Source organism: Rhizobium sp. BK049, assembly GCF_014193135.1.
Classification (GTDB): domain Bacteria; phylum Pseudomonadota; class Alphaproteobacteria; order Rhizobiales; family Rhizobiaceae; genus Rhizobium.
The window spans coordinates 1-56,983 of sequence record NZ_JACHYV010000020.1; the positions used below are offsets into that span (position 1 = coordinate 1).

55 protein-coding genes, 1 pseudogene and 1 riboswitch (1 of these 57 cut by a window edge) are annotated in these 56,983 nt (G+C 61.7%); of the genes and pseudogenes, 13 read left to right on the forward strand and 43 right to left on the reverse strand.

Features of this window, described 5'->3' with window-relative positions:
- The 4 genes from FHT70_RS20040 to FHT70_RS20055 form a co-directional block, all read right to left on the reverse strand.
- Nucleotides 1-365: porin (locus FHT70_RS20040; protein ID WP_183704318.1), on the reverse strand; the 365-nt coding region annotated here is incomplete at its 3' end.
- A 689-nt stretch (nt 366-1,054) separates the two neighbouring features.
- Nucleotides 1,055-1,543, reverse strand: coding sequence for an Lrp/AsnC family transcriptional regulator (locus tag FHT70_RS20045; RefSeq protein WP_097599945.1), 489 nt, complete (start codon nt 1,541-1,543; stop codon nt 1,055-1,057).
- A 69-nt stretch (nt 1,544-1,612) separates the two neighbouring features.
- Complete coding sequence (locus FHT70_RS20050; protein WP_183704320.1) at nt 1,613-2,245, reverse strand: uracil-DNA glycosylase family protein; 633 nt, start codon at nt 2,243-2,245, stop codon at nt 1,613-1,615.
- 4 nt (nt 2,246-2,249) lie between these two features.
- Entirely contained in the window at nt 2,250-2,807 is a 558-nt protein-coding gene (locus tag FHT70_RS20055; protein WP_183704322.1) for a thermonuclease family protein, read from the reverse strand.
- 106 nt (nt 2,808-2,913) lie between these two features.
- Here FHT70_RS20055 and FHT70_RS20060 point away from each other — a divergent pair, with 106 nt between their 5' ends.
- The gene (locus FHT70_RS20060; protein ID WP_183704324.1) at nt 2,914-4,449 is read left to right on the forward strand and encodes a HAMP domain-containing sensor histidine kinase; all 1,536 of its coding nucleotides are present in this window, start codon (nt 2,914-2,916) and stop codon (nt 4,447-4,449) included.
- Nucleotides 4,450-4,464: 15 nt separating this feature from the next.
- Here FHT70_RS20060 and FHT70_RS20065 read toward each other — a convergent pair whose 3' ends face one another.
- Together FHT70_RS20065 and cobT are read right to left on the reverse strand one after the other, a co-directional pair.
- Complete coding sequence (locus FHT70_RS20065; protein WP_183704326.1) at nt 4,465-4,854, reverse strand: diacylglycerol kinase; 390 nt, start codon at nt 4,852-4,854, stop codon at nt 4,465-4,467.
- Between the two features lie 125 nt (nt 4,855-4,979).
- The gene (gene cobT, locus FHT70_RS20070) at nt 4,980-5,996 is read right to left on the reverse strand and encodes a nicotinate-nucleotide--dimethylbenzimidazole phosphoribosyltransferase (RefSeq protein WP_183704328.1); all 1,017 of its coding nucleotides are present in this window, start codon (nt 5,994-5,996) and stop codon (nt 4,980-4,982) included.
- Between the two features lie 136 nt (nt 5,997-6,132).
- Here cobT and FHT70_RS20075 point away from each other — a divergent pair, with 136 nt between their 5' ends.
- From FHT70_RS20075 to FHT70_RS20085, 3 genes are read left to right on the forward strand one after another with little or no spacing between them, the layout of a single operon-like run.
- A complete protein-coding gene (locus FHT70_RS20075; protein WP_183704330.1) occupies nt 6,133-6,915 on the forward strand; it encodes an adenosylcobinamide-GDP ribazoletransferase in 783 nt (260 codons plus the stop codon).
- 18 nt (nt 6,916-6,933) lie between these two features.
- Nucleotides 6,934-7,149 carry a DUF1289 domain-containing protein gene (locus FHT70_RS20080; protein ID WP_183704332.1) on the forward strand — a complete coding sequence of 72 codons (216 nt, stop codon included), beginning with the start codon at nt 6,934-6,936 and terminating at the stop codon, nt 7,147-7,149.
- A complete protein-coding gene (locus FHT70_RS20085) occupies nt 7,146-7,841 on the forward strand; it encodes a TIGR02281 family clan AA aspartic protease (RefSeq protein ID WP_183704334.1) in 696 nt (231 codons plus the stop codon). Before FHT70_RS20080 ends, FHT70_RS20085 begins: the two co-directional genes overlap by 4 nt.
- Before the next feature lie 14 nt (nt 7,842-7,855).
- Here FHT70_RS20085 and FHT70_RS20090 read toward each other — a convergent pair whose 3' ends face one another.
- Complete coding sequence (locus FHT70_RS20090; RefSeq protein ID WP_183704336.1) at nt 7,856-9,139, reverse strand: MFS transporter; 1,284 nt, start codon at nt 9,137-9,139, stop codon at nt 7,856-7,858.
- Between the two features lie 470 nt (nt 9,140-9,609).
- Between FHT70_RS20090 and FHT70_RS20095 the strand changes: the two genes are divergently transcribed.
- A complete protein-coding gene (locus tag FHT70_RS20095) occupies nt 9,610-10,533 on the forward strand; it encodes a LysR family transcriptional regulator (protein WP_183704338.1) in 924 nt (307 codons plus the stop codon).
- Here the strand turns inward: FHT70_RS20095 and FHT70_RS20100 are convergent.
- The 12 genes from FHT70_RS20100 to FHT70_RS20155 all read right to left on the reverse strand — a co-directional run bounded on the left by FHT70_RS20100 (nt 10,496) and on the right by FHT70_RS20155 (nt 25,661).
- Entirely contained in the window at nt 10,496-11,224 is a 729-nt protein-coding gene (locus FHT70_RS20100) for an SDR family oxidoreductase (protein WP_183704341.1), read from the reverse strand. The two genes, FHT70_RS20095 and FHT70_RS20100, sit on opposite strands and share 38 nt — an antisense overlap.
- Nucleotides 11,225-11,341: 117 nt before the next feature.
- Complete coding sequence (locus FHT70_RS20105) at nt 11,342-12,103, reverse strand: ABC transporter permease (RefSeq protein ID WP_097599956.1); 762 nt, start codon at nt 12,101-12,103, stop codon at nt 11,342-11,344.
- The gene (locus FHT70_RS20110) at nt 12,100-13,026 is read right to left on the reverse strand and encodes an ABC transporter ATP-binding protein (RefSeq protein WP_183704343.1); all 927 of its coding nucleotides are present in this window, start codon (nt 13,024-13,026) and stop codon (nt 12,100-12,102) included. The genes FHT70_RS20105 and FHT70_RS20110 overlap by 4 nt, the downstream gene beginning before the upstream one ends.
- 557 nt (nt 13,027-13,583) lie before the next feature.
- Nucleotides 13,584-15,197 carry a glycoside hydrolase family 43 protein gene (locus FHT70_RS20115; RefSeq protein ID WP_183704345.1) on the reverse strand — a complete coding sequence of 538 codons (1,614 nt, stop codon included), beginning with the start codon at nt 15,195-15,197 and terminating at the stop codon, nt 13,584-13,586.
- Nucleotides 15,198-15,310: 113 nt separating this feature from the next.
- On the reverse strand, nt 15,311-16,342 hold the full coding sequence (mgrA, locus tag FHT70_RS20120) for an L-glyceraldehyde 3-phosphate reductase (protein ID WP_183704347.1): 1,032 nt from the start codon (nt 16,340-16,342) through the stop codon (nt 15,311-15,313).
- A gap of 308 nt (nt 16,343-16,650) precedes the next feature.
- Nucleotides 16,651-17,784 (reverse strand): Gfo/Idh/MocA family oxidoreductase, encoded by a 1,134-nt coding sequence (locus FHT70_RS20125; RefSeq protein ID WP_183704349.1) that lies wholly within the window; start codon nt 17,782-17,784, stop codon nt 16,651-16,653.
- 8 nt (nt 17,785-17,792) lie between these two features.
- Complete coding sequence (locus tag FHT70_RS20130; protein WP_085778451.1) at nt 17,793-18,554, reverse strand: sugar phosphate isomerase/epimerase; 762 nt, start codon at nt 18,552-18,554, stop codon at nt 17,793-17,795.
- A 39-nt stretch (nt 18,555-18,593) separates the two neighbouring features.
- Complete coding sequence (locus FHT70_RS20135) at nt 18,594-21,053, reverse strand: glycoside hydrolase family 2 protein (protein ID WP_183704351.1); 2,460 nt, start codon at nt 21,051-21,053, stop codon at nt 18,594-18,596.
- 270 nt (nt 21,054-21,323) lie between these two features.
- Nucleotides 21,324-22,430, reverse strand: coding sequence for an ABC transporter ATP-binding protein (locus tag FHT70_RS20140; protein WP_183704353.1), 1,107 nt, complete (start codon nt 22,428-22,430; stop codon nt 21,324-21,326).
- 4 nt (nt 22,431-22,434) lie between these two features.
- Nucleotides 22,435-23,379, reverse strand: a complete 945-nt coding sequence (locus FHT70_RS20145) for a carbohydrate ABC transporter permease (protein WP_183704355.1) — start codon at nt 23,377-23,379, stop codon at nt 22,435-22,437.
- The gene (locus FHT70_RS20150) at nt 23,372-24,277 is read right to left on the reverse strand and encodes a sugar ABC transporter permease (RefSeq protein ID WP_097599962.1); all 906 of its coding nucleotides are present in this window, start codon (nt 24,275-24,277) and stop codon (nt 23,372-23,374) included. The genes FHT70_RS20145 and FHT70_RS20150 overlap by 8 nt, the downstream gene beginning before the upstream one ends.
- A 151-nt stretch (nt 24,278-24,428) precedes the next feature.
- The gene (locus FHT70_RS20155) at nt 24,429-25,661 is read right to left on the reverse strand and encodes an ABC transporter substrate-binding protein (RefSeq protein ID WP_183704357.1); all 1,233 of its coding nucleotides are present in this window, start codon (nt 25,659-25,661) and stop codon (nt 24,429-24,431) included.
- A 453-nt stretch (nt 25,662-26,114) separates the two neighbouring features.
- Here FHT70_RS20155 and FHT70_RS20160 point away from each other — a divergent pair, with 453 nt between their 5' ends.
- The 4 genes and pseudogenes from FHT70_RS20160 (at nt 26,115) to FHT70_RS20175 (ending at nt 30,165) form a co-directional block, all read left to right on the forward strand.
- Nucleotides 26,115-27,158 (forward strand): LacI family transcriptional regulator, encoded by a 1,044-nt coding sequence (locus FHT70_RS20160; RefSeq protein ID WP_183704359.1) that lies wholly within the window; start codon nt 26,115-26,117, stop codon nt 27,156-27,158.
- A gap of 734 nt (nt 27,159-27,892) precedes the next feature.
- Complete coding sequence (locus FHT70_RS20165) at nt 27,893-28,507, forward strand: C39 family peptidase (protein WP_183704360.1); 615 nt, start codon at nt 27,893-27,895, stop codon at nt 28,505-28,507.
- A 33-nt stretch (nt 28,508-28,540) separates the two neighbouring features.
- The gene (locus FHT70_RS20170) at nt 28,541-29,617 is read left to right on the forward strand and encodes a D-alanine--D-alanine ligase family protein (protein ID WP_183704362.1); all 1,077 of its coding nucleotides are present in this window, start codon (nt 28,541-28,543) and stop codon (nt 29,615-29,617) included.
- Between the two features lie 3 nt (nt 29,618-29,620).
- Nucleotides 29,621-30,165 (forward strand): annotated as a pseudogene (locus FHT70_RS20175) (AAA family ATPase).
- A gap of 342 nt (nt 30,166-30,507) precedes the next feature.
- Here the strand turns inward: FHT70_RS20175 and FHT70_RS20180 are convergent.
- From FHT70_RS20180 to gndA, 4 genes are all read right to left on the reverse strand, one after another.
- On the reverse strand, nt 30,508-31,125 hold the full coding sequence (locus FHT70_RS20180) for a class I SAM-dependent methyltransferase (protein WP_183704363.1): 618 nt from the start codon (nt 31,123-31,125) through the stop codon (nt 30,508-30,510).
- 85 nt (nt 31,126-31,210) lie between these two features.
- Nucleotides 31,211-31,720 carry a GNAT family N-acetyltransferase gene (locus FHT70_RS20185; RefSeq protein ID WP_183704365.1) on the reverse strand — a complete coding sequence of 170 codons (510 nt, stop codon included), beginning with the start codon at nt 31,718-31,720 and terminating at the stop codon, nt 31,211-31,213.
- A gap of 14 nt (nt 31,721-31,734) precedes the next feature.
- Nucleotides 31,735-32,229, reverse strand: coding sequence for an N-acetyltransferase (locus FHT70_RS20190; protein ID WP_183704366.1), 495 nt, complete (start codon nt 32,227-32,229; stop codon nt 31,735-31,737).
- Nucleotides 32,230-32,397: 168 nt separating this feature from the next.
- Nucleotides 32,398-33,849 carry an NADP-dependent phosphogluconate dehydrogenase gene (gene gndA / locus FHT70_RS20195; protein WP_183704368.1) on the reverse strand — a complete coding sequence of 484 codons (1,452 nt, stop codon included), beginning with the start codon at nt 33,847-33,849 and terminating at the stop codon, nt 32,398-32,400.
- Between the two features lie 206 nt (nt 33,850-34,055).
- Here gndA and FHT70_RS20200 point away from each other — a divergent pair, with 206 nt between their 5' ends.
- The 3 genes from FHT70_RS20200 (at nt 34,056) to FHT70_RS20210 (ending at nt 35,674) form a co-directional block, all read left to right on the forward strand.
- The gene (locus FHT70_RS20200; RefSeq protein ID WP_183704370.1) at nt 34,056-34,847 is read left to right on the forward strand and encodes a helix-turn-helix domain-containing protein; all 792 of its coding nucleotides are present in this window, start codon (nt 34,056-34,058) and stop codon (nt 34,845-34,847) included.
- 68 nt (nt 34,848-34,915) lie between these two features.
- A complete protein-coding gene (locus tag FHT70_RS20205; RefSeq protein ID WP_085778463.1) occupies nt 34,916-35,314 on the forward strand; it encodes a polyketide cyclase in 399 nt (132 codons plus the stop codon).
- Nucleotides 35,315-35,674, forward strand: a complete 360-nt coding sequence (locus FHT70_RS20210; protein WP_085778464.1) for a VOC family protein — start codon at nt 35,315-35,317, stop codon at nt 35,672-35,674.
- Nucleotides 35,675-35,782: 108 nt separating this feature from the next.
- Here FHT70_RS20210 and FHT70_RS20215 read toward each other — a convergent pair whose 3' ends face one another.
- From FHT70_RS20215 to FHT70_RS20290, 16 genes are all read right to left on the reverse strand, one after another.
- Nucleotides 35,783-36,475: a PAS domain-containing protein gene (locus FHT70_RS20215; RefSeq protein WP_183704372.1), complete on the reverse strand. Its 693-nt coding sequence runs from the start codon at nt 36,473-36,475 to the stop codon at nt 35,783-35,785.
- A gap of 179 nt (nt 36,476-36,654) precedes the next feature.
- Nucleotides 36,655-37,590, reverse strand: coding sequence for a lipid A biosynthesis lauroyl acyltransferase (locus FHT70_RS20220; RefSeq protein ID WP_183704374.1), 936 nt, complete (start codon nt 37,588-37,590; stop codon nt 36,655-36,657).
- Between the two features lie 6 nt (nt 37,591-37,596).
- Nucleotides 37,597-38,625 (reverse strand): zinc-binding dehydrogenase, encoded by a 1,029-nt coding sequence (locus tag FHT70_RS20225; protein WP_097599971.1) that lies wholly within the window; start codon nt 38,623-38,625, stop codon nt 37,597-37,599.
- A gap of 56 nt (nt 38,626-38,681) precedes the next feature.
- On the reverse strand, nt 38,682-39,968 hold the full coding sequence (locus FHT70_RS20230) for a beta-ketoacyl-ACP synthase (RefSeq protein WP_097599972.1): 1,287 nt from the start codon (nt 39,966-39,968) through the stop codon (nt 38,682-38,684).
- Nucleotides 39,969-39,978: 10 nt separating this feature from the next.
- On the reverse strand, nt 39,979-41,184 hold the full coding sequence (locus FHT70_RS20235; RefSeq protein ID WP_097599973.1) for a beta-ketoacyl-ACP synthase: 1,206 nt from the start codon (nt 41,182-41,184) through the stop codon (nt 39,979-39,981).
- The gene (locus tag FHT70_RS20240; protein ID WP_097599974.1) at nt 41,181-41,663 is read right to left on the reverse strand and encodes a 3-hydroxyacyl-ACP dehydratase FabZ family protein; all 483 of its coding nucleotides are present in this window, start codon (nt 41,661-41,663) and stop codon (nt 41,181-41,183) included. The genes FHT70_RS20235 and FHT70_RS20240 overlap by 4 nt, the downstream gene beginning before the upstream one ends.
- Before the next feature lie 117 nt (nt 41,664-41,780).
- Entirely contained in the window at nt 41,781-42,059 is a 279-nt protein-coding gene (locus FHT70_RS20245; protein ID WP_003540486.1) for an acyl carrier protein, read from the reverse strand.
- Nucleotides 42,060-42,111: 52 nt separating this feature from the next.
- Nucleotides 42,112-42,321, reverse strand: a complete 210-nt coding sequence (locus FHT70_RS20250; protein ID WP_183704376.1) for a hypothetical protein — start codon at nt 42,319-42,321, stop codon at nt 42,112-42,114.
- Between the two features lie 150 nt (nt 42,322-42,471).
- Nucleotides 42,472-42,900, reverse strand: a complete 429-nt coding sequence (locus FHT70_RS20255; protein ID WP_183704378.1) for a L,D-transpeptidase — start codon at nt 42,898-42,900, stop codon at nt 42,472-42,474.
- A 150-nt stretch (nt 42,901-43,050) separates the two neighbouring features.
- Nucleotides 43,051-43,251: a hypothetical protein gene (locus tag FHT70_RS20260; protein ID WP_064803200.1), complete on the reverse strand. Its 201-nt coding sequence runs from the start codon at nt 43,249-43,251 to the stop codon at nt 43,051-43,053.
- A gap of 92 nt (nt 43,252-43,343) precedes the next feature.
- Entirely contained in the window at nt 43,344-44,324 is a 981-nt protein-coding gene (gene cbiB, locus FHT70_RS20265; protein ID WP_183704380.1) for an adenosylcobinamide-phosphate synthase CbiB, read from the reverse strand.
- Complete coding sequence (cobD, locus tag FHT70_RS20270; RefSeq protein WP_183704382.1) at nt 44,324-45,328, reverse strand: threonine-phosphate decarboxylase CobD; 1,005 nt, start codon at nt 45,326-45,328, stop codon at nt 44,324-44,326. The genes cbiB and cobD overlap by 1 nt, the downstream gene beginning before the upstream one ends.
- Entirely contained in the window at nt 45,325-46,632 is a 1,308-nt protein-coding gene (locus FHT70_RS20275; RefSeq protein WP_097599977.1) for a cobyrinate a,c-diamide synthase, read from the reverse strand. The genes cobD and FHT70_RS20275 overlap by 4 nt, the downstream gene beginning before the upstream one ends.
- On the reverse strand, nt 46,629-47,468 hold the full coding sequence (gene cobA / locus FHT70_RS20280; protein ID WP_183704384.1) for a uroporphyrinogen-III C-methyltransferase: 840 nt from the start codon (nt 47,466-47,468) through the stop codon (nt 46,629-46,631). Before cobA ends, FHT70_RS20275 begins: the two co-directional genes overlap by 4 nt.
- Before the next feature lie 329 nt (nt 47,469-47,797).
- Nucleotides 47,798-48,748: a nucleoside hydrolase gene (locus FHT70_RS20285; protein ID WP_183704386.1), complete on the reverse strand. Its 951-nt coding sequence runs from the start codon at nt 48,746-48,748 to the stop codon at nt 47,798-47,800.
- Nucleotides 48,749-48,818: 70 nt separating this feature from the next.
- Nucleotides 48,819-49,238 carry a cobalamin biosynthesis protein gene (locus tag FHT70_RS20290; RefSeq protein ID WP_183704388.1) on the reverse strand — a complete coding sequence of 140 codons (420 nt, stop codon included), beginning with the start codon at nt 49,236-49,238 and terminating at the stop codon, nt 48,819-48,821.
- Between the two features lie 99 nt (nt 49,239-49,337).
- Between FHT70_RS20290 and FHT70_RS20295 the strand changes: the two genes are divergently transcribed.
- Nucleotides 49,338-50,123 (forward strand): TSUP family transporter, encoded by a 786-nt coding sequence (locus FHT70_RS20295; protein ID WP_097599981.1) that lies wholly within the window; start codon nt 49,338-49,340, stop codon nt 50,121-50,123.
- A 7-nt stretch (nt 50,124-50,130) separates the two neighbouring features.
- On the opposite strand, the gene cobO is transcribed toward FHT70_RS20295, so the two are convergent.
- Genes cobO through cobU form a run of 4 tightly spaced genes read right to left on the reverse strand, consistent with a single transcriptional unit; the run spans nt 50,131 to nt 56,321 of the window.
- On the reverse strand, nt 50,131-50,766 hold the full coding sequence (gene cobO, locus FHT70_RS20300; protein ID WP_183704390.1) for a cob(I)yrinic acid a,c-diamide adenosyltransferase: 636 nt from the start codon (nt 50,764-50,766) through the stop codon (nt 50,131-50,133).
- Nucleotides 50,766-54,746, reverse strand: coding sequence for a cobaltochelatase subunit CobN (gene cobN / locus FHT70_RS20305; RefSeq protein ID WP_183704392.1), 3,981 nt, complete (start codon nt 54,744-54,746; stop codon nt 50,766-50,768). The genes cobO and cobN overlap by 1 nt, the downstream gene beginning before the upstream one ends.
- Before the next feature lie 3 nt (nt 54,747-54,749).
- On the reverse strand, nt 54,750-55,805 hold the full coding sequence (cobW, locus tag FHT70_RS20310; RefSeq protein ID WP_097599984.1) for a cobalamin biosynthesis protein CobW: 1,056 nt from the start codon (nt 55,803-55,805) through the stop codon (nt 54,750-54,752).
- 6 nt (nt 55,806-55,811) lie between these two features.
- Nucleotides 55,812-56,321 (reverse strand): bifunctional adenosylcobinamide kinase/adenosylcobinamide-phosphate guanylyltransferase, encoded by a 510-nt coding sequence (gene cobU, locus FHT70_RS20315; RefSeq protein ID WP_097599985.1) that lies wholly within the window; start codon nt 56,319-56,321, stop codon nt 55,812-55,814.
- Nucleotides 56,322-56,622: 301 nt separating this feature from the next.
- Nucleotides 56,623-56,983, reverse strand: a riboswitch (cobalamin riboswitch); it runs 36 nt beyond the window's last position.

The window sequence follows — 56,983 nt, forward strand, 5'->3', positions numbered from 1 at the left end:
GAGTCGAGCTTGGCTTCCTGGTCGGTGGAATTGTCAGCATTGAACTGCATGACGATGACGCCGGTCAGCGGACCATATTCGGTGTCGCTCTTGGCCGTGAACTGAACCTGACCGCGGGTGACTGCATCCCAGTCAGAGTCGCCGCCGACGTCTTCGCCAACGTTAACCTGGAAACGGATGTAGCCTTCGATCTTGAGGCAGGTTTCGGTGCCGGGGATGTAGAAGTAGCCGGTGCCGTAAGCGTCGCAGACGCGAACATATTCAACCGGTTCCGGCTCAGCAGCAACAATAGCGTCAGCTGCAAGAACCGGCGTCGATGCAGCAAATGCTGCTGCTGATGCGAGCAAAACCATTCTGATGTTCATTTACCAATCCATTCCTTTGTCGATCGGGGCTGACGTCTCATCGGGTAGTCAATTTGAAGCCGGCCCAGTTTGAACAGCCATCTCGGCGTGCGGATCGATCGAACCGCCAAACCGTCATCACACAGAAGGCGCATTCAAGCAATTCTCGATATATCTGAGAGGGGTTCGCTGGAGCAACTTTCGCCAGCAACGTGATTTTTATACAACAATTCAAATAATTAGATGACAAACGCACAAAACGGCCTCGCAATGGAAACCTCCATCGCAAGCCGCAAACGCTATGCCGCATTCTCAAATCTCCACCGTTCGACCCCGCCGAACACAATGGTGAAGCACATAAACTCTACAGCCGACTAATGAACTTATACAAGGTAGCGGTGTAGAGCATGGTGTTCTGATTTCGATACCAATGAGTCAAAATGATGACAGGATGCTCATTGATGCCACACATCATAGCCGTGCAATCGTTACCGGGCTATATATTTTTCTAGCATTTTGGTGAAACTGAAGCGTTTTTTCGCGATTTTTCCGGCTTTTTTTTGCAGCTAGAGCCACATTCTTCGAAAGCCGCTTCCAGGCGCCGCATTCCTGCGTGCGGGCGAATCGCCTCAGAGACCTGGATTCCGGGGCGAATCCCACGCGGTATATGCGACTGCCGGCCAGCGGTCCGTCGCAACCTGTTGGCGACTTCAATCTTCGTTGGATTTGGCGTTCTCAAGAATCATGTAGTCGAGCGGCAGCTGCGTCGAATACTTGATCTGCTCCATCGCAAAGGCGGAGGAGACGTCGCGAATCTCGATCTTGGCAATCATCCGCTTATAAAAGGCGTCGTAGGCGGCGATATCGGGCACGACGACTCGCAGGAGATAGTCGACATCACCGCTCATCCGGTAGAATTCGACCACTTCGGGGAATTCGGCGACTACCTCGGAAAAGCGGCGCAACCACTCGATCGAATGGGTGGCCGTGCGAATCGATACGAAAACCGTGACCTTGGTGTTGACCTTCTCCGGATCGAGGATGGCGACCCGACGCCTGATGACGCCATCTTCCTCCATTTTCTGAATGCGTCGCCAGCAGGGCGTCGTCGAAAGCCCCACCTTCTTGGCGAGGTCAGCAACGGCAAGGGTCGAATCTTCTTGCAGCAGACGCAGTATTTTTCGGTCGAGGCGGTCCATGCGCACGTCAGTCCTTTCGAATTATTTTCTTTGTATAACCCGATTCCGCGCGAGGAAAAGAATTTTGTTTCAGGAAAGCAGCATTTTCACCCGCTCCTGCAAGACAGGAAGCAATTCTTGCTCGAACCAGGAATTGCGTTTTAGCCAGCCGCTGTTGCGCCAGCTCGGATGCGGCAGCGGCAGCACCGCCGGCGACCGGCCGGACACGAGGCTGTCACGCCAAGCCCGCACGGTCTCCGTCATATTGCCTCGTCTCTCGTCAGCCATATGCCAAGCCTGCGCATATTGGCCGACGGCCAGCACCAGCTCGATCTGCGGCATTGCCGCGATCGCCCTTTGCCGCCAGACCGGAGCGCATTCGCGGCGGGGCGGCAGGTCCGCGCCCTTGTCGTCGTAGCCAGGAAAGCAGAAGCCCATCGGCACGATGGCGAGTCGGCTGCGGTCGTAAAAGCTTGCTCTGTCGACGCCGAGCCATGACCGCAGCCGGTCGCCCGATGCATCGTCAAACGGCAGACCGCTCTCATGCACCCGAAGGCCGGGCGCCTGGCCCGCGATCAGGATGCGTGCACACGAAGAGATCACCGCCACCGGCCGCGGCTCGTGCGGCAGCCGGTGCTGAGGTCCGCTTGCCGGGGCGTCGCGACAGACGCGACAGGCGGCAATTTCCCGCCGCAGAGTTTCCAGCTTGGCTTCATCGGTCATCACCCTACTCCCATCCGACGATCCGCCTGAGGAAGCGCAGCGCGTCGCCGTAACCGGATTCGTGACGGGCATGATCGCGCACATCGCGCGGCCGCTCGAAAGTCCCGGCCCACAGCCCCGCCTTCGCTCCCCTCGCCTCGGCCTCCTCCTTGCCGTAGCCACCATAGGAAACGGCCATGCCTCGGCGCACCATGCCGGCATTGATGTCGCCGCCCGTCCCGCTTCGGCAGACGACAAGCAGCCTGTCGTAGCGGTCGCGCCGATCGCCCTGGCAAAGCGTTTCCGATGCCAGAACCATCTCCTGCAACACCTCCCGCGCCACGCGCCCGCAAGCCCAGGCCTTTCCCGCCCGTTCACAGCTTTGGTTGAGCTCCGGCGCGTCAATGCCTTCGAGGCGGAAGCGCTCCCCGCCCAATGTCAGACTGTCGCCATCGGCAGCATGAAAGGCGCCTGCACGCTTGATTGTTGCTCGATCGTTGATCTTGGCGGCAATCAGCGCCAGGAGCACCAGCAGGGCAAAAGCGGTCACGCCGTCACGAATCAGGCGCAGGCCACGTGTCACGCTTTCGCCTCCTTAAAAAACAAATCCTTGGCAAAGATGGCAAACATCTTCTTAAGAATTGCCGATTAAGCTCTTATCCACCCAGGGGTGAAGTTTCAACGTGCACATGAGTACCGGCGTAAGCACATCGACCGACAAGATTATCGTCGACAGGTCGCGCAGCCACCGCAACAAGGCCGTTTCCAAGGCTGTGCGGCAGACGCGCGAGCGCCTGCAGTCCGGTCATGCGTCCAATTCCGCCTTCGACCGTGACGTACTCAAGATGTATATAGCGTCGATGATGCAGGGCGCGACGATCATGCCGCTCTTCGTCGTCATCATCACCGCCCTCGGCGTCTATTTCACTCAAGATACCCAATTGCTCTTCTGGGCGCTGCTGACGCTCACCTGTCACACCGGCAACATCCTGCTCGCCCGGCGCGCGCGCCGACAGGAGATCACCTCCGAGAGCGCCCGCAAATGGCGCCGCCTGCTGCTCGCCGGCCAATTCCTGGTCGGCTGCTGCTGGGCCGTCTTTGCGCTGCAGGGGTGCGACACCTGCGAGCCGTCGAGCTTCATTCTCTACAAGGGCGCAACATTGCTCATTGCGCTTTCCGTCACCGCGATGTCGAACTTCATGCTGACGCCAGCCGTGCTGGTGGCCTTCGCGCCGACGGTCCTGGCGCTTGGCGCCAAGAGCGGCTTGTCACGCGACCTCCTCGAAATCAGCCTGACCGGGCTCTTCACCACCACGCTCGTCTTCTTCAACTACATCAGCGACCGGCTCTTCAAATCGAACCTCAGGATCCTCTCCTACCAGTCGGAGAAGGACGACCTGATCGCCGAGCTGGAAGTGGCGAAATCGATGTCTGATGAGGCGCGCCGCCGCGCCGAAGAGGCAAACCTCGCCAAGTCCCGCTTCCTTGCCTCGATGTCGCACGAACTCAGGACGCCGCTCAACGCCATTCTCGGCTTCTCCGAAGTGATGTCGGCCGAAGTCATGGGACCACTCGCCAATCCGACCTACAAGGAATATGCCGGCGATATCCATCGCTCCGGCCAACATCTGCTCGATCTCATCAACGAAATCCTCGACCTGTCCCGTATCGAGGCCGGCAAATACGAACTAAGCGAGGAAGCGATCTCGCTGCTCGATATCACCGAGGATTGCATAGGCATGGTGCAGCTGCGCGCCCGCGCCAAGAACATTGCCATTTCGGATCAATTCGAACGGCAGTTGCCGGCTATCTGGGCCGACGAGAAGTCGATGCGCCAGGTGGTGCTCAACCTCCTCTCCAATGCCGTCAAATTCACGCCGCAGGGAGGTGAAATCCACGTCAAGGTCGGCTGGACGGCCGGCGGCGGACAATACATCTCGATCAAGGACAACGGCCCCGGCATTCCGGAAGAAGAGATTCCCGTCGTCCTCTCGGCCTTCGGCCAGGGTTCGATCGCCATCAAGAGCGCCGAACAGGGCACCGGCCTCGGACTGCCGATCGTCCAGGCGATCCTTGCCAAGCATGACGGACAGTTCCTGCTGAAATCGAAGCTGCGTGAAGGCACGGAGGTTATCGCCATCCTGCCCGCCAAGCGCGTGCTCCAGAGCCTGCCGGCCGTCGAAGAGGCTCAGGCCGTCGCGCGCAAGCGCAAGAGTTTTGCCTGATTCAGCTCAGGAATGTCACGCGCCGCCGAAGAAGAGGTGCTTGGCGATGACGAAGCCGAGATAAAGAGAGCAGGCGACGATCATGCAGGTCACCGCAAAGGAGCCGAGATCTTTGGCATGTTTGCCGACAATCGAAATCTCCGGCGAAATCCTATCGATCACCTCTTCGACGGCGGTATTCATGGCTTCCATCGAAAAAAGCCCGAGAAACAACAGCGCCGCGACGACAATCTCGCCGATGCTCGCCCCTACCAGCGCCAGCGCTGCCATTGAAATGACGAAGAAGCCGAGTTCCTGGCGGAAGGCCGCTTCTTTCAGCACGCGCAGAAAGCCTGCCCAGGAATAGCTGGCGGCGGCGATGAAATGCCGAAGCCCGGTCTCTTTCGTCACCGCAGGCTTCGTCAAGACGCCCCCTCCTCTTCCCGTTGCACCACGGAGCGGGGAAAAACTGTACCATCTCCCCTTGTTGACCAGCCAATAGCGAATCCACCCGGACGGCGCAAGCAAAGCCCGGTGGGTCGGCTGCGGCCTTAATGTTTGTCGCTCACACCCGCCTGGGCGAAGGTCGCCATGCCAGAATGGCAGGCAGCAGCGGCCTTGACGATGCCGGCGGCAAGCGCCGCACCAGTGCCCTCACCGAGCCGCATGCCGAGCGCCAGAAGCGGCGTCTTGCCAAGCATCTCGACCGCGCGCAGATGGCCGGGCTCGCTGGAGACATGGCCGATCAGGCAATGATCGAGCGCGGAGGGATTGGCGGTTTTCAGGATCGCCGCCGCGGAAGTCGCGACATAGCCGTCGATCAGCACCGGTATGCGCTCCATCCGGGCGGCCAGGATGGCGCCTGCCATTGCGGCAATCTCGCGTCCGCCGAGCCGGCGCATGATCTCCAGGGGATCGTCGAGGTGGTCGCTATGCAGCTCGACCGCTTTTTCCACCGCCGCAATCTTGCGCTCCAGCATCTCGCCTTCCGAGCCGGTGCCGGGGCCCACCCAGTCGCGCGCCGACCCGCCGTAGAGCGCATAATTGATCGCGGCTGCAATCGTCGTGTTGCCGATGCCCATCTCGCCAATGCAGAGCAGGTCGGTGCCGCCGGCGATCGCCTCCATGCCGAAGGCCATGGTTGCGGCGCAGTCGCGCTCGGAAAGCGCGGCTTCCTCGGTGATGTCGCCCGTGGGGTAATCGAGCGCCAGATCGAAGACTTTCAGCCCGAGATCATAAGCGACACAGATCTGGTTGATCGCAGCTCCACCGGCTGCAAAATTCTCGACCATCTGCTGCGTCACCGCGGGCGGAAAGGGTGTGATGCCCTGTCTGGTGACACCGTGATTGCCGGCGAAGATCGCCACCAGCGGCCGGTTGACGGCCGGTTGACGGCCCGTCCAGGCGGCAAGCCAGAAAGCGATCTCCTCGAGCCGTCCGAGCGCGCCCGGCGGCTTGGTCAGCTGCGCGTCGCGTTCGCGTGCGGCCACCAGCGCGCGGGCATCCGGCCCCGGCAGGTCCCGGAGCAGGGTACGGAAATCGTCGAAAGGCAGGCCTGAAACGCTCATCGGTGCGTATTCCTATGAATGGCTATTCTTGTTTTTTTGACGCAAATCAGCTTCTTTGCGGTGGCTCTCTCTTAAAGCCGGCGGGCGAAGCGAACAACACCTAAAGCGCCGTAGCCCTCCGGCAGAACGAAACAGAATGAAGATCAATGACTATGCGGTCGACACCGCCCGCGCCGTCGCCTTTCTGAGCCGCCTTCCGATGCCGCCAGCGCTGTTCGAAGGCTATGACGGCAGGCTCAGCCGCCTGGTGCGCGCCTTTCCCCTCGCCGGTCTTGTCATCGGCTTCGCCCCGGCGCTCGCCCTCCTCCTTCTTTCAGGCCTGCGCGCCGATCCCCTGATGGCAGCCCTGCTTGCGCTCTCCATCCAGGCTCTTGCCACCGGCGCCCTGCACGAAGATGGCTTGGCCGATACGGCCGACGGCATCGGCGGCGGCAAGAACCGCGAACAGAGCCTCATCATCATGAAGGACAGCCGGATCGGCACCTATGGCGCGATAGCGCTAATCCTCTCCTTCGCAATCCGTGCGGCCGCACTCGCCGCCATTGTCCGCCAGTCCTCACCGCTCGCCGCAGCGCTTGCCGTTGCCGCCGTCGCAGCACTCAGCCGTGGCGCTATCGCCTGGCATTGGCAACGGCTGCCGGCCGCAAAGGCCGATGGCGTGGCCGCCTCGACCGGCCAGCCGAATGAGGCGGCGATGCATTTTGCGCTCGTCTCGGCCGGTCTGCTCGCAGCACTTCTAATCTGGCCGGCATTCGGCCTGCGGCCGCTCGTCGCCGGCCTGCTCGCCACCGGTGTCTCAGGATTCGCCTTCACCGCCGTCATCCGCCGCAAGCTTGCCGGCCACACCGGCGACACGCTGGGCGCGACGCAGCAGATTTGCGAAATCGCCACCCTTTGCGCCCTTGCCACCACTCTTTGAAACTCCGATATATCAGCCATGCAAACACCCTGCATTCACGTCTGCTCCATGGTTTCAACCACCGGTTTTTGCGCCGGTTGCGGCCGCACTCTTCAGGAAATCGGTGGCTGGATGAACTATACCGATGCCGAAAGGCGCGGGATCATGGCGCAACTGCCGGCGAGGCTCGCAACCGCCGCGACGATGGGCCGGATGAAACCAAGCCTCGCCGAGCGGCCGGGGCGGCCTTCATGATCCGATTCACCGTCATTCTCGTCGTGATCGGCATCGGCCTTGCCGTGCTGATCCTCAACGGCGACAGCGGCCGCATTCTCGGCTTGCAAAGTGACGAGTTCGGCCGCTTCGTTTACCTGCTGCCGATCGCACTGATGTTGTCGGCCGGGATCTGGGCGCGCAGCGTCGGTGAAACCATGCGCCAGATGATGATCTGGTTGGTCATCATCCTGGCGCTCGTGACCGTCTATCTCTACCGTCAGGAAGCAATCGGCGTCGGCAACCGGGTGCTCGCCGGTCTCATTCCTGGCCGCGCCGTCGTCGTCGCGACCAGCGAAGGTGGCGCGGAAATCATCCTGCACAAGCTGTTGAATGGCCATTTCGAAGCGGACGTCAATGTGAATGGCCGGACTGTCGAGATGCTCGTCGACACCGGCTCTAGCATGGTCGCGCTCTCACACGAGGATGCTGAACGCATCGGCATCGATCTCACGGGCCTCACCTACTCGATGACGGTCATGACCGCCAACGGCCGCAGCCGCGCGGCCCCCATTACGCTCGACCAGGTGGCGATCGGTCCGATCGTCCGCAACAATGTTGCAGCCAGCGTCGCCGAGGACGGCCGGCTTGACCAGAGCTTGCTCGGCATGAGCTTCCTGGAGACGCTGGGCTCCTTGCAGATGCAGACGGACGAATTGCGCATGCGGGATTGATCCGACAGAACAAATCATGCCGCCGATCCGCTCTCGGCCGGCTCTCGATTGGGCATACGGACCGCAAGTCGCCGGTCGATAAAAGCTGCAAAAAACGCTGCCGACAAGGCAAGTGACGCCGATGTCAGCAACATCGCGAACAGCGTCGTCACTGCTCCTGCCTCCCGGAGAAACAGCCCGGCGATCGAAGCGATCAGCGCGGCGCCGGCGATCGACATGGCTGCGGCAAGGCCTGCAGCGGTGCCGGCGAGATGGGCGCGAACCGACATCACGCCCAGATTGGCGGCCGGAAAGGTCAAGCCATTGCCGATGCCGATGAACATACAGGGGCCGAAAAATGCCAGGACATGCGTGACGCCCGAGATCGACAGGATCAGCCCCAAGAGCAGACCCATGCACGTCGATAAACGCGCAATGACGAGCGTGGTGCTGAGCGATTTCCTCGTCCAACGGGCAGCGAAATAACTGCCCAGAATGAATCCCGCGGGAACCATTCCCATGAAGAAGCCCAGTTTCGCGCTCGATCCGCCGAGCGAGGAACTGACTGCCAGGGATGCGCCTCCGAGGAAGATATAGAGGGTGCCGGTGGAGCAGGCCATGCACAGCGTATAGGCCCAGAACCGCGCCGAACCGAGAAGCTGCCGGTAGGAAGCAAAGTAATTGCCTTTTGGTCTCGACCCGAGTCCGGTTGTTTCCTTCAGCTCGCGCATGGAAATTGCGAGGATGGCTGCGCCTATCAGGGCAAGAGCGATGAAGATCGCCCGCCATCCGAACGCTTCGTCCAGAAGGCCGCCGACGCTCGGGCCGAGCATCGGCGCGATAGCCCATCCCATGGCGGCGTAGCCAATCCTGTTGGCGGCCCCGCGCTCGCCCGCCGTCTCCTTGATGGCAACGAGAGCGACGCAGAAGCAGGCGGCGATCGACGCCTGCATCACGCGAAACAACAGGAAGATGCCGATATTGGGAGCCAGCGCGCAGCCGATCGACGCGACGATGAAAATGGAAACGGCGATCAGCGCCACTGGCCGGCGCCCATAACGATCCGACACCGCGCCGGCGACAATTTCCGTCAGGGCGTTGATGATCGCATAACCCGCGACCGAAAGATTGACGATCGCGAAATCGGCCTGGAACGTGGCGGCGATATTTGACAACGCCGGCAGATATATATTGATCGGCAATACCGAAAGCGCCGTCAGCAGGAGAAGGATCGTACGCCGGGGCGTCGCAGTCGAAATCGCAGCCGCTTCCTCGGTCAGGCGGCGACCGGAAGTCTGCGCAGAATTGTCGCGTGACATGGTCTTGTCCATGGTGTCAGGGAAATTGTGGGAATCTGACGAGGCGCAGCGCGAATTCAGGGCATAAAAAAAGCCCCGTCAGGAGCTTGATTTACCGCGCATGGGGCTGATCGCCGGATGGTTACACCATCCTGCCCATGCGCCCTATCACCACGACAACAACCATTGCGATCTTCATGACCGTACAGCTAGACAGAAATTTCCATCTCGTCAACGTGCGGTTTCAATGCTCGCAGAAAATGCCGGTCTCGAAACTCGCCCCGATCTGAGCGCTACAAGGTGCTGGTGACCCTGGCGATAGGCGCAGTCTTTCTCGGCGAAGCCTCCGAGCTCAACATGGCGCGGCTCGCAGCCGGCACCCTTTTCATCCTGTTGGGCGCGCTGCTCGTCAGAAGTGCCTGACAGCCCCCGCATTGCGGCTAGATCGCCTTTGTTGATATCCTGCATTCGCGCAAATGGCGGAGCCCGAGATGACCCCACGACAACTGAAGACTTTCCTGGCCGTCATCCGGAACGGAAACCTCACGCGCGCCGCTGCCGAGGTCAATCTCGCTCAGTCGAGCCTCAGTGATCAAATCCAGGCACTCGAAGAGGAGATGGGCGTTGAACTCTTCCTCCGCTCCCGGCAGGGCGTCGCTCCCACACCGGCAGGCATGACACTGAAGACCTATGCGGAAGAGATACTGGCGCTGAGCGATGAGGCGCTGACCGCCGTCCGTGTTGCCGCCGGCATTTCCGGATCCTCTATCACCTTGGGCACGCTCGAAACCATTGCCGCTGAAAGGCTGGCGCCCTGGCTCTCCCTCCTCCGCAGGCAAAATCCCGATTTCGGTCTCAAACTCAAGGTCGGTGGCAGTGGCGAGTTGCATGCGAAATTGCAGCATGGCTCGGTTGATGTCGTCTTCACGTTCGATCGCGGCCAGCAGGACGAGCGCTTTGTGACACGCCGCGTCGCCAGCGAGCCGCTGGTGCTGATTGCCGCCGGCAGCTCGCAAATCCCGCCGCCGGAAAGCCTCACAGCCCTGCACACCGCCCCGTTCATCGCAACCGCGGCCGGCTGCGTCTATCGCCACCTGCTCGATACCGCCTTTGCCGAAGCGGGTTTAGCTCCGCCGGCCGTCGCCACGGAGGCCGACAGCATCGCAACAATCATCCGTCTCGTGGAATCAGGCGCCGGCTACGGCCTGGTCCCAAGTCTTGCGGTGGGGCCGTCCATTGCGCGCGGCGATCTCGTCGAACTGCCATGGCCCGGCCGACCGCTCGCTACCTCGCTGGTGATGATGTGGCGACGTCGGCGCGTCCAGCCGCCGCACATCACTTTCCTTCTGCAATCGGCCAGCGAAAATCTTTTGCCAGTCAGACCAGCCGATGCCCGCCTTCGACATGCAGGGTAGTGCCCGTGGTGAAACCGTTGCCGATCAGGAAACGGATCGCATCGGCTATATCCTCGGGCTGCCCAACCCGCCCAATCGGCAGGCGCTGCGCCATCGCATCCAGCCTCGCCTGCTTGGCATCACCGGCAACGAAGCTCCAGATCGGCGTGTCAACCCAGCCCGGCGAGACCGCGTTGACGCGGATGGGCGCCAGTTCAACGGCAAGCGCCCTGACCAGGCCTTCGAGTGCCGCATTGACGGCTGCGACCATAGCTCCGCGCGCGAGCGGCCGATAGGCCGCAATACCTGAGGTGTAAGTGATCGAACCTGACGACGGCAGTCGGGAGGCGCCATATTTCGCCAGCAGCAGCGGCCCGTATAACTTGCTCTGGACCACCTTTTCTGCCGCCGCCAGCTCGAGAGACGACAGCAGCTGATAGGCTCCTTCGATTTCTGCCGCCGTGCTGACGATATGATCGACCGGTCCGCACTCCCGGAACAGCGCCGCGACCTCCTCCTCCCGGCCTATATCGACGACATAGGTTCGGAGTTTCGGGTGGTCGCCGAGATGACGGCAAGCTGTCGCAAGCTTCTCCTGACCGCGCCCGGCAATCGTCACCCACGCCCCCTCCTCGAGCAGACGCCCGGCTAGTGCCAGCCCCATGCCCGAACTGCCGCCGACAATTATCGCCTTCTGACCTTCGATGCTCATAACAGCTGTCTCGCCTCTTCATTGGAATGAGACAGCAGATGCCTCCGCCGGACGCGAAAGAAAAACGGAAGAAGCCGATAGCACTATCGGCTTCTCCGATCATCGACGTTCAAGCGGTCAGTTGCGCAGCCGATACCCCGTCTTGAAGATCCAGCCGAGCGTTCCCAGGCAGATTGCCAGGAACATGGTGATCATCGCCAGGCTGATCGCCGGGTTGACATCGGCGATCCCGTAAAAACTCCAGCGGAAGCCGCTGACGAGGTAGAGCACCGGGTTAAAGTGGCTGACCGCCTGCCAGAATGGCGGCAGCATGCTGACGGAATAGAAACTGCCGCCGAGAAAGGTCAGCGGCGGCACCACAAGCATGGGAATGAGGTTCAGCTGCTCGAAATTCCCGGCCCAGATGCCGATCATAAAGCCGAACAGGCTGAAAGTGATCGCGGTCAGCAGGAAGAACAGGATCATCATGAAGGGATGTTCGATCCTGACATCGACGAAGAGATTGGCGGTCAAGAGAATGATGACGCCGATAATCAGGCCCTTGGTGGCCGCCGCCCCGACATAACCGAGCAGTATCTCCGTCATCGCCACCGGCGCCGACAGCACCTCATAGATCGTGCCGGTGAACTTCGGGAAGTAGATCCCGAAGGAGCCGTTGCTGATACACTGCCCGAGCAGCGTTAGCATGATGAGGCCCGGCGTGATGAAAGCACCGTAGGATACGCCCTCCACTTCCTGAATACGCGAACCGACTGCCGCTCCGAAGACGATAAAATAAAGTGAGGTCGAGATGACCGGCGAGATGACGCTCTGCAGCAGCGTGCGGCGCGTGCGCGCCATCTCGAAGAAGTAGATCGATTTGACCGCTTCGAAGTTCATTTGCCCGCTCCCACCAGCGCTACGAAGATATCTTCGAGCGAACTCTGCCGCGTCGAGAGATCCTTGAAATGGATATTGTTCTCGCCGAGCCGGGTCAGCAGCGTCGCGATGCTATCCTGCTCGTTATCGGCGTCGAAATCATAAGTCAGGCGGCTTCCGTCGGCTTCGAGAGTGAGGCCATTGCCTGCAAAGCAGTCTGGCAGCCGGCTTAGCGGTTCCGCCAAATCGAGGATGAGCTGCTTGCGGCCGAGCTTGGCCATCAACGCCGCCTTTTCCTCGACGAGCAGCAGCTCGCCGCCATTGATGACGCCGACACGGTCGGCGATTTCCTCGGCCTCTTCGATATAATGGGTCGTCAGTATGATGGTGACGCCCGAAGCCCGGAGTTCTTCGACGACATGCCACATGTCCTTGCGCAGAGTCACGTCGACGCCAGCGGTCGGCTCGTCAAGGAAAAGAATATCCGGCTCGTGGGAAAGCGCCTTGGCGATCAGCACCCGTCGTTTCATGCCGCCGGAGAGCTGACGCAGCGTATTGTCCTTCTTGTCCCAAAGCGAGAGCGCCCGCAGCACCTTCTCAATATGCGCTGGATTGGCCTTCTTGCCATGCAGCCCGCGCGAAAAGCTCACCGTGTTGAACACCGTCTCGAACTGGTCGGTCGTCAACTCCTGCGGCACCAGTCCGATCACCGAGCGGGTCGCGCGGAAATCCTTTACGACATCCTGGCCGGCCACCAGCACGCGACCGCCGCTCGGATTGGCGATGCCGCAGATGATCGAGATCAGGGTCGTCTTGCCGGCGCCGTTCGGCCCGAGCAGAGCCAGGATCTCGCCCTTCTCGACATCGAGGTTGATGCCCTTCAGGGCCTCGAACCCGTTGGCATAAGTCTTCGTCAGGTTCTGAACAGAAATAATGGGGGTCATGCAGGACTCTTGCAGATGCTCGAAGTATTTCGGCCCGCTATATAGTCACTCTGTGACGCTTTGACATCCTTCGGGAACATGAACACTGCATTCACGCCTCGCCAACACCCTCGCCTTCGTGAAGCCGATCACCCATCGGCGACAAGCCGGCGATAGCCGGCTTCCGATTGCCATCGCCCGCCGGCAATTCTCCCTGAAAGAAAGGCAGCGGTCGGCTCCGGATGTCATCATCCGGTGATATTCATGCTTGATAAGAGAGCCGAGGCAAGCACCGGCATCCGCCCCGCCGCCCATTCCTTTGCGGAGCCGTCTTACCGGCGTTCTCGTTGCGCCCTTTTCCGCTGCCTCGGCGTGTAATGAAAGTTATTGTTCAGTCACCAAGCGTTTGGAACCGGCCAGTATCCTTGTGCAGCCGCGTTCGTCTCAGCCGGCCTCTGCGCCGGCTTTTCTTTTTGATGCGTCGTTGCAGCAGGTGGCCGCCCTCGTCCTTCGAGGCGTCGGCCAAAACCCGAAGCCTCGAAGGACGAGTGCGGTTGGGAGGCAGTAGATGGTAACCCTCACAATTCATCATAATTGAACCAATCGAAATCCGCCGTCTTCCCTCGCCCCGACGTATCGAAGGCGAACACGCCGGCAAAGGCGCCTGTGAAGGAGCCGTGCTCGCCGCGTCCGCCCTCGTCGGAAATCACGCCGGCGTCGAGGACAGGGCCGATCGGCTGCCAGGCGCCCTTGCCTTCCGTCTGCCAGAAGAATTGCAGGTCGTTCTCGCGAATTTCCATGGCAAGCTGGACGCGGCCGTCGGCGGGGATCGATACCCCGCTTTCAGCGGGAAAGCTGAGGCGGCCGTTTGGATAGTCACCGTTGCAGGAAAGGATGGTGACGCAGCGGCCGAGCGTTTCGTGCAGCGTCACGGCAACCGCGTGGAACTTGTGGCGGTTGTAATAATGCGTCAGCCCCGCGACCTGCTGGTAGGTATCGGGCGAGAATTCGATCACGGTCTCGGCGCGGAAGCTATGGTGCTCCTGCCGGCGCGCGACCAGCGACTGTTCGAACCAGGAGCCGATGCTCTCACGGCCGATCAGCCTGAGATGGCCGGGGCGGTCCGTCAGGTTGAAGATGCGGCGGGGCTCGGGCGTGCGCAGCCACTGAAAATCGGCGGGCAGCTTGCCGCCGTCGAAACTGTACTCGGTGCGCATCGGCTTCTCCGCCGGCGCAGCGCCAAAGAGGCCCGGCACATCGACATCGGGCACTGTGGTGCCGTTTTCCAGATAGAGCCAATCGTCGTCGCGCCAGACGCATTTCTGCAAGCTCGTCTCGCGCCCCAGCGTGCAGCGCCGCTTCGGCGGCAGCGGCCGGCCGCAGAGATGGGTATGATAGGCCTGACCATCGGGCGTCTCAACATATTGGCCATGCCCTGCCCGCTGCAGCACCGCACCCGGATGATCCTTGGAGGTAATGAGATGCATGTTCGGATGCATCTCATAGGGTCCTTCGATGCGGCGCGAACGCGCCATGGTGACGGCGTGGTCATAGCCGGTGCCGCCCTCGGCGGTCGTCAGATAGTACCAGCCGTTCTTCTTGAAGAGATGCGGCCCCTCGACGAGGCCGAGCGGACTGCCGGCAAAAATGTTCTTGATCGGGCCTTTCAGCGCCTTCGTCGCCGGGTCCCATTCCTGCAGGAGGATGCCGTCGAAAGCCGGCGATTTCGGCGAGCCGCCATAGCTTTCCGTCCGGTGGTTCCACTGCATGTTGACGAACCACTTGCGGCCGTCATCGTCATGGAAGAGCGAAGGATCGAAACCGGAGGAATTGACATAGACAGGCTCGGACCATTCGCCGTCGATCGAAGGCGCGGTCACGATGTAATTATGCGCATCCTTGAAATTGCCGTCGAAACGTTTGACGTCGGTATAGACCAGCCAGAACTGCCCGTCGGCATGGGAAAGGCACGGCGCCCAGATGCCGCAGCTATCGGGATTGCCGCGCATGTCGAGCTGCGAGGCCCGCTCCAGCGGCCGGCGCACCAGCGTCCAGTTCACCAGATCCCGCGAATGGTGGATCTGCACGCCCGGATACCATTCGAAGGTGGAGGTGGCGATATAGTAATCCTCGCCGACGCGGCAGATCGACGGATCGGGATTGAACCCTGGCAGGATGGGATTACGGATCATGGCGGCTCCTCCGAAATAAAATGTGGTACGTACGTCAGATTAGCGTGGCTATCTCGCCTTCCTCTTCTCCCCAGCGGGGAGAAGAGGGAGCAAGCAGCACTCCCATCTCTCTCTTAGTCCCGCTCCGCCGACTTCGCCCAGAGATTGATATCTGCCTCCTTGGCATAGACATCAATCTCCTTCAGTTCCTCAGCCGAGAACTCGATATTATCCAGCGCCTTGACGCAATCGACGATCTGCGAGGAGCGGCTGGCGCCAATTAGCGCCGAAGTCACGCGTCCGCCGCGCAGCACCCAGGAAATCGCCATCTGCGCCAGCGTCTGGCCGCGCCGTTCGGCGATCTCGTTCAGCTTCCTGATATTGTCGATGATCGAGGGACGGATGAAATCGCGCTTGAGGAAATGATTCTGCGCCGCTCGGCTATCGTCGGGAATGCCGGCGAGATACTTGGTCGTCAGCATGCCCTGGGCGAGCGGCGAGAATACGATCGAACCCATGCCGACGTCATCGAGCGTATCGAGCAGCTTGTCATCCTCGACCCAGCGGTTGAGCATCGAATAGCTCGGCTGGTGGATCAGGCAGGGGGTGCCGAGGCTCTTGAGGATCGCGGCGGCTTCGCGGGTGCGCTGCGAATTGTAGGAGGAGATGCCGACATAGAGCGCCCGGCCGGAGCGGACGATATGATCGAGCGCGCCGCAGGTTTCCTCGAGCGGCGTCTCCGGATCGAAGCGATGCGAATAGAAGATATCGACATAATCAAGGCCCATGCGCTTCAGGCTCTGGTCGCAGGAAGCGATCAGGTACTTGCGGCTGCCCCACTCGCCGTAGGGACCCGGCCACATATCGTAGCCGGCCTTCGAGGAGATAATCAGCTCGTGGCGAATCCCGGAAAATTCGGTGCGCAGTATCTCGCCGAAAGCGGTCTCCGCGCTTCCAGGAGGCGGCCCGTAATTGTTGGCGAGGTCAAAATGGGTGATGCCGAGGTCGAAGGCCGTGCGGCACATGTCGATCTTGCGGTCATGCGACGTGTCATCGCCGAAATTATGCCAAAGGCCGAGGGAGACGGCCGGCAGCTTCAGACCGGAGCGGCCCGTGCGGTTATATTTCATTTTCGAATAGCGGTCTGCGGCGGGTTGCCAGCTCATCTGAATAACTCCTGATAAAATACAATATTGTCGTCATTCCACACCTCGACCCAAGAGATCTCCGACGGCAGCCCCTCATCCGCCTGCCGGCACCTTCTCCCCTAAACGGGGCGAAGGGAGATGCCGCACCGGCTTCCTCCAAACTCAAAACTGCGTTTTGGCACGTCCCCTCTCCCCGTTCCAACGGGGAGAGGGCTAGGGTGAGGGGCAGCCATCGGAGCGAGCCGGACAGCCGTGGGACATGCCCGAACGTGACGAAACTATTGGATCAAACGCGCCGATCCGGCAAGCGCCAAGGCGCACGCGCTCTACCTCAACAGCGCCTGCGCCTCTTCGATACCAAGCGCGGCCGGCTGCGTGCAGGTCGTCTTCAGCTCGATGAAACGGCCCTCCTCGCCCGATTTCAGGATCGAAGTCATGACGTCGACCCCGTGCAGCGTGCGGTCGAGCGAGCAGCGCGCGTCGCGTCCCTCGATCAGCGCCATCGCCATATCGGCAAGGCCGGCCGTGCGATAGTTGGCGCGCGCCCCGTTCGGGTTTTCCTGGTTGATCTTGCCAAAGGGATGATCCCAGTCTTCCAGCGGTTTGATGTCCTTGTCGCGGCCGCTGGCTTCGACGGTGCCGCCGAAAAAGTTCGGGTCCGGCACGTAAAGCGAGCCGTCGGTGCCGTAGAGCTCCATATTGGCATGGCGGTGCGACCACACATCCCAGCTCGCCGATAGCGTCACGGTGGCGCCGCTGACGAATTCAAGCAGCGCCTGGATCGTTGTCGGCGTCTTCACCGGGATGATCTCACCATAGCGCGGCTGGCTGGTGATCGTGCGGGTTTCCGATGCCATCGAGGTCATCGCGCCGACGCGCTTCACAGGGCCGATCAGGTTGATCAGATTGGCAATGTAATAGGGGCCGAGATCGAGGATCGGACCGCCGCCCGGCAGGAAGAAGAAATCAGGGTTCGGGTGCCACATCTCCATGCCGGGGCTCATGACATAGCAGGCGCCCGAAGTAACCCGGCCGATGCCCCCGTCATCGATGAACTTGCGGGCAAGCTGATGGGCGCCGCCGAGGAAAGTGTCCGGCGCGCAGCCGACGGCAAGATTCTTCGCCTTGGCGATGCGGCGAAGCTCTTCGCCCTGCTCGAGCGAAAGCACCAGCGGCTTTTCCGAATAGACGTGTTTGCCGGCCTCGAGGATCGCCTTCGATACCGGAAAATGCGCATCCGGAATCGTCAGGTTGACGACGACGTCAATCTCGTCACTGGCGAGCAGTTCGTCGATCGTCTGCGCTTTGACGCCGTATTCCTTGGCGCGCGCCTCGGCAGCCTGAATATTGATATCGGCGCAGGCCAGCACCTTCAGCCCCTTGAAGAGCGGTGCCAGCGAGAAGTAGGTGGTGGAGATGTTGCCGCATCCGATGATGCCGACGCCAAGTTCCCTGGTCATGATGTACCTCAATAAGTCTGGAAGGATGCAATCGAACGGCTGATGTTGCGGTCGATGTCTTTCGGATTGTCATGTTCGACGACGAAGTGCTTCGCCTTGGTGCCACGAAGTGCGGCAATCAGCTTAGCCCACTCGACCCTGCCATGGCCGACATCGGCCCAGCCATCTTCATCTGTCGCCTCGCCGGCCGGCGCGATGTCCTTGACGTGAACTGCGGTGATGCGCGAGCCGAGCTTGTCGATCCAGGCGAAGGGATCGGCGCCGCCGCGGATGACCCAGGCGATGTCGGCTTCCCAGGAGATATCGGGCGCGCCTTCGAAGATGCGCTCGATCGGCAGCGAGCCGTCAGCCAGCTTGACGAATTCGAAATCGTGATTGTGCCAGCCGAACTCGTAGCCGGCATCTTTATAGGGCTTGCTCATTTCCTGCAGACGCTTGCCGAAAGCCAGCCAACCGGCTCCGTCCGAGGGGCGCTGGTCTGCCGCCAGATGCGGGGCATAGATCGAATCCATGCCAAGTATTCTGGCGATGTTGAGCGACTTCTGAACTTCCTTATCCAGGAAGTCGGGGCTGAAATGGCCGCTCGCCATCACGAGGCCGTTCTTGTCGAGATCGGCGCGAAGGCTCTTCAGTCCCGCATCGTCGAGATCGGCGTAGATGCCGCCGAAGCCTTCGACTTCGGCATAGCCTGATTTGCCGAGCTTTTCGAAAATCACAGAATAGGGCTGGAAGTTGCGCGCGCTGTAGAGCTGGTAGCTGAGTTTCGTCATCTTATTCTCCTTGGGCCTCGTACCCGTTTCTTGGAAGGATCAATCCGCCGATTGGCAGGAATGCAGGTCGTAGAAGCGGAATTCCGGCAGCTTGCCGCGTTCGAGTTGACGTGCCGGGGTGAAGGTGATGCGGCGGCTCTCGCCTGCCGCCAGATCGAACGCATTGTCGGAATATTTGCCGTCCGTCTCGCTCTCGATCATCACGAAGAGCGCAAGTCCCTTAGCGGTGACGTTGATGTCGACGGCGCCGCTCTTCTCGACATATTCATGGGTAACGGTCAGGCCCGACGGCTCCAGCTCCAGCGCCTTATAGGTGCCGTTGACATAGTGCCCCTCGCCGCCCATGCCGTTCGACGCGGTGAAATGCCAGGCAAGCAATGTTCCCTCGGCAATCTCGGACACATCGATTGTCGCAGCCGTCACCGCCGCATCCGGCGAACACATGGCCTGCACGTCTTTCAGATGCTTCCGCTCGCCCTTCATCGTCAGAAGCGATATCGACAGATCGATGCTGACATCTGAAAGCGTGTCGTTAACGAGCGAGAAGCGGATCGTCTTGCCGTCCTCGGCGGGAATGGCGGCGACCGCGACCGGCTGGAAGAAACGTTTGACGAGATAATGCATCGCCTTCCAGCGGCCGCCATAATCGAGGCTCGACCAGGAGGCGACCGGCCAGGTGTCGTTGAGCTGCCAATAGATCGTGCCCATGCAATGGGGCTTCAGCGATCGCCAATATTCCACCGCCGTCTTGATCGCCAACCCCTGCTGGATCTGGGAGAGGTAGACGAAATTCGGGAAATCTTTGGGAAAGCGGAAATAGCGGAACATCGTGCCGGCGATGCGCTCGTTGCCGCCAGCATTCTTCTGGTGCAGTTCCATGACGGGAGAAGCGATATTCATATCCTTCTCCGCGGCATAAGTCCTGATGACAGGCAGCGAGGTATAGGACTGGAAGCCGAATTCCGAGCAGAAGCGCGGCCGTACCGACCGGTAATTATCGAATGACTTGTTCTCGTGCCAGACCGACCAGTAGTGCATGTCGCCGGACCCGTCCGCATGCCAGGCATCGCCGAAATCGAGATAGCCGGAAGCCGGGCTCGAAGGCCACCACAGCGCACCGGGCAGCGCCTTCTTCACCGCCTGCTCGATCGTCCGGTTGAGGCGGTCGTAGGAGACGAGGTAGCGGTCGCGGTCTTTCCGTGATTCCTCGAACCAGGTCAGCGCGCCGACAAGCTCGTTATCGCCGCACCATAGCGCGATGGAGGGATGCGACGAAAGCCGGCGAACCTGGTAATCCACCTCGACCGCCACATTGTCGAGGAAGTCGTCGGTCGAGGGATAGAGATTGCAGGCGAACATAAAGTCCTGCCAGACCAGGAGGCCGAGCCGGTCGCAGAGATCGTAGAAATGATCCTGCTCGTAGAAACCGCCACCCCAGACACGGATCATGTTCATGTTGGCGGCTTTTGCCGATTGCAGCAGATCTTCAGTCTTCTCGGGCGAAGACAGCGAATAGAGCGCATCGGCCGGAATCCAGTTGGCGCCGCGGCAAAAGATCTCGCGGCCGTTGATCCTGAAGGCGAAGCGGGCGCCTGCTGCATCCGGCGTAGTGACCAGCTCGATGGTGCGAAGGCCGATTTGCCTGGTCACCACCTCGTCGGACACTTCCACCGACAGCGTGTAGAGCGCCTGCTCGCCGCTGCCGGAAGGCCACCAGAGCCGCGGCTCGTCGATATGGAAGAGATAATTGACATCAGTCTCGCCCTTGACGCCGACGTCGAGGCGCACCCGTTCGCCGTCGAACTCGAAATAGATCTGGGTGACGCCGGCATGCTTGGAATAGAGGCTCGCGGTGACCGTCAGGTCGACCGAGCCGTCATTATTGTGGACCTGGCGGGTGACGACATGTTCGATGCGCGCCGTTTCGAGCTTCTTCAGAGCAACCGTGCCGTAGAGGCCGAGCGGCGCAATGGCGATGTTCCAGTCCCAGCCGAAATGGCATTGCGGCTTGCGCAGCATGTTGCCATCGGGGATCGGCGAATTGCCGGTGCTGTAGGGAATGTAGAAGGGCTGCCTTTTCTGCCGTTCGGCGCCGACGCCGGGGTTGGAGGCGAAGACGATGCGGATGGAGTTGTCGCCCGCTTTCAGCATGCTCGAGACATCCGGCCGGTAGCGGCGGAAGCTATTGTCAGCTTCGAGCACCAGAAAGCCGTTGACGTGGACGCTGGCGACCGTGTCGAGATAGTCGATATCGAGATACCAGCCGCCTTCGACCTCCTGCAGCGTGAAGCTGCGCTCGACCGCCCATTCACGCTGGGCAACCCACTGCACCTTCTCCTCGTTGCGACCGAAATAGGGATTAGGGATCAGGCCGGCCCGATGCAGCGCCGTGTGCACGTCGCCTGGTAGGGTGATGACGCTTTTGATCTCGCCATCAACGGAGGTGAGCTGCCACGAACCGGAAAGGTCGATGCTGGAAGGGGTCGATTGTTGCGTCACGATTTCATTTCCGAATTGCAGTTTTTGAGGACGGCGCATGATCGCCATCCGGTAGCTGTCGTTCGTTAGGGGCCGACTTGGCGCCCTTTTCTCTCCGCTGGGGAGAAGAGAGGTGTAAGCAGCGCCTTGGTCTCCTTCAGTCCACCGCACTCTCCGCCATCCTCGGGCTTAACCCGAGGATCCAAACCGCATCCATCAGCAGCAGCGGGCATAGATCCTCGGGTCGAGCCCGAGGATGACGGAGTATCTCCGGCCCCATCCGCAGACTCGTTAGAGACGCAGCTCACTCTCGGCATCGAACACCGAAGCTAACGCCATGTCGAAGCTCAGCTTCACCTTGGCGCCGACGTCAAAGCGGCGTGCGCCGTTGACGCGGACCGACATCGTGTGGCCCGCATGTTTCAGCCACAGAAGATTGTCAGCCCCCATCGGTTCCTCGATATCGACGGTAGCGTCATGTTCTTCGCCGCCGGCATTCTCGTTGACCTTGATGTGTTCGGGGCGGACGCCGAGTACCACCCTGCGGCCGGGCTGCAGCGTCTCGTTGGCGCCATAGGCGGCGAGCGAGAAGTTGACGCCGTTTGCGGTAAAAGCGATGCCGTCACCTGTTTTGACCAGTTCGCCGCGCAGAAAATTCATCGACGGCGAGCCGATGAAGCCGGCGACGAAGAGGTTGCGCGGCCGGTTGTAGATCGTCGTCGGGTCGTCGAGCTGCTGTATGATGCCGCTCTTCATGATGGCGATGCGGTCGGCCAGCGTCAGCGCCTCGATCTGGTCGTGCGTCACGTAGATCATCGTGTTCTGTAGCGACTGGTGCAGGCGCTTGATTTCGACACGCAGTTCTGAACGCAGCTTGGCGTCGAGGTTGGACAGCGGCTCGTCGAACAGGAAGACGTCGACATCGCGCACCAGCGCCCGGCCGATTGCCACGCGCTGGCGCTGGCCGCCGGATAGTTCGGCGGGCTTGCGCTTCAGGAGCGGCTGGATCTGCAGGATTTCGGCCGCACGCGCCACGCGTTTGTCGATCTCGGCCTGCGGCACCTTGGCGACGCGAAGGCCGAAGGAGAGGTTCTTCTCGACGGTCATCTGCGGATAGAGCGCATAGGACTGGAAGACCATGCCGATGCCGCGATCCTTCGGCTCTTCCCAGGTGACATTCTTGCCCTTGATGAAGATCTGCCCTTCCGAAGCGTCGAGCAGGCCGGCGATGCAGTTGAGCAAGGTCGACTTGCCGCAGCCGGACGATCCGAGCAGCACCAAGAATTCGCCGTCGTTGATCTCAAGGTTGAGATCCTTGAGCACGCTGACTGATCCGAAGTTCAGCGACAGATCTTTGATTGAGACGCTGGAATTGGAGACAGTTGAATTCATGTTCATGTGATCACCCCTTCACTGCGCCAGCGGCGATGCCGCGAACGAAAAGCCGCCCGGAGACGAAATAGACGATCAGCGGCACCAGACCGGTGAGGATCGTCGCTGCCATGTTGACGTTGTATTCCTTCACACCCTGGACGGAATTGACGATGTTGTTGAGCTGCACGGTCATCGGATAAGTATCCGGCCGGGTGAAAACCACGCCGAACAGGAAGTCGTTCCAGATGCCGGTGACCTGCAGGATCATGGCGACAACGAAGATCGGCAGCGACATCGGCAGCATGATCTTCAGGAAGATCTGCCAGAAGCCCGCCCCGTCGACGCGCGCCGCCTTGAACAGTTCCTCCGGCAGCGACACGAAGTAGTTGCGGAAGAGCAGCGTCAGGATCGGCATCCCGAAGATCGAATGCACGATGACGAGGCCGGTCAGCGTGCCGTAGATGCCGATTTCACGTAGGATGATGACGATCGGATAGATCATCACCTGATAGGGAATGAACGCTCCGATGATCAGGATCGAGAAGAAGAGCTCCGAACCCTTGAAGCGCCAGTTTGCCAGCGCATAGCCGTTCACCGAAGCGATGGCGATCGAGATGATGACAGACGGCACCGTGATGCGCACCGAGTTCCAGAAACCGCGCGAAAGGCCGTCGCAGTTGAGGCCCGTGCAGGCCTCCGCCCAAGCCTTGACCCAAGGTTGGAAGGTGATCTCCACCGGCGGCGAGAAAATGTTGCCGAGACGGATCTCCGGCATGCCCTTCAGTGAAGTCACGACCATCACATAGAGCGGCAGCAGATAATAGAGCGCTGCAACCGTCAACGTTCCGTAGAGCATGATGTTGCGCGCTGACAGCGTCGGGCGCGGCTTCGGACCGCTCGGCCCGTCGCCGAGCCTCCGTGAGACGGCGTCGAGGCCGACAGCCGTGGTGTTGAGAGTTTCGATATCAGCCACGCTTGCGCCCTCCTCCGAACTCCAGATAGGCCCACGGAACGATGATGATCGCGACTGTGACCAGCATCATCGTCGATGCGGCGAAGCCCTGACCGAGATTCTGCGCCTGGAACATGTAATCGTAGACGTATTTGGCCGGCACTTCCGATGATATGCCGGGACCGCCCGAAGTCTGCGCCACCACGAGGTCGTAGACCTTGACGATGCCGGAGGCGATGATGACGATCGTCGTGATGAACACGGGCCGCATCATCGGAATGACGACGAGCAGGTAGGTCTTCCACATCGGGATGCCGTCGACGCGGGCCGCTTTCCAGATATCCTCGTCGATGCCCCGCAGACCGGCAAGCATCAGGCACATGACGAGGCCCGTTCCCTGCCAAAGCGCCGCGATCAGAATCCCGTAGATGACGATTTCGGGCGTATAGAGCGGATTGAAGGTGAAGCTTGTCCAGCCGAGCGAACGCACCACCGACTGGACGCCGAAATCTGGGTTCAGAACCCACTGCCAGACGAGACCGGTCACGATGAAGGACAGCGCGAAGGGGTAGAGAAAGATGGTGCGAAAAGTGTTTTCGAAACGGATCTTCTGATCCATGAGTGCGGCGAGCACAAATCCGATGACCAGGCTGAAGATCAGCGAGAGGACGCCGTAGAGCGCCAGATTTTCGATCGCAGTAACCCAGCGGGGTGCCGCCCAGAGACGGTGATACTGGTCAAAGCCGACGAAGCTCAACCGCGGGAGGAGCTTGGAATTGGTGAAAGAATAAAAGACCGTCCAGAACGTGCCGCCGACAAAGATCACCAGCGCTGTCAGGATCATTGGGATGGACGCAATCTTGGCGTTCAGATTGCGCAGTAACTTGTTTGGCCGGCCTGCTTGCGCTTGACCCGTCATGAACACTTCTCCTCAAATCGCAGCTGCGGCCGGTCACGGCCGTCTCTCACCCCTGCCCGCTGGATCGGCCGGATGGGCCGGCAAGACCATCGAAACTTGCGGGAGGATCCGGCTCCGCGGAGCCGGATCGCAAGGGCAGTGAATCTGCCGATCAGTCAGCCGAGGCGATGATTTCGGCGAAACGCTTCTGCGCGGCCTCCGGCGTCATCGACGGGTTGGCGAAGAATTCGGAGAAGAGGTCCTCCTTCTGCTTCTGGCTGTCGGCCGAAAGCAGCTGGTCGGTGCCCTGGATCACATTGCCCTTCGCCAGGATGTCGAGACCCTTCTTCATGCAATCGTTGGCGGCGGCAAGATCGACGTCGCCACGAACCGGCAGCGAACCCTTCTTCAGGTTGAAGGCAACCTGGGTCTTGGGATCGAGCAGGGTTTTGGCGAGCACGGCCTGTGCCTTGGACTTTTCCTCATCCTTCAGCAGCGGGAAATAGAAGGCGTCGCCGCCGGTCGAGATGATCTCGTTGACGCCGAGGCCCGGAAGGCAGGTATAGTCGGTGCCGGCCTTCTGACCGGCGAGTGCGAATTCGCCCTGCGCCCAGTCACCCATGATCTGGCCGCCGGCCTTGCCCGTGATGACGAGATTGGTCGCCTGGTTCCAATCCTGGACATTGCTGCCCTTGGACATGCGGCGGGCGTCGTCGGCAGCCTTGAAGACCTTGGCGATCTCGGGTCCGGCGGCGACCTCTGCATCCTTGTCCTTGAAGACCTTGTTGAACACGTCCTTGCCGGCGACCGCGACCATAAGCACGTCGAAGGCGCCTGTCGCCTGCCATGGCTGACCGCCGACAGCGAGCGGAATGATACCGGCCTTTTCGAGAGCCGGAGCGGCAGCGACGAATTCGTCCCAGTTCTTCGGAACCTCGACACCGGCCTTCTTGAAGGCAGCGTTCGAAAGCCACAGCCACTGCCAGGAGTGGATGTTGACCGGAGCGCAGTAGATCTTGCCGTCGATCGTGCAGGAATCGAGCAGGCTAGACGGACGAATAATGTCCTTCCAGTGCTCCGCGGTCGCGACATCGGTCAGGTCGCGCATCAGGCCCGCCTGGACAAGCTCTTCCGCCTGGCGGCCATGGTTGAACTGGGTGGCGCCCATCGGGTCACCGCCGGTGATGCGGCTGATCATGATTGGGCGCGCAGTTCCGCCGGAACCGGCGATAGCGCCGTCGACCCAGTGGTTGCCGGTGGCGTCGAATGCCTTTGCCAGCTCGGCGACAGCAGCGGACTCGCCGCCGGACGTCCACCAATGGGTGACTTCAAGGTCGGTGGCGCTGGCGCTGATCGGAAGTGCTGCTGAAGCGGCGAGCATAGCCCCCATCATACGGATTTTCATGAGTTCTCCTCCCTCACTGAAACGTTGCCGGAAAAACTTAGATCAATCGATTTCCCCACGCAACTGCCCGCCGGCAAATTTTTCTTTAAAGATCCATATTGCGACTTCTGGCTGCTTCAGAAGAACCCTCCACACCCGGCAAACCGGCAAATGGGCAGACTTTTCCGCACCTGCTTCCTCCGATTATTCATTTGATATTGAACGTAAATTTTAAGATTCTAGCGTCGAGCCTCGCGCTGCCTTTTTCGCAGCTGCAGAAAATATCTGCAAGTACGGCCGATTCAACCTATGAGAATGATACTGCGACGCACACAAGAAAAACCGCTCGACATTTCTACTGTATCGTTACAGATTGAATTCCTCAGGGAGGCGCGATTTTGGCAGGCGGTGGGCTTACCGCGCCTGAAAAAGCCTCTATAAGCGAGACCAATTCGCGCAAGGCGGCCTACAGGGATGGAAAACAAGGGAAATTTCGGACAGGCGACATCGACGGCGGTGACGCGCGAGCGTCCGACATTGAAGACGATTGCCTTCATGACCGGCCTCGGCGTGACAACGGTATCGCGTGCGCTGAAGGACGCGCCGGATATCGGCGCCGAAACCAAGGAGCGGGTGCGCATGGTCGCCCGCCAGCTCGGCTACCAGCCGAACCGGGCGGGCGTGCGCCTGCGCACCGGCAAGACCAACGTCATCGCCCTTGTCCTCAGCATCGACGAGGAGATCATGGGCTTTTCGAGCCAGATGGTCTTCGGCATATCGGAAGTACTGTCCGGCACGCCCTATCATATCGTCGTGACACCGCATTCGCACAGCAAGGACCCGATGCTGCCGGTGCGCTATATCCTCGAGACCGGCTCGGCCGACGGCGTCATCATCTCCCGCATCGAACCGGACGATCCGCGCGTGCGGCTCTTGTCCGAGCGCGGCATGCCCTTTGCCACGCACGGGCGCACCGATGCAGGTCTCATCCACCCCTTCCACGATTTCGACAACGAGGCCTTCGCCCATCAGGCGGTGGAACGCCTTGTCAAACGAGGCCGGCGCCGCATCGCCCTGCTGCAGCCGCCGAGTAAGCTCACCTATTACGCCCATATCCGCATCGGCTTTCAGACCGGCCTGCACGACTACGGCGCTGAGGAGGTGCCGTTGCGCGTCAACACCGACGCACCGCTTGCCGATATCCGCGACATCGTCGAGGTGATGATGCGCTCGGCCAATGCGCCTGATGGCATCGTCTGCTCGGCCGGCAGCGCCGCGATCGCTGTCAATGCCGGCATAGAAGCCGCCGGCAAGGCGCTCGGGCGCGATCTCGACATGGTCTCCAAGCAGTCGGTGCCGATCCTCAACTGGATCCGCCCCGAAATCATCACCGCTCAGGAGGACGTGCGTCAGGCCGGCCGCGAAATGGCCAAAGCCGTCATCGCCCGCATCGACGGCGTCGAACCCGAACTGCTGCAGAGTATCAGCCAACCGATCTGGCCGGAAAACACCAGATAGGGCGATGGCGGAATACGAGCGGAGAAAAGCCGCGGCGCGGCTGACTGGCGGCTGCGGTGTAGTTCACCGGCCGTTAGTGGTAAAACCCGCCCGTGGCTACTCTCGGCCAGAGGCGGACTGCTCAGTCCGAATGAGACGGAAATTTAAACCCTGCCCATTCAACCCGTTCCTGCCAGTCCGGAAGACCAGCAGATCGGAAACGGTCAATCTGTCTGTGCTTCCGAGCAATTTGGCGCGGGTCACCACCATCCCTTTTCAGGTGACGTAGCTGCTCACGGGCGACCCAGAGTGCGTCACGCCAAACTTCTTCTGAAATCCATTTGCCACCCATGGCTTTCTACCTGTTATTTTCATCCCTGTATCGATACACGAGACCACATTGTCCGCTACTGGCGCGCAAACGGACCATCGCCAGATCGCAATGATCGGCTTTCATCGACGTCAAGGCCGACCTGGAAACCCTGTATCAACCTCGCCTGCATCCCTCGATCCGCTCCTCGCCAATTGCTCCTGCACAGCCTTGATCTTCGGATTGCAGCCCTCGCCGCGGCGTCGCGTGATCGAGTGGATGCCGCGAAAAGCAGGTGGGGCAAGCGGTTTGACGATCACCCTGCCGCGGAAATCGCGAAGCGCCAGGCCCGGCACCACCAAAATCGAGCGGCCGGCTTCGACAAGCGCGAAAAAAGCCTTGATTGCCAGCCATCCCGCAGGTGAGCCACGGGGGAATCGACAGAATGCATGAAAGCAGCGTGCCTTATTTCAGCCAATGGGAAACGCCCGGCATGACGCTGCCTGTGCTGGCCGAGGGATCGCAAGCGCTGCTCAGCGACCCGCTCTGGCGCCATTCGGGAGCCGTGACAATCGAGGAATATGCGTGCTGGGCGGTGAATATCTGCGGCATGGCCTGCCTGAAGATGATCCTTGCTGCGCGCGGTGAGATCCATCCTACTCTCGAGCTTGCCCGCGCCTGCACGGTTTACGGCGGCTATGTCGTCAACGAGATCGAAGGCTCGATCAAGGGACTGATCTACGCCCCCTTCGTCCGCTTCGTGAGCGAACGTTTCGGCCTCGGCGCCGAGACGATGACCAATGTCGAGACGTCAGCCATCCCGGAACTTTTGTCGAAACGCCGCTTCTTCATCGCCTCGGTGCATTCGGCCATCCGCTGGCCGGAGCACGAGCCGCCGGCAAAGGGCGGTCATCTCGTGCTGGTGACATCAGCCTCGCAGGAGACGATCCGATTCCACAATCCGTCCGGCCATGACGCGGCGAGCCAGGCCGATGTCGCGCTGCCGCTTGCCGTCTTCGATCGTTTCTTTGCCCAGCGCGGCATATCGATCGAGGCCTGATCTCTCAGACATCCCACCGCTTCGGAGGCTTTCATGACCCCTTCTCCCAACAGGCTGCGCATCGCCGTGCTCTTCGGCGGGCGTTCGGCCGAGCACGAAGTTTCCATCCTCTCGGCGACCAACGTGATGGCCGCCCTGGAGCCTGAGAAATACGATGCCTTTCCCGTCTTCGTCACCCGCGAGGGACAATGGCTGCTGAGCAGCTTCGAGGACGGCAGGCTCACCACGCCCTCGTCAGGCACGGAAATCTGCCTCATGCCGGGCGGCCGCGGGCGCATGCTGGCCACCCCCTCTCATGGCGCGCCGTATGAATTGCCAAAAATCGATGTCCTGTTTCCCGTGCTGCACGGCCCGCATGGTGAGGACGGATCGGTGCAGGGCGCAGCTGAAGTGGCGCGCGTGCCGCTCGCCGGCTGCGGCATCCTCGGTTCGGCCACGGCCCTTGACAAGGACATCGCCAAGCGCCTGCTGCGAGCGGCAGGCCTGCCGGTGGCGCGCGCCGTGACGATCCATGAAGGCGCCGCCCCTTCACTCTCCGCGCTCGAAGGCGAACTCGGCCTGCCGCTCTTCATCAAGCCGGCACGGCAGGGATCGTCGGTCGGCGTCGCCAAGGTCCATGCCAGCCAGGAATTCGCCGCAGCGCTCGAGCAGGCCTTCCGCCACGACCGCACTCTGCTCGCCGAGGAATTCGTCGCCGGCCGCGAGATCGAATTCAGCGTGCTCGAGGATACCGACGGCAAGCTCTTCGTCTCCCGCCCGGGCGAGATCGTGCCGGCCGAAAGCCACGGCTTCTACAATTACAACGCCAAATATATCGATGAGAACGGCGCCGCCTTGAAAGTGCCGGCCGACCTGCCGGCGGAGATCGAGGCCGCCATGCGCGACGTGGCCGCACGGGCTTTCCGGGCCGTCGGCTGCGACGGCATGGCACGCGTCGATTTCTTCCTGACATCGGACATGCGCTTCGTCATCAACGAGCTCAACACCATTCCCGGTTTCACCGATATCAGCATGTATTCCAAGGCAATGGCGGCAAGTGGCGTCGGCTATGCCGAGATCATCGACCGGCTGGTGGACCACGGAATGGCGCGCGCCCACAGGGCAGGCTAGTTCATGAACAGGTCGGTTCTGATTTCCGGATGTTCCGGCGGCGGAAAATCGACGCTGCTTGCTGAGCTTGGCCGTCGCGGTCATAGGATCGTCGAAGAGCCTGGCCGGCGGATCGTCAAGCAGGAGCTCGAGAGCAGTGGAACCGCCCTGCCCTGGATCGACGCGATTGCCTTTGCCCGCCGCGCGATCGAGATGGCGATGGCCGACTACACGGCAGCGCGCGAATGGACGGGCTGGACGTTTTTCGACCGCGGGCTGATCGATGCCGCCTCGGCCTGCAGCACATGACCGGCGAACCGGTCCTGGAACGAATGACCGCCGCCCATCGATATAACGGAAGCGTTTTTCTGACGCCGCCATGGCCCGAGATCTACACGACCGACCCCGAGCGCCGCCATGGCTTCGAAGAGGCCGTCGCAGAATATGATCGGCTCGCCGCGACCTATCCGACACTCGGTTACGAGGTCGTCATACTGCCAAAAATCGGGGTTGCCGAACGGGCCGATTTCATCCTCGATTGCCTTGGGGCGAGAGCTTTTCCGGGTTAGATTGAAGCATTCTGTTGGCTCAAACGGAGTCGGATGGTCGACCGGCCGGCGCGTATCGTAGCCCAGTTCTACGGCCAAGCCGGCCGGTCGATCAGGCGGCCCGTTTCAGCCAACCCTCCCGCAGATTTGCCTGGCAAATCTGCAAGACTTCAGAATCGCCGGACGCACTTATCGCTTCGCCACAGCGAAGCGGTGCGGCCGGTGGGCCGGGCATCTCTAGCCAGGATCAAAGGCGATCGGCTCGGACGTACCTTGGGGTATGCCCGTCGCCAATCGCCTTTACCCTGACGAAAACCTGCTCCGGCAGAATGCTTCAATCTAGCCCGGAAAGCTCTAGTCGCCTTAACGCCGACGAAAGACGCACCACTGAAACGACTGCCGGCCCCCGGCAGGCGTCCTATGCTCCTCACGCCACTCGCTTTCCAGGACGAATGCGGAAGAGAATTCCGACGCGAGCGCCGCCGCATCGTAACGCTGAACCGGCAGACCGCTGCACCGCTCCGGCCCGTCAGGTGCGAAGGTGGCGATGATCACGACGCTGCCCGGCGCCGTGCCGGTTTCCAGGGCGCGGCGATAGGCGATCCGCTGCTCCGGCTCGGTGAGGAAATGAAAGACGGCGCGGTCGTGCCATATGTCGTAGCACCGCCCTGGTCGCCATTCGGTGACATCGGCCATGAGCCAGGCGACCCGGGCGGCGTCACCATGCAGCCGTGCCTTGGCGACATCCAACGCCGGCGCAGCGATATCGAGAACCGTGAGGTCGGACCAGCCGCGCTCGAGGAGACGGTCGACAAGGCTCGACGCGCCGCCGCCGACATCGATCAGCGCGGCCGTAACCGGCACATGCAGCTCGTCAAGCGCCTTGAGCGAAGGCGCGGGCGTCGGCTGATACCAGCTGACGTTGTCAGCCGCTTTCGTGCGGTAAACCTCGTCCCAATGTTCCTGTTTTGCGGCCGTCATCCGCTATTCCCATTTCTTGCAGCACCGATCCTGACCTATCAAGATGTAAGGATTGAGACATGCCTCGATCGCTTACCGCCCGGTCTTAGGAAGCTAGGTGACGATAGACGAGATCGGCAGGATCAGTTCGAGGCGCTGCCGGATCAAGACGCGCCCCCAGCCGTTCGGCAACGGCAACGGATGCAGAATTGTCAGGCGCGATATAACTGACGAGCGACGACAGTTTGAGCGTCTGGAAGGCCCAGTCCCGCAGCGCCGAAGCCGCCTCGGTCGCATAGCCGCGGCCCTCGAAGCCGTCAAAAACGAACCAGCCCAGCTCCTTTTCCGGAAAGAGCGGCCCATGGTTGATCCCCACCTGGCCGATGCATTGGCCGGTTTCGCTGAGGTCGATCATCATCGCGCCGTGCCCGAAAAGCTGCCAGAGAGCGACGTCGTGACAGAACATCCCCCACGCCGCCCGCAGATCAAAGGGGCCGCCCATCCCGGCGGACCGTGGCGAGGCCATTATCCGGGCGTAGGCATCGAAGTCGTCGATGTCAGGCATACGAAGCTTCAGACGCTTGGTTCGGAGGCTAATAGCGCCCGCCTCTGACATGTCTCGCCCTTCCGCTAGTTTTCGAACGCCGGAGCGAACCGAAGCACCCCGCTTGGCGCCGGTCCGTGAAAAACAATCCGCTGCACGAGCCGCGTATCGAGATCATGATATGTTAATTGGCCGTCGCTGCTGAAGCCCGCCCCGCTGTAGACCTCGGGATTGCCGATCAGCGCGCACCCCCTCGCGCCCATCTCCTTCAGCAATTCGAGCCCCTTCGCCGTAAGCGCCCTTCCGATGCCCTGCCGCTGTCTCTCCAGCGTGACCGCTATCGGCCCCAGCCCGAACCACCCGTCATGTACTCCGTTGACCGTCACCGGCGAGAACGCGACGTGCCCCAGGATCTCGCCATCCTCCTCGGCAATCAGCGATATCGCCAGATCGCCGCTCAAGCGAAGCCTCCGGATGATCTCCGCTTCCGTACCCTCGCTATAGGGCATCGGCTTGAAGGCGGCCGAGGTCAAATTCTGAATCGCTTCGATATCGGCCGGCGTCTCGTATCGGATGAGCATTCCTTTAGTTCTCCGGAACGGTCTTCCGCAAATGCTATGAAGGGAAAGTCGGAAATCAACAAGCCAGTTTGCACAGGCAGAAACAACACAGTTGTCGGGTCAGGCAGCGATCTCACAAGAAAGCCCGGCGCAACGGCCGGGCTTCCTCGATGTCTTTCTCCGCAAACCTCAGAAGGTCGCAGCACCGCTGCCCCAGGGGCCGTGGTGGAAGTCCTTGCCATCGAGGCGGTCGAAGCCGTGAGCGCCGAAGAAGTCGCGCTGGGCCTGGATGAGGTTGGCCGTCCCCCTGCCCTGGCGGTAGGCGTCGAAATAGCTGAGCGCCGAGGTCAGCGCCGGCACCGGCAGGCCGGCGGCGAGAGCGGCGGTCACGACGCGGCGAAGCGCCGGGATCGATTCCTTGACCATGGATGAGAAGGCCGGCGTGACGATGAGGTTCGCCGCATCGGGCGCATCGGTGAAAGCCTTGGTGATCTCATCGAGGAACTGCGAGCGGATGATGCAGCCGGCACGCCAGATCTTCGCGATAACAGGCATCGGCAGCGACCAGTTGAACTCCTTGGAAGCTTCCGCCATCACGGCGAAGCCCTGCGCATAGGCGCCGATCTTGCCGGCAAACAGTGCCAGTTCCAGATCCTTATTGAGCTCGGGCCCGTAGGCGGTCGGGAAGACGCTGCCGAGATTACCGAAGATCTTTTCGGCGGCTTCGCGCTCAGACTTCATTGAGGAGAGGCTGCGGGCGGCAACCGCGGCTTCGATCGCCGTTGCCGGAATGCCCATGTTCTGCGCCTCGATCGCCGACCACTTGCCGGTGCCCTTCTGGCCTGCCTTGTCCAGGATCATGTCAACCATCGCCCCCCCGGAGACGGGATCGCTCGCCGCAAGCACCTTCTCGGAGATCTCGATCAGATAGGAGTTCAGTCGGCCCTTGTTCCACTCGCCGAAGATGCCGGAGATTTCGGAGGCGCTCTTGCCGAGACCGTCTCGCAGGATGCCGTAGATCTCGGCGATCATCTGCATGTCGGCATATTCGATGCCGTTATGGATGGTCTTGACGAAATGGCCGGCGCCGTCGTTGCCGAGCCAGGCGACGCAGGGCTCGTCATTGTAGCGGGCGGCAATCGAAGTCAGCACCTTCTCGACGCGCTTCCAGGATTCCTCCGTGCCGCCGACCATGATCGACGGGCCGTGGCGCGCACCCTCTTCGCCGCCGGAAACCCCCATGCCGATGAATGTCAGTTCCGTATCCTTGAGGCGGTCGAAGCGGGCGACGGTGTCGCGGAAATTGGCGTTGCCGGCATCGATCATGATGTCGCCCTTGGCAAGATGCGGGCGCAACGCCTCCATCTGCTGGTCGACGGCGTCACCGGCCTTGATCATGATGATGATCGGACGCGGCGGCCGGATTGCATCGACGAACTCCTCGATGGTCTTGCAGGGAATGATCTGCTTCTTCAGATCGCCGGCGGTTTCGTAGAATTCGTCGGTTTTCTCAGGCGTGCGGTTGAAGACCGCGATTTTATTGCCTTTCTCCGCGATGTTGAGCGCCAGGTTGGAGCCCATGACCGCAAGGCCGATCAGTCCGATTTCTGCCTTTTCCACGACAAACCTCCGATGTGTCATTTGGACCGGTGTTGTGGCACTGTCTCGCTCAAACGGCAAGTCTCGCGAGGGTCTAATCGGTTCGCAAAAGCCATTGAAATGCAGCTTTGATCGTCTGACTTGTCCGACAACTTTTCATCTGCAGCCCGATCCGGAAGCCGCAAAATATTCGCGATCGCCCGTACTGCCCTATCTCATGTTATCATGCGGACCTCGGGAGATATCGTTTGGTTTCGAAAAGACGAAAAGACATGGCGCTGCTTGCGGCCCGCGCCGGCCGCTACCGCGAATATGCGCCGCCGCCAGCGCTACGGCGCCATTTCAGCTGCCTCTGGTCGCATACACTTAGGGACGGGGCGGCGGCGACGGTGGCGATCGTGCCGGATGGCTATTGTGATCTCCTCTGGATGGACGGGCGGCTTGTCGTCGCCGGTCCTGACCGGATCGCGGCCTTCCCGATCATAAGGCCGGGCGCGACCGTCATCGGCGCGCGCTTTGCGCCGGGCGCCGCAGCATCCTGGCTGAAGACGCCGCTCTCGGCGCTGGTCGGCCTGTCGGTGCCGCTTGCCGATATCGGACGGAAGGATACGAGCGAATTCGAGGCGCGGCTGCGGGATTGCCCGGATCCCGCGGCCGCCGCGACGCTGTTCGGCCGTCTGCTTGAAGGGGCCGCGCGCGATGAGGAGGAGCCCGCCCAAGACGCCGCCGTGATCTTCGCCGCCGCCGACAGCGGCCGCCCAACCTCCGGCCTGCCCGACCAGCTCGGGATGAGCGAAAGGCAACTGCGCCGCCGCTGCCACCATCATTTCGGCTATGGCGCAAAGACACTGGAACGCATCCGCCGGTTCCAGCGTTTCCTCGACCTCTGCCGCAGGGTGGACACGATGCAACTCGCCCGCATCGCGCTCGAAGCGGGCTTTGCCGACCAGGCCCACATGACACGCGAGGTCGCAGAACTCTCGACTCTCACCCCTGCCATCATTCTTGACCAACTCGGCAAGCGGGAAGGATCCGGCTGACCGTTTTGTTCAAGACACCGCCGGCCGGCCTTATTATTCAGGGAAACCCAAATACAAGGACCTGCACCATGGCGACAATGCCTGCAAAAATCATCCACCAGTCGATCGAGCGCGACTGGCGGGATGTCTACGACTTCGCCCGCAAGCCGGAGAACATGCCGCTCTGGGCCTCCGGCCTTGCCACCGGTTTCGAGCCCGACGGCGCCGACTGGATCGCCCACGGTCCCCTCGGCACCATCAAAGTGAGCTTCGTTCCCGCCAATGAATTCGGCGTGATCGATCATACGGTGACGATCGAATCCGGGCTCCGGGTTTATAATGCCCTGCGCATCGTACCGAACGGCGATGGCTGCGAGGTCATGTTCACGCTGCTGCGTCTGCCCGGCATGACAGATGCGCAATTTGCCGCTGATGCCGCGCATATCGAGAAGGATCTCGTCATGCTGAAAGCCCTGATGGAGAGATAGATGTCTGAAAACTCCGAACACAACGACCGCCGCATCGACTATGTTGAATTCAACGTCTCCGACATCGCCGCCGCCAAAGCCTTTTACGGCTCGGCCTTCGGCTGGCGTTTCACCGATTACGGCCCGAATTACTGCGAATTTGACGACGGCCGGCTGAAAGGCGGCTTCACCGATTTCGGCCCCGTCCGGCCGGGCGGCCCCCTCGTCGTCGTCTACGCCAGGGATCTGGAAGAAGTGCTGACTTCGGTCGAAAGGGCCGGCGGCACGATCTGCCGGCCGATCACCGATTTTCCCGGCGGCCGCCGCTTCCATTTCCTCGACCGCGACGGCTACGAGCTCGCCGTCTGGGCGACGGCGTAAATTAGAGCAATTCCAGCAAAAGTGTGCAGCGGTTTTGCGTCCGGAGTTGCGTTAAAACAAAGAGATAGAACAATTCCGTGGTTCGAAGAAAAACGGAATTGCTGTAGACTACCGATCCATCACGATCAGAGCGCCGATGACAATGCCGCCCGCATCGCGCAGCGGCGACATGCGACAGCGCACCTGGCGGGATACGCCGCCGCCGGTCCGGCGCTCATAAGTGTAGTCGACCTCCCCGCCGGCAAAACAGATGTCCAACTTATGCTTGGCGCATTCGGCAAATCGTTCCTCGCCGATGAATTCGGAAAGGTGACGCCCGATCAGTTCCATCGGCCTCCTGTCCAGATGGGCACTGTTGGCCGCGTTGGAATAGAGGTAGCGGTAGTCCCTGGTCAGCACCGCCACCCGATCCGGCAGGCTTTCGAGGATCGCGGCGTTGAGGAAGTGGCCATTGTCGGTGTCGGGCACATAGGCTGCCGGCGGCTCGATGCGCACATCCTGCGGCGAAGGCACCCGCCAGTCCGGCGCATGCGTGCCGAAATAACAGTCGAGCAGATAGGAAAGCACCGCCGCATGTTCTCTGACACTGGCGCTGTCGTCCGCGTCCCGGGCGACAAGATGGCTGACGAACTGCAATTGCATGTAGACTTCGAGCAGATTGGCCGCCCGGCAGGCCAGGATGGCCTCGACCAGCGGCTCGACATGACGGTCGAGCAACATGACGCGCTGATCGTCGCCTTGGCGTATGGCTTCCTCTATTTGCGCGCAGCGCAAGGAAAAGGCTCGAAAAAGCTCCAGCAAGACGCCTCCCACTCCCATTGTCCCAAGTGGCGTGTCCAAATTGTGTGGCTGCATTTCCCAAATGCGCCCTGAGGTGGATATTATTCTCGCCTTGGTAGTGACGGCTAACATGAAGTTTACTCGTTTTCAATCCGAGAGCACCTGCCGCTTTTCACCGCTGATAAATCAGGGTTTGATTTTCAAGGCGCGAGCGTCTTCTTGATCTGCCAGCGGTCGTGATACCAAAGCCACTGTTCCGGATATTCCCGCACCCAACTTTCCACCTTGTCATTGAGTAGCTGGGCGGCGGCAGGCAGGTCGAGATTGCCTTTGGCGTCGCGCGGCATCTCCAGCCGCGGCTCAATTTCCAGCCGGTAGCGATTCTCCGGAAGGCGGATGCAGCGCGCCGGATAGACCTCGCAATCGAACTGGCGCACCAGCTTCGGCAACAGCGGATTGGTCTTCACCTCTCGCCCGAAGAAGGTGCCTTTCAGCCCCTTGCCGAATTTCTGGTCGACGAGCACGCCCACCCCCTGGCCCGCCTCCAACTGGCGTGCGAGCGCGAAGGAGGAGCCGGCATGCGAGGGCACCAGCTTGCCCATGCGCGCACTGCGGAAGTCGAACACCTTCTTGGCGACATAGGGATTGTTCGGCGGCCGGAAAAGTACGGTGACGGTGAGCCCGAAGGCCGCGCCCGCCACCGGCAGCAGCTCGAAATTGGCGGTATGGCCGGTAAAGACGATGAAGGGGCGCGGATTGTCGCGCAGGTCGAGGAAGATGGGGATGCCCGACACCTCCACCCTGCCCGGCTCCGGCCGTTCGGGGTCGTAGTCGAACAATTCGTCGAGGAAGACGTATTCGGCCGCAAACCGGCCCATATTTCCCCAGCTGCCGAGCGCGATCTCTTCGATCTCGGCCTCGCTCTTCTCAGGGAAAGCGTTGCGCAGATTGACAAGCATCAGTCTATGACGGCGCGTCCGCCGGCCGAGGCGGCGCATCATCCGGTCGGCGAAGCGAATCGCGCCATCGGCCGGAAACAGCTTCAGCACATTCAGGAAGCCGAACATCACCTGCGCCACCAGCCATTGCTGGAAATTCCTGAGCGCCAGAACGACCCGGGTAATGAACAGCTTCACGTGAGGTCAGTCCATCTTCAGAATGATTTTGCCGAAGATCTGGCGCGATTCCATCCGCTCCAGCGCCCGGTCGATATCGTCGAATCCGACTTCGGTGTCGATGACGGGATGGACGAGCCCGCGACCCATCTTCTGCATCGCATCGGCCATGTTCTCCATGCGGCAGCCGAACGAGCCGAGCAGCTTCAGTTGCTGCTGAAACAGCATCATCAGGTTCATCTCTGTCGAGACGCCCGAGGTCGAGCCGCAGGTGACGAGACGCCCACCCCGTTTCATGCAAAGCATCGATCCCGCCCAGGTGTCCTTGCCGACATGTTCGAAGACGACGTCGACGCCCTTCTTTTTGGTCAGCTTGCGCACCACGCCTTCGAAACGGTCGGTGCGGTAGTTGATGACGTGATCGGCGCCGAGCGCCTTGGCCCTCTCGATCTTGTCATCGGAACCGACCGTGGTAATCACGGTGCAGCCGATCTTCTTGGCAAGCTGGATCGCCGCAGTACCAATGCCGGAGCCGCCGGCATGAACGAGGATCGTTTCGCCGGGCTCGAGCTTGGCATTGTCGAACAGCATATGCTCGACCGTGCCGAAGGTGACGGGTGCCAATGCTGCGCCGATCGCATCGACACCGGGGGGGGCCGGAACCAGCAGACGCGCCGGCAGGTTCACCTTTTCCTGCGCGAAGCCGTCGAGATGGAAGCCGTGCACGCCGGAGACATGTTCGCAGAGATTGTCGCGGCTTTCGCGGCAGGGACGGCAGAGGCCGCAGGTGCGCGCGCCGTAGATCGAAACCAGCTGGCCCGGCAGGACGTTGGCGACACCGGGACCGATCGCCTCGACGACACCGGAGGCTTCCGCGCCGATGACGAGCGGCATCTTGCGCTTGGCGAAAGCCATGCCGCGCCAGCCCCAGACGTCGATATGGTTGAGGGCCACCGCCTTGACGCGCAGCGTCACCTCGCCTGCAGCGGGTGCGTCCGGTTCCGGCAGGTCGGTGATCTCAAGCTTGCGGTCATCGATCAGTTGCAAAGCGCGCATGGCAAAATCCCTCGCCTCGAAGGCGTTCGTCTCGTCTTAAATTTGTCGGGAACCGCTTAAGCCGGTTCGAGCGCCATGACAAGGCTGGCATTCTGCCCGCCGAAGCCGAAGGAGTTGGAAAGAACGGCCGAAACCTGGGCTTCCCGCTTCTTGTTCGGCACGACATCAAGCACGATCGACGGATCGGGATTGGTGTAGTTGATCGTCGGCGGCAACGTGCCCGTCAGCATCGTCTGCAGCGAGAACACCGCTTCGACCGCACCCGCTGCCGTCAGCGTATGGCCGATCATCGATTTGTTCGACGAGACGGGAATGCCGACGAGTCGTTCGCCGAAGACAGCCGACATCGCGCCATATTCCATCTTGTCGTTTTCGGGCGTCGAGGTGCCGTGCGCATTGATGTAGCCGATGCCGCTCTCGTCGATGCCGGCGTCGGCAAGGGCCGCGCGGATCGTTGAGATAGCCGGTCCGCCGTCGGGCGAGGAGCGAGTGCGGTGGAAGCTATCGGCCTTGTCGCCGGCGCCCTTCATGATTCCGAGCACCCTGGCACCGCGGGCGACCGCCGCTTCCAGCGATTCCAGGACCAGCGTCGCCGCACCCTCGGCGATGACGAAGCCGTCGCGGTCCTTGCTGAACGGCTTGGAGGCCTTGGTCGGCGGATCGTTCTGCGTCGAAAGAGCCGACAGAAGCGAGAAGCGGATCAGCGCTTCGGCGCTGAGCGACCCATCGGTCGCAACCGTCAAAGCGCGATCGGTGCGCCCCTGACGAATCGCCTCGATGCCGAGCTGGATCGCGGTGACGCCGGAAGCGCAGGCCGTCGACAGCGTCACGGGAAGGCCGCGCGTGCCGAACCGGTCGGCCAGACGCTCGGAAATCGCACCGAACAGCGCCGCCTCGTGGAAGGCCGGGTCGGGCCGCTGGCGCAGCGCCGTCAGGAAGCGCTCATAGGCGTCGCCTGGATGGTCGGCGGCCGGCGAACGGTCTGCAAGTTCGAAGCGGGCGCTCCATTCCGGCTCGATCGGCGGCGCGGCAAGGAACAGCGGACCGTTGAAATCGCCTGAAAGACCCGCGTCGGCAAATGCTTCGATGGTGGTCTCGCGGGCAAAGGCATAGGAACGCTCGACGGCGTTCGGCACCGGAATTTCGATGAAATCGACTGTGCCGGCGATGCGTGTCGACAGGCCTTCGGTCGGAAAGCGGTTGATTGCGTGGATACCAGAGGTGCCCGAGGAAAGGGCCGCCCAGTTGTCCTTCAGGCCCTGGCCGAGCGAGGTGATGATGCCCATGCCGGTCACTGCGACGATCGGTCGGCCGAGATGATCTCTGTAAGCGGAAGCTGTCATATCTCTCTCCTCACGCCTCTGCGGAAAGAACGGCGACGCCCTCGCCGCGCTGATGTCCGACCGTAGTTACGACAGCCGCCTTCGTTCCCGCCTTCATCGGCGCTTCATGGGCGGCGTCGAAGGGCGGAACCTTGGCCTCGGCATCGATTGCAAGGGCTGCGAGCGCCAGCCCTAGCGGGAATTGCGCTTCGATCGTGTGACCGGAAACGCCGCCGAAGCCGCGGATCGCCGCACCCGGAAGCTGATGTTCCAGCACCGCCTTTTCGCGGGCGGCGATCTCGTGCATGCCGGTCGAACCGGAGAAGATCGCCATGCTCTCTGCCGGCAGCTCGGCGGCAGGCTTCAGCAGCCGTTCCATCCGCACTTCGAAATTGCCGGCAGCGCGGTTGCCGCGATCGCCTTCAACGGCGCTGATCGTCGCATAGATGTGCGCGCCGCGCTCTTCCGCGTGCTTGCGCGATTCCAGCACCAGGAAAGCGCCGGCCGAACCGGTGATCATGCCGCCGCCCTCGAGGTCCGAGCGCGACCAGAGCGGCGCCCATTCGCCGCGCGTATGCGCGCCGATCGCTTCAGTGAGCAGGATCATGTCCGGACGCTCGGCAGCAAAGGCGCCGCCGACCAGCGCATGGGTGGATTCGCCGGAGCGAATGCGCCAGAACGCCGTCTCGACGGCGGAAACACCCGACGCTTCTTCGCCCATGAAGGTCCGCGAGGAGCCGGTGACCTTGTGAACGATGGAGATATTGCCGGCAAGCAGATTGGAAAGCTGCGCCAGGAACAGCGTCGGCCTCAGCTCCGTTGTCAGCTTCTCATTGAGCAGCAGTTCGCGGTCGTTGCGCTTCAAGCCCTCGTCGACGATCAGCGTGTCGACGTTGATGTCGCGCTCGCCGCCGCCGGCCGCTACGATCATGTCCATCGTGCCGCAGGCCTCGATATTGTCCTTGAATCCAGCATCGTCGAGCGCAAGACCCGCGGCGAAGACGCCGATGCGCTGCCAGTTTTCCATCTGGCGCTGGTCGCCGCGCTTGGCAATCTGCTGCGACCAGTCGATCTCAGGCAGCGGATGCACCGGATAGGGTTTGAATTTCTCTGTCTCGACGATCGCCCTCGGCGTGCTGTCGGCCGAAAGCAGCGCGACATGCGCCTCCTTGCCGACGCCCTGACAGGTAACGATACCGACGCCTGAAATGACGACGTCGTTTGCGGCCTTGCTCATCCAACCACTCCCTGCGCTGCGATCGCTTCGAGAAGCCCGACCTCGCCGGCGCGTTTTTTCACGATATCGCCGAGCGGAACTTCGCTGAAGGGCATGGTGCGCAGTTTCAGCTGCGCATCGCAGACCTTCTTGCCGCCGCTGGTGATCTTGGCTTTGGTGACCGCAAAACCCGACCCGTCATGCTCCAACACCGCCTCGATATCGAGCACGGCTTCCGGCTCGACGAAGGTGCGCATCTTGGCGCCGTCGACCGACATCAGGAAGGGCATTGCGGCAAAGTCGGTGGCGGCAAGCACCAGCATGCCGGAGGCCTGCGCCATGGTTTCGATCAGGAGCACGCCGGGAACGAGCGGCATACCGGGAAAATGGCCTTCGAAGACGGGGCTCTTGGCCGGCACGACGGATCGCGCCGTCAGCGTAGCCTTCTTCAGGTCCACCGCTTCGACGCGGTCAATCATCTGGAAGTATTCCAGCAGCATTCGGATCCTCCGGCCCGGAAGGCCAAATCCGCCCGCCGGTGACGCCTAATTAGGAACGAAACCGCCCGGCCGCCATAGTCAGGGCGGCAGGGCGTTCGAAAAAGACTGATGTGTCGCTCAGGCCTTGGCCGCTTTGAGCTCGTCGATCTTGGCACAGAGGTTCTTCAGCACGAAATATTCTTCGGTGGAAACCTTGCCTTCGTTGACCTCCTGCGTCCACTTTTCGAGCGGAATCTTGATGCCGAATTCCTTGTCGATCGCAAAGACGATATCGAGGAAATCGAGGCTGTCGATACCGAGGTCGTCGATCGTATGGCTCTCCGGCGTGATCGTGGCGCGATCGATCTCGCTGGTTTCTGCAATAATGTCGGCAACTTTATCGAATGTAGCGGTCACGCGCTGTACCTCATGAAATGACGATTTAAACCCCCTCATAGGCAAATCCTTTTCAAAAGCCAATGCTTTCGTCCGGGCGTCGCGGCAATTTGACAATAAGGTGTTGCCTAAACAGCAATAGAACGCCGGCGAGTGCTGGCGCCGAAAACAGGATGCGGCTGCCCAACATCCGCACCGGTCTTTGATCTGAATCAAATAATGCGCGCCGGCATTTGATAATCATCAAGCTGCGCTGGAAGGAATTGCGATCGCGTTCCAGCATGTCCGGCTTTTTAAAGGATCGCGACGATCGACGTTGCCAGCATTGAGATTTTTGAGACAGGCACGCCCGTTGCACGTCTTTCCCGCCAGGCGCGGCACGGCGTCGTCTGCGGTCCGACGCCGAATTCAGGTTTCACGCGCTGATCCGGGATCAACGCGTGATGACGACGCGGGTATTGGCAAGACCTGCCTGCCGCGCCAGTGAGAAGAACTCGGCCGCATTGTCGGGATGCAAGCGAACGCAGCCATGCGAGGCCGGTGTGCCGAGACGCTTCAGATCGAAGGTGGCATGAACGGCGTAACCGCCGCTGAAAAATACAGCATACGGCATCGGCGCATTGTCGTATTTGCGCGAACGGTGATCGCGCGACAGCCATTTGGCGCTCCAGGAGCCGGTGGGCGTGACATAACCATTGCGCGCGGTCGAAACCTTCCAGCGATATTTGACGAAGCCGTCCTCGGTGACGGTCATCGTCTGTTTGCCGATGCTGATATTGGCAACCAGCGTTGCTGCTTCAGCGGCAATTGGAGAAAACTGCAGCAATAAGCTTACCGCCGCGGCGGCAAAAATCGTCTTCATGATAATCCCTCTTCGCACCCGCGCATTTGATTGCGCCCTCACGCCAGAGAGACTACGACGATACTTGATTATATAGCTTTAACCCGAATGGTAATCACAATTCTAACAGGGCAATGACGGATTTAAGCGCCGCAGGACGACCGCTCCGCCTCACTGAAGCTTGCGCGCCGCCGGCCTCTGCTTGAGCTGCTGATAGGCCTTGTTCATCCTTTCGCGGATGGAGGCCATGGTGCCGAGATTATGGCCGCAGGCCGCGCAGCTTATGATGTCCGTCTCCCGGATCTCCGGACGCTCGAATTTCATCTTGGTGCTTTTGCACTTCGGGCACGGTAGTTCAACCTGAACTGTCATCGCTCTGCTTCCGGTCTGATGGATATGAGGCGTTTCGCATAAACGTTTGGGGCGGGACTGTCCACTGCGGCGTGAGCTCTACCGCAAGCCCCTCACAGAAAGCACAAAAACAATCCGAACGTCACGCCGGCAAGCACCATGCAGCTCGCCTGATACACTGAGACCCCGTTTTCGATGTCGCCGGATGTCGCGACATCGCGTCCGGGATTGTTGATCATCGGCTCGGTAACGAGCACACCGCCATAGATGCGCGGTCCTGCGAGCTGGACATTCAGCGCACCAGCCATTGCCGCTTCCGGCCGGCCGGAATTCGGCGAACGGTGCAAGCCGCCGTCGCGCATAGCCACCCGGATCGCCTCGCGGCAGGCGCTGGTGCCGCGCCGGATCCAGGCGCCTGCAGCAATCAGCAGGATCGAAAGGCGCGCGGCCGGCCAGTTGGCGAGATCGTCGAGCCGAGCGGCCGCCCAGCCGAAATCGATATATTTTTCCGATCTATGGCCGATCATCGAGTCCGCCGTGTTCAGCATCTTGTAAGCGAAAAGCCCTGGCAGGCCGAAGATAGCATACCAAATCGCCGGCGCGACGACGCCATCGGAGAAGTTCTCGGCAAGGCTTTCGATCGCAGCACGGCAAACGGCCGGCTCATCCAGCGTCTCGGGATCGCGCCCGACAATGCGGGAGACGGCGGCCCGCCCACCGGCAAGCCCCTCCTCGCGCAGGGCGACGGCAACGGCAGTGACATGGTCGGCAAGGCTCTTCTGCGCCAGAAAGATCGCCACCAGTCCGGTCTCCAGCAGGATGCCGCCGAGGCCGAACAGCGCGAAAAACCGGTTGAACACGAAGCCGGCCGCCACGGCGAGCAGCAGCAACGCCAGGATGGCGGCAACGCCGTTCATCCGCCGTTGATGCCCCGTAAGGCTTGAAGGATTGAGCTGCTGGTCGGCATAGGAGATCACCGCTCCGAACATCGCGACAGGATGCGGCACGCGCGACCAGAGCCATCGCGGATCGCCGACGATCCGGTCGAGCAGCAGCGCCAGAAGCAGCACGAGAAGGTTTAGGTCGATCGTCATCACTCAAATCTCTGAAGGACTTCGCCAAGCCGCCGGTCCGCCGCCGGATCGGGCGCCAGCCCGAAACGCAGCCATCCGGGCGCATAGTCGAACTTGCGGACGAGAATATGATGCCGGCAGAGATGCGTGTAAATGTCGCTCGCCCTGGCATCGTCGACAAGGGCAAACAACCCTGTTCCCCCTGCAATCCGGAGCCCGACCCCGCCCAGCACCGCACGAAGCCCGGCGCTGCGTTCATCGATAAGCCGGCGGATGAAAGAAACGTCCGAACGCAGCAGCGAGCCTGCTATCGAAAGCGCCGGCCCGGAAACCGCCCAGGGTCCGAGCCACTCCTCGAAACGCTTGAGAATGTCGTCACGTGCAATCACAAAACCGAGCCGCAGGCCGGCGAGCCCAAAAAACTTGCCGAAGGAGCGAAAGATCACCAGGTTTGAGAGCCTCTGCGCGACGCCCGCAAGACTCAGCGCTGGATCGGTATCGCCGAACGCCTCGTCAACAACGAGAAGCCCATTGACCGCCTTCATCCTCTCGTGCAGTCCGATCAGCGTCTCGTTCGGCCATGTCAGCCCATCGGGATTGTTCGGATTGACGACGACGGCAAGCCGATGCTCGGTTCCGATCGCAGCGACATCATCGACGGTGTCGACCGCAAAACCGGCCGAAATAAAGGCGCGCGCATACTCGCCGTAGGTCGGCGCCACGACGGCGACCCTGGCGCCCTCCCCCTTTGTCAGCAACCGCGGCAGAAGCTGGATCACCGATTGCGTTCCGGGCACCGGCAGCGGCAGGATCTGGCCGCTCCCGTAGTAATCGCGCGCCGCCCGCCTTGCCTCATCGACCAGATGGCTGTCCGGCAGGCGGTGCCAGGCCCTTGTCGGGATTTCCGGCAGGGCAGCCGGGCACGGGTTGATCCCGGTGGAAAGGTCGAGCCAGTCCTCCGGCCTGCCGCCAAATGCGGCAGCAGCGGCAGTAACTCCGCCACCATGGACGATCGGCGCGCTCACGCGGCAATCCCGGCGAGATCGATCAGATGCATGTAGGAACCCGCAACCTGCCCGCGCCGGAGCCCCGCCCGGCCGAGATCGGTTCCGATCGCATCCCGGACCTGAAACAGCCGCTCGCCCTCGCCTTCGGAAATGAGGCTGGAATAGTGGAACTCATGCGCCGTCATCGCCCGCTGAAAGATTGCACCGTCGAGCGGCATGACGTGACGATAACCGAGATGGCGTTTGCGCGCGGCATAGCTGGTGACGACGGGCAGCAGGCCGAGCATCTCGTGACGCTTGCCCTCTGCGTCAATCAGCCCTTCGCCGAGCACCATGTAGCCGCCGCACTCGCCATAGATCCGGATGCCGCGCGCCGCCGCATCGAGGAGGGCGACGCGGAAATTGGGCGCTTGGGAGAGCGTTCCGGCATGCAGCTCGGGATAACCCCCGGGCAGATAGATCGCATCGGCGTCGGCAGCAGGCGCCTCGTCGGCAAGCGGCGAGAAGAAGGAAATCGAAGCCCCCCGCCGCCGCCAGCCAAGCAGCATATGTTCATAGGAAAAGGCGAAAGCGATATCGCGGGCCACTGCAATGCGACTGCCGAGCGGCGGCAGACGATCGATATTGGCAGCCGACGGTCGGTTGAGGCCCTGCCTCGCGATGCGCAGCAGAAACTCGAAATTGCATTCCTCGGAGACGGCATCCGCCGCATGCTCGATGAAACCTTCGAGGCTCGGATGTTCACAGGCCTGAACAAGGCCGAGATGGCGATCCGGCAAGGCAAGCGCCTTGTCGCCGCCGATCACGGCGATCACGGGCATCCGGATCGCCTCGAGCGCCTGACGCAGCATCGCCTCGTGCCGTTCGCTGCCGACCTTGTTGAGGATGACGCCGGCAACGCGGACATCGGCGCGGAAACCGGCAAAACCCGCCACCAGCGGCGCTATCGATTGCGACATGCGCGAAGCGTCGACGACCAGCACCACGGAAAGGCCGAGCTGGGCGGCCAGATCCGCTGCCGTCCCCTTGCCGTCGGCCGCCCCATCGAACAGTCCCATCATCGCCTCGACGACGAGAATGCGGTCGCCGGAGCGATGCAGCGTCGCATTGGCCGAGATCAGCTCCGGCCGCATCGCCCAGGGGTCGAAGTTCAGGCAAGGCGTGCCGCTTGCCGCCGCATGGAAGGCGGGATCAATATAGTCGGGGCCGGCCTTGCCCGGCGCGACCGCGATGCCGCGCCGGCGAAGCGCCCTCAGGAGCCCAAGCGTCACCGTCGTCTTGCCGGCACCGGAGGAAGGAGCTGCGATCAGGAGGCCGCTCATGCCCGCACCTGGCCGGACTGGCGGAACGGATCAGGCTGCAAGCGTCGTCCGGCGAGAGCGCCGACCCAGTCGAGCGAGGCCCGCAGCCGCACCACCTCGCCGACGACGACCACCGCCGGCGGCTCGAGACCGGAGGCGGTCACAGCCTCGGTCGCCTGCCCGAGCGTCGTCTCCAGCACCTGCTGCGCGCCTGTCGCCGCATTGCAGACGAAAGCTACAGCCTCGGACGGCGAGCGGCCCGACGCAATGAGATTGGCGCTGATCTGGGCGATATGCTTCATCGCCATATACATGACGATCACGGGCGAACCCTTGCCGATCGCTTCCCAGTCGATTCTGTCGGGCACGATGCCGGAGGAATCATGGCCGGTGAGAAAAGTCACCGCATGATTGATCTCGCGATGGGTCACCGGAATGCCGGCATAGGCAAGCCCGCCGATACCGGCGGTGATCCCCGGCACAATGCGGAAAGGGATATTGTGCTCGACCAGCGTCAGCGCCTCCTCCCCGCCGCGCCCGAAGACGAAGGGATCGCCACCCTTCAGCCGCAGCACACGCTTGCCGGTGTGCGCCAGTTCCACCAGGCGCAACGAAATATCCCGCTGCTTGGCTGAGGGTTTGCCGCCGCGTTTGCCGGCATATTCGAATTCGGCGCCGGGGTGCGCAAGCCTCAGACAGTCCTCATTGACCAGCGCGTCATGGACAATCACATCGGCCTCGGCGAGCCCCTTGGCGGCCAGGAGCGTCAGCAAGCCCGGATCACCCGGACCGGCCCCGACGAGCCAGACGCTGCCCGGCTCCAATGCCGGCAAATGGGAGAATGCGCTATTCGACATTTTGTTGATCTAGGCCCAGCGAGGGCCAAGGTCAACGCCGCCCGCGCTGCCTCACTTGAAGTTGCTGAGATGACGATGACTCACCTTCCAAACAAGCTGATTCAATATCGCAAGAAAGCGACACAACAGTGTGGATATATTATAATATACCCAAACGAGACCGCCCGCTGCACCGACGGCTGACAAAGTCGTCCAACTCCTCTTCGTCATGGTCGGCCTTGTCCCGAGTATCTGTGGCGGCCGCGGCAGACCCTCGACACAAGGCCGAGGATGATGCCAAAAAAGCAAGTCGAAAGTTGGCGCCTGCTGCAATCAGTCCTTCAAGGCCCTCAGCCGCGAAGCAGCGTATCGCGGATCAGCTTTAGGACCTTTTCCGGCTCGATCCTTGTGGTGACGATTTGGCTCGGCCGATCATCCCAATCGCCGGGCGGGAAGCGGCGGCCATCCGGCTTGACGATCGTCTGGCCGTCGGCAATGCCGCCGCAGACGACGCGCACCGCGCCCGATATCGACGAGAACAGTTCCGGCGCCACGACGTAGACTGCGGCGCAGCTGTCATGCACCATCATGCCGTCCTCGACCGCATGCTTGTAGAAGTCGATATAGGACTGCGAGAGTGCATCGAGCAGTTTCACGGCACCATCTCCCTCGGCCGCTATCCTGCCGAGATAGCTGCGGCTCATGGTGGTGATCGAGGTGACGTCGAGGCCGATGACTGCGACCTTCCACGGCGCTGTCATGACAATATCGGCGGCCTCGGGATCGCCGTGAATATTGGCCTCGGCGACCGGCGAGACATTGCCGGGAACATAGAAGTTGCCACCCATGATGACGACGTCCTTGACCAGGGTCGCAATCTCGGGATCCTCCTTCAGCGCCATCGCCAGATTGGTCATCCGTCCGACCGCGACCAGACGCACCTCGCCAGGATTGGCACGCACAGTGTCGATGATGAAGCGGTGAGCCGGGCGCGGATCGAGCGGCAGGTCGATCGCTGCGGGCACCTCGATATCGCCGAGGCCGTTGTCGCCATGCACCATGGAGGGCCATTCCCGCTCGGCGCGCGAGGCATCGATGGTGACGCTGGCGCCTTTGGCGACCGGCGCGGGAATATTCCACTCACGCTTGAGGAAGAGCGCATTGCGCGTCGTCGTCTCCACCGATGCATTGCCAAAGACCGTGGTGATGCCGATCAGATCGATTTCGGGATGGCGATGCAGGAAGAGAAGCGCCATGGCGTCGTCAACGCCCGGGTCAGTGTCATAAATGACCTTGTGCATAATATATCCTCTAAATGTGAATCGCGAGCCTGCCGGTTGGCGCCGCGAATTGCCGCCACCATAGCGACCGTCAGGCTTTCTGCAACCCGCCTCGGGCGACTGCCGCCGTCGCCTGCGCCGACTTGATTTTGCCAAGCACCAGTTCGGCATCGTCGCCGATCGCAGCAAACGCCGCCGATTCCGCAACACCATGGCAGCCGACGCGAGCAAAGACGACGGCCGATGGATTTCTGAGCCGCGGCGTTTCCCGCTCCAGTCGCGGAGCGTCGAAGAATAGAGCCGGCACGGCAAACTGCCTGGCGACTGCCAGGATTGCCGCCTCCTGCCGGCGGCTGTCGATGGAAGCAATGGCGGCGAGCTCATCCGCGCTGATCCCGACCGCCTCAAGCGCCGCGACGGCGAGCGCCAACACCTCCGCAGCCGGCGTCCCGCGCTCGCAGCCAAGACCGAGCACATGACGCCGTGACGGATTGAAAGATATGTCGCTCATGGAAGCAGCCGAATGTGCCGTTGCTGTGTCCTTGCAGCCATTGCAGCTTGGAGAGGGAAATGCAACAAGACCGGCTGAAAACCCTTCTGGAATAGCATCTTGCCTGACATTGCCCTCCATCTGCCTCTGCTGCTCTGCGCGGCTGCCTTCTTTGCCGGTTTCGTCGATGCAATTGCCGGCGGCGGCGGTCTCATCACCGTTCCCGCCATGTTGATCGCCGGCATCCCGCCGCTGCAGACGCTCGGAACCAACAAGGTGCAATCGATCTTCGGCGCAGCTTCCGCGACGCTCGCCTATGCCCGCAAGGGCCATGTGGAGCTTTCCGAACAGCTGCCGATGGCGCTGATGGCCCTCATGGGCGGGGCACTCGGCGCCGCTCTTGCCACGATCGTACCAGGCCAGTTGCTTCAAGCGATCATGCCTGTGCTGCTGCTGGCAATCGCGATCTTCTTTGCCGTCAAACCGAACCTCAACGATCTCGACAGACACCGCCTCATCACGCCCTTCGCCTTCGGCCTGACGCTGGTGCCGGCCATCGGCTTCTACGACGGCGTCTTCGGCCCCGGCACCGGCTCTTTCTTCATGCTCGCCTTCGTCACCCTCGCCGGCTTCGGCGTGCTGAAGGCGACGGCCCACACCAAACTTTTGAACTTCGGCTCGAATTTCGGTGCGCTGATCGTCTTCGCAAGCTTCGGCGCGATCCTCTGGAAGATCGGCCTGCTGATGGGCGTCTGCCAATTCCTCGGCGCACAAGTGGGCTCACGGCTTGCCATGCGCATCGGCGCAAAGCTGATCAAGCCGCTGCTCGTGATCGTCTGCGTCGCTTTGGCGGTTAAGCTGCTCGCCGATCCGGCAAATCCGCTGCGGGTCTGGCTCGGCCTCTAAAGCGCTCTCAGAACTCCACCCCCGGCTGTCCTTTGATGCCGGAGCGGAAGGGGTGTTTGACGAGTTCCATCTCCGTCACCAGATCGGCGATCTCGATCAGCTCTTCCTTGGCGTTGCGCCCTGTCAGCACGACATGCGTCATGGCGGGTTTCTCATTCTTCAGGAAGGCGACGACATCGTTGATGTCGAGATAATCGTAGCGCAGCGCGATGTTGACCTCGTCGAGTAGCACCATGCAATTGCGTTCGTCGCGGATCAGCTCCTTGGCCTTTTCCCAGGCCGCCGAGGCGGCGGCAATGTCGCGGGCCCGGTCCTGCGTTTCCCAGGTGAAGCCCTCGCCCATCGTGTGGAACTGGCAGAGATCGGAAAAATGCTTCTCGATCAGGTCGCGCTCGCCGGTCCACATCGCGCCCTTGATGAACTGCACGACGGCCGACGGCTTGCCGTGGGCGATGTGGCGGAAGATCATGCCGAAAGCGGCTGACGACTTGCCCTTGCCCTTGCCGGTATGGACGATGATCAAGCCCTTGCCGTCCGTCTTGGTCGCCATGATCTTGTCGCGCGCAGCCTTCTTCTTCGCCATCTTCTCGGCGTGGCGCGCATCATCCTTGGCCGCTTCGTTTTCCTGGATCTCGTCGCTCATCAGTGCACCTCATTCAGTTGCGTGGCTGCCAGGTCGAACCGGGCCGAATTGCTGCGCGGCGTCCAGAGCCCGCGATCGATCGCTTCGCGCAGCCGCTCTCGCATCTCGTCGAATGCCGCCGGGTTCTTCTCGATCATGAAGCCACGTACGCCTGGATCGGCGACGAAGGCCCGAAAGACCGCCTCGAAATGATGCGCGCCGACCGCGCCCGTCGTCGCCGCGAAGGCGAAGAGATAATCGACGGTGGCGGCGATCTCGGCCGCTCCCTTGTAGCCATGGCGCATGACGCCCGTTATCCATTTCGGATTGACCACGCGCCCGCGCACGACGCGGCCGATTTCCTCTTCGAGCGCGCGGATCACTGGTCGTTCGGGCCTGGAATGATCGTTATGATAGATTGCGGGGCGTTTACCGGCGAGTTCCTCGGCCGCCGCCGCCATGCCGCCTTCGAACTGATAGTAGTCGTCACTGTCGAGCAGGTCATGCTCGCGATTGTCCTGGTTCTGAATGACGGCTTGCACAGAGCGCAACCGCTCCTCGAAAAGGCCGCGTTCGGCCCTGCCTTCCTCGCCGGCGCCATAGGCATAACTTCCCCACACGAGATAGGCCTCGGCAAGATCGGCACGCCGCTCCCAGCCCTTTTCATCGATCAGTGCCTGCAATCCCGCGCCATAGGCGCCCGGTTTCGAGCCGAAGATGCGATAGCCCGCCCGCTTCGCCGCCGTCTTCTCATCGAGCCCAGCCGCAGCGAGCCGCGCGGTCTCGCCGCGCATTCGCCCGGCAATCGGATTATCCGCCGCGTCCTCTTCGAGCGCGCCGACAGCGCGGATCGCCTTGTCGAACAGCGCGATCTGCTCGGGGAAGGCGTCGCGGAAGAAACCGGATATGCGCAGTGTCACGTCAACCCGCGGTCGCCGCAGCAGAGCCGGCGGAATGATTTCGTAGCCGGTGACGCGCCGTGAGGCCATGTCCCAGACCGGCTTGACGCCGATCAGCGCTAAGGCCTGAGCAATATCATCGCCGCCGGTGCGCATGTTGGACGTGCCCCAGGCTGTCAGCCCGAAGGAGACAGGCCATTCGCCGTGATCCTGCACGTATCGGCGGATCAGCAGTTCCGCGGATTTCTTGCCGAGTTCGTAAGCAGCCGGTGTCGGCACCGCCCGGCTGTCGACAGAGTAGAAATTCCGCCCGGTTGGCAAGACATCCGGCCGTCCGCGTGTCGGCGCACCGGATGGGCCGGGCGGCACGAAACGGCCGTCGAGGCCCCGGAGCAGGCTGGCGATCTCGGCCGGACCACAGGCAAGGATGGATGGCTTGAGACGCGCTTCGATTTCGTCCAGCACGGCTCTGGTTTGGACCCAGAGGGTTGGGCACGCCATTTCACCGGAAACGAGCTTGGCGGCGAGCAGTTCAATGCGCTCGACGGTGTCACCGTTACTGCGCCAGGGGGCGTCGAGGATATCTGCGAGGACAGCCGGACGCGGGCCAGCCCAAAGAGCCGCCATATCGCAATCGAGTGGGTCGAACGGACGCTGAAGCGCGCGACTCCCCTTCTCCCCGGCGGGGAGAAGGTGGCCCGAAGGGTCGGATGAGGGGACCGCAGACTCCGCCTCGCTTGCGCTCAGCCACTCGCTCCTACCGTCGCTCGCCCCCTCATCTGTCCTGACGGACATCTTCTCCCCGCTGGGGAGAAGGGGGAAACTCAACCCAGCATCCCCCGCAATCGCCCGCTGCAAACTCGCATCGCCACCCTCTCCCAGCCCGCGCGGTACCCGCGCCAGCGCTACGGTGAGATCCGTCAGCAACCGCCCCTCCGGCGACACGCCGAAGACATGCAGCCCATCACGGATCTGCATCTCCTTCAGATCGCAAAGATAGGCGTCGAGCTTCTTAAGCGCCTCACCTTCGCTCTCGCCTTTCGCAATCCCCGCATCCCGATCCAGCCCGATATCGGTGACGAGATCGAGGATCTGGCGGCTGAGCAGCCGAATGCGGCGGGGATCGCCGCCCGAAGCTTCGTAATATTCATCGACCAGCGCCTCCAGATCCTTGAGCGGCCCATAGCTCTCGGCCCGCGTCAAAGGCGGCGTCAGGTGATCGATGACGACTGCGGCGGTGCGGCGCTTGGCCTGGGTGCCCTCGCCCGGATCATTGACGATAAAGGGATAAAGATGCGGCAGCGGTCCAAGGATCGCTTCCGGGTAGCACGTCTCCGACAGCGCCAGCGCCTTACCCGGCAGCCATTCAAGATTGCCATGCTTGCCCATGTGAATGACGGCATCGACGCCATATTCGCGCCGCAGGAAAGCATAGAACGCGATATAGCCATGCGGCGGTACGAGATCCGGCGAATGGTAGCTGTCCTTTGGATCGATATTGTAGCCGCGCGCCGGCTGGATGCCGATCAGGACACCGCCGAAGCGGGCGAAAGGCAGGGCGAAGACGCCATTGCGAAAATAGGGATCGTTCTCTGGCTCGCCCCAGCGGGCCGTCACCTCCTCTTGAATCTTTTTGGGAAGCGATTCCAGGAAATCTTTGTAGCGACTGAGCGAAAGGGCCTCGCGGATAAGCCGGCCGTCATGTCCCGAATTGGTCGGCCCCTCCATCAGATGCTGGATCAGCGCGTCACCATCGGCCGGAAGATCGGCGACTGGATAACCCGCGGCCGCCATTGCCCGAAGCACCTCGATGCTGCCGGCCGGCGTGTCGAGCCCGACGCCGTTGCCGAGCCGGCCGTCGCGGTTTGGATAATTGGCCATCACGAGAGCGATGCGCCTCCTATTGGCTGGCGTCCCGCGCAGCCGCGCCCAGTTGGCGGCCAGTTCCGCCGTGTAGCGCACCCGACCGGCATCGGGCATGCTGGCGACGATGTTCGCCTCGACAACAGCGTCGTAACGCGCCGCCGTCTTGAAGGACACCGCCCGCGCCAATATTCGCCCATCGACTTCAGGCAGCGCCACATTCATGCCGAGGTCGCGCGCCGACAGACCCTGCGACGAAGCCACCCAGGCCTCCCTCGACGAAGCCGACAGGATTGCCTGCAGCACGATGGCGCCATCCGCCTCCAGCACCGTCGGTTGCCGGTCCGCGCCCGGTGCGGAGACCGCAAAGCCCGTTGTGTTGATGACGACATCCGGTTTCAACGCCGAAAACACGCTCTCGAGAACGCCTGTCGAAACGGGATCCTTTAGGCTGTAGGCAAAGACCGGCAGCGGCCGCAGGCCAAGCGCGGCCAGGGCCTCGATCAGCGCCTCGAGCGGCCCGGTCTCGCCGCTCTGGACCAGGGCACGGTAGAAGCTGATGGCGACGATGGGGGACGTGGGTTCGAATTCCACCTCTTCTGTCGAGCTTGGTGTCCCACGCTTGACGGACGACGTTGGCGCGACATGCGAACCGACGACCCGCCGCCACTCCTCGACCCCGATCGCCCCTCGCCCCGGCCACCAGATGCCCGCCTTCATCAGCGGCACCGCCGGCGCCGGCTTCTCCGCCCCTGACAGCATCGCCGAAGCATAGGCGAGAAAATCCCGCGCATTGGTGTCGCCGCCTTCGATCAGGTAGGCCCACAGCCCGTTGAGATCGTCGAGGTCAACATTGGAGAAAGGAACCAGCCCGGCATCCGGCTTGGCATCGCCAGGCAATACCGCAATTTTCACGCCATTGCGGGCAGCAACGGCGTGCAGCGCCTCCAGCGCATAATGGAAATAGCTGGCGCCGCCGAGCGCACGCACGACGATCAACTTGGCGTGCCGGGCCGTTCGCTCGACATAGGTATCGACCGACATTGGATGCTTGAGGCTCATCAGATTCGCGAGCCTCAGCGAATGCGGCATCCCTTCACACTCGTGATAGGCGGCAGCAATCGCGGCGAGTTCGGTGTCGGCAGCCGAAAGAAACAGGATATCGCCGGGCGACTGGCCGAGGTCGATCGCCTCCTCGCCGTCGCTGATCGTTCCCTTCTGGGCAAGAAGCAGATGCATCGATTATCCTTGAACGAGCGCTTCGATCGCCTTGCGTACCGCGTCCTCGTTCATTTCATGCAAGCCGATGACGACGAGGCGCGTGCGGCGCGCCTCGCCCGCTGCCCAGGCGCGGTCGAAATACTGGTCGATGCGGCTGCCGACGGCCTGCAGTTGCAGGCGCATGGGCTTGCCCAAGACGTCGATGAAGCCTTTGAGGCGCAGCACATCATGCTCGGCGATGATGCCCTTCAGCTTCTCGACAAAGCCCGTCGGATCGGAAACAGCGCCGAGTTCAACAACGAAGCTTTCGAATTCGTCGTGGTCGTGTGGCGCCCCCTCCTCGTGCTCCAGCTCGTGATGGGACTTGCGGTTGGCGATATCGTCTTCCGTGCCGATGCCGAGGCCGAGCAGCACGCCTGCCGGCACCTCGCCATTCCTGGCTTCGATCATGACCGGCTTGCGGGCAATGCGGGAGGCGACTTCGCTCTTCACGCGGTCAAGGCCATCGCCATCGATCAGGTCGGTCTTGTTGAGCACGATGAGATCGGCGCATGTGAGCTGGTCTTCGAACAGCTCCTCGATCGGGCTCTCATGATCGAGCGAGTCGTCCTCGCTGCGCGCCGCCTCGACTGCATCATGGTCGTCGGCGAAACGGCCGGCGGCAACGGCCGCACTGTCGACGACCGTAATGACGCCGTCGACGGTCACCTGGGTGCGAATATCGGGCCACTTGAAGGCGGCGACCAGCGGCTGCGGCAGGGCGAGGCCGGAGGTTTCGATGACGATATGGTCGGGCCGCTGTTCGCGCTCCAGGAGCTTCGTCATCGTTGGAATGAAATCGTCGGCGACGGTGCAGCAGATGCAGCCATTGGTGAGCTCGATAATGTCGTCCTCGCTGCAATTCTCCGCGCCGCAGCCCTTCAGGACCTCGCCATCGACACCGAGATCGCCGAACTCGTTGATGATAAGCGCAATCTTTTTGCCGCCGGCATTGGTGAGCAGGTTGCGGATCATCGTCGTCTTGCCGGCGCCGAGGAAGCCGGTGATGACGGTTGCGGGGATTTTCTGCTGGTTCATGGAACTTCAACCCTTCATTTTCAGCGGCAGACCGGCCGCGATGAAATAGACCTCGTCGGCCTTCGCCGCGATTATTTGGTGCAGCCGTCCGGCATGATCGCGAAAATCGCGCGCCATGCGATTGTCAGGCACGATCCCGAGACCAACCTCGTTGGAAACGAAGACGAGTTGCGCCTTGGCGCCGGGGAGGAAATCGGCGAGCGCGGCAAATTCCACAGCCATCTCGCGCTCCGCCATCATCAGGTTGGTCACCCAGAGCGTCAGGCAATCGACAAGCACAATGCGTCCCTCGCCATCGATGGCGGCAAGCACGCCGAAAAGATCGAGCGGCTCCTCATGCGTCATCCAGGAAGGGCCGCGATCGGTCCTGTGCTGGGCAATACGCGTCTGCATCTCCTCGTCCCAGGCACGGCCGGTGGCGAGATAGTGGCGCTCGAGGCCGCTTGCCCTAACGAGATTTTCGGCGAAACGGGATTTGCCGGAGCGTGCCCCGCCGAGGATGAGCGTGGTGGTCATGCCCGAATATTCCTCTGAGGAGGCGTGCCGCTGCAGCTTGTTCTAGTTTTAACTCTATGAGCCACGGTAGCCAAAACTTTGCTTGAGAAAGCATAATTAATCACGGCGCGGACGCGCCGTGGCCGGGTTCCTGTGACAAGCACAGGAATGAGGGAGGAAAGGAAGGCGCGTAATACGCAGACATAACCTGAAGGCGACGAACCGGCACCTCTCATACGCACCACCAGAGGCGGCGTTGAATTCGTTCTTTCAGCCAAAACAACCTCCGTGCTGGCAGCGGGTCTCTTGCCCAGGTTTGGGCTGTTCGCCCGGCACGGAAGGCAGGTCTCCTGGCTCGCGGTTATCGGCGGCGATCGGGGGCGAACCGGAAGCCCGGTCGCCCCTGATCGTGCCAGCGGATCTGCCTCGCCTTCCCGGCTGCCTCGGTGAAAAGGTGGACGATTCGTAGAGATAGAGGCGTCCGACCCCGGTTGATCACCATGCATTTCCAGTGGCTTTTCCGGCATGTCGCCCATCCCGCCCGCCTGCACGATTGCGGTTAGGCCGGAAGGGGTTCGATGCCGGATGGAAGACCCTGACCGCTCTACAGTCGCGGGGTCGGCTGCGATGAAGGCGCCCGATGTGGGTCCGCCCCGTCACATTCCCTTTTCATCCGGAAGGCG

Coding starts and splice junctions, on each gene's coding strand:
- FHT70_RS20110 (WP_183704343.1), bottom strand. CDS start 13,026: ATGACCCCCATTATTTCTGTTCAGAACCTGACGAAGACTTATGCCAAC.
- FHT70_RS20060 (WP_183704324.1), top strand. CDS start 2,914: ATGAGTACCGGCGTAAGCACATCGACCGACAAGATTATCGTCGACAGG.
- FHT70_RS20260 (WP_064803200.1), bottom strand. CDS start 43,251: ATGACAGTTCAGGTTGAACTACCGTGCCCGAAGTGCAAAAGCACCAAG.
- FHT70_RS20125 (WP_183704349.1), bottom strand. CDS start 17,784: ATGACCAGGGAACTTGGCGTCGGCATCATCGGATGCGGCAACATCTCC.
- cbiB (WP_183704380.1), bottom strand. CDS start 44,324: ATGACGATCGACCTAAACCTTCTCGTGCTGCTTCTGGCGCTGCTGCTC.
- cobW (WP_097599984.1), bottom strand. CDS start 55,805: ATGAACCAGCAGAAAATCCCCGCAACCGTCATCACCGGCTTCCTCGGC.
- FHT70_RS20285 (WP_183704386.1), bottom strand. CDS start 48,748: ATGCACAAGGTCATTTATGACACTGACCCGGGCGTTGACGACGCCATG.
- FHT70_RS20210 (WP_085778464.1), top strand. CDS start 35,315: ATGTCTGAAAACTCCGAACACAACGACCGCCGCATCGACTATGTTGAA.
- FHT70_RS20240 (WP_097599974.1), bottom strand. CDS start 41,663: ATGCTGCTGGAATACTTCCAGATGATTGACCGCGTCGAAGCGGTGGAC.
- FHT70_RS20230 (WP_097599972.1), bottom strand. CDS start 39,968: ATGACAGCTTCCGCTTACAGAGATCATCTCGGCCGACCGATCGTCGCA.
- FHT70_RS20140 (WP_183704353.1), bottom strand. CDS start 22,430: ATGAACATGAATTCAACTGTCTCCAATTCCAGCGTCTCAATCAAAGAT.
- FHT70_RS20275 (WP_097599977.1), bottom strand. CDS start 46,632: ATGAGCGGCCTCCTGATCGCAGCTCCTTCCTCCGGTGCCGGCAAGACG.
- FHT70_RS20095 (WP_183704338.1), top strand. CDS start 9,610: ATGACCCCACGACAACTGAAGACTTTCCTGGCCGTCATCCGGAACGGA.
- FHT70_RS20130 (WP_085778451.1), bottom strand. CDS start 18,554: ATGACGAAACTCAGCTACCAGCTCTACAGCGCGCGCAACTTCCAGCCC.
- cobA (WP_183704384.1), bottom strand. CDS start 47,468: ATGTCGAATAGCGCATTCTCCCATTTGCCGGCATTGGAGCCGGGCAGC.
- FHT70_RS20155 (WP_183704357.1), bottom strand. CDS start 25,661: ATGAAAATCCGTATGATGGGGGCTATGCTCGCCGCTTCAGCAGCACTT.
- FHT70_RS20170 (WP_183704362.1), top strand. CDS start 28,541: ATGACCCCTTCTCCCAACAGGCTGCGCATCGCCGTGCTCTTCGGCGGG.
- FHT70_RS20235 (WP_097599973.1), bottom strand. CDS start 41,184: ATGAGCAAGGCCGCAAACGACGTCGTCATTTCAGGCGTCGGTATCGTT.
- FHT70_RS20090 (WP_183704336.1), bottom strand. CDS start 9,139: ATGTCACGCGACAATTCTGCGCAGACTTCCGGTCGCCGCCTGACCGAG.
- FHT70_RS20160 (WP_183704359.1), top strand. CDS start 26,115: ATGGAAAACAAGGGAAATTTCGGACAGGCGACATCGACGGCGGTGACG.
- gndA (WP_183704368.1), bottom strand. CDS start 33,849: ATGACACATCGGAGGTTTGTCGTGGAAAAGGCAGAAATCGGACTGATC.
- FHT70_RS20255 (WP_183704378.1), bottom strand. CDS start 42,900: ATGAAGACGATTTTTGCCGCCGCGGCGGTAAGCTTATTGCTGCAGTTT.
- FHT70_RS20190 (WP_183704366.1), bottom strand. CDS start 32,229: ATGCTCATCCGATACGAGACGCCGGCCGATATCGAAGCGATTCAGAAT.
- FHT70_RS20180 (WP_183704363.1), bottom strand. CDS start 31,125: ATGACGGCCGCAAAACAGGAACATTGGGACGAGGTTTACCGCACGAAA.
- FHT70_RS20290 (WP_183704388.1), bottom strand. CDS start 49,238: ATGAGCGACATATCTTTCAATCCGTCACGGCGTCATGTGCTCGGTCTT.
- FHT70_RS20080 (WP_183704332.1), top strand. CDS start 6,934: ATGCAAACACCCTGCATTCACGTCTGCTCCATGGTTTCAACCACCGGT.
- FHT70_RS20205 (WP_085778463.1), top strand. CDS start 34,916: ATGGCGACAATGCCTGCAAAAATCATCCACCAGTCGATCGAGCGCGAC.
- FHT70_RS20075 (WP_183704330.1), top strand. CDS start 6,133: ATGAAGATCAATGACTATGCGGTCGACACCGCCCGCGCCGTCGCCTTT.
- cobN (WP_183704392.1), bottom strand. CDS start 54,746: ATGCATCTGCTTCTTGCCCAGAAGGGAACGATCAGCGACGGCGAGGAG.
- FHT70_RS20225 (WP_097599971.1), bottom strand. CDS start 38,625: ATGCGCGCTTTGCAACTGATCGATGACCGCAAGCTTGAGATCACCGAC.
- FHT70_RS20165 (WP_183704360.1), top strand. CDS start 27,893: ATGCATGAAAGCAGCGTGCCTTATTTCAGCCAATGGGAAACGCCCGGC.
- FHT70_RS20150 (WP_097599962.1), bottom strand. CDS start 24,277: ATGACGGGTCAAGCGCAAGCAGGCCGGCCAAACAAGTTACTGCGCAAT.
- FHT70_RS20250 (WP_183704376.1), bottom strand. CDS start 42,321: ATGCTGGAACGCGATCGCAATTCCTTCCAGCGCAGCTTGATGATTATC.
- cobO (WP_183704390.1), bottom strand. CDS start 50,766: ATGAGCGACGAGATCCAGGAAAACGAAGCGGCCAAGGATGATGCGCGC.
- mgrA (WP_183704347.1), bottom strand. CDS start 16,342: ATGAGCTGGCAACCCGCCGCAGACCGCTATTCGAAAATGAAATATAAC.
- FHT70_RS20045 (WP_097599945.1), bottom strand. CDS start 1,543: ATGGACCGCCTCGACCGAAAAATACTGCGTCTGCTGCAAGAAGATTCG.
- FHT70_RS20050 (WP_183704320.1), bottom strand. CDS start 2,245: ATGACCGATGAAGCCAAGCTGGAAACTCTGCGGCGGGAAATTGCCGCC.
- FHT70_RS20105 (WP_097599956.1), bottom strand. CDS start 12,103: ATGAACTTCGAAGCGGTCAAATCGATCTACTTCTTCGAGATGGCGCGC.
- cobT (WP_183704328.1), bottom strand. CDS start 5,996: ATGAGCGTTTCAGGCCTGCCTTTCGACGATTTCCGTACCCTGCTCCGG.
- cobU (WP_097599985.1), bottom strand. CDS start 56,321: ATGACCACCACGCTCATCCTCGGCGGGGCACGCTCCGGCAAATCCCGT.
- FHT70_RS20185 (WP_183704365.1), bottom strand. CDS start 31,720: ATGTCAGAGGCGGGCGCTATTAGCCTCCGAACCAAGCGTCTGAAGCTT.
- FHT70_RS20115 (WP_183704345.1), bottom strand. CDS start 15,197: ATGATCCGTAATCCCATCCTGCCAGGGTTCAATCCCGATCCGTCGATC.
- FHT70_RS20085 (WP_183704334.1), top strand. CDS start 7,146: ATGATCCGATTCACCGTCATTCTCGTCGTGATCGGCATCGGCCTTGCC.
- FHT70_RS20100 (WP_183704341.1), bottom strand. CDS start 11,224: ATGAGCATCGAAGGTCAGAAGGCGATAATTGTCGGCGGCAGTTCGGGC.